We start from the raw sequence: 55470 nt of genomic DNA, 5'->3' as shown, positions 1-55470 counted from the left end.
GACCTCGGCGGTGCCGGACTCTCCTGTGCAACCAGTGAGCTCGCGTCAGCCGGCGACGGCGGTATGTCGATTGAGCTGGACCGGGTGCCGCTGCGAGACTCCTCTCTGCGCGCCGAGGAGATCCTCATGTCCGAGTCGCAGGAACGCATGATGGCGGTGGTCGCACCGGCGCAGCTGGATGCGTTCCTCGAGATCACCGAAAAGTGGGATGTCGAGGCGACTGTGCTCGGTGAAGTCACCGACGGCGAGCATCTGGTGATCACCTGGCACGGCGAGACGATCGTCGATGTGCCGCCGCGCTCGGTCGCGCACGATGGCCCGGTCTATCAGCGCCCGATGGAGCGTCCCGCGTATCTCGAGGAGCTGCAGGCCGACTCGACCGCACGACTGGATCGTCCAGCCTCCGACGAAGAGCTGCGTGCACAGCTGCTGCAGGTCCTCGGATCGCCGAACGTGTGCGACAAGTCATGGGTCACCGACCAGTACGACCGGTACGTGCGCGGCAACACCGCCCAGGCGATGCCCGCCGACGCGGGGATCGTCCGGGTCGATGAGGAGTCCGGTCTCGGAGTCGCACTCGCAACGGACTGCAACGGCCGATTCGCCAAGCTCGACCCGTATGCCGGTGCGCAGCTGGCTCTGGCAGAGGCCTACCGGAACGTGGCAACCACCGGGGCGCAGCCGCTGGCGGTCTCCGACTGCCTCAACTTCGGCTCTCCGGAGGACCCGGGTGTCATGTGGCAGTTCTCCCAGTCGGTCGACGGACTGACCGACGCCTGCCGCGAGCTCGGCATCCCGGTCACCGGCGGAAATGTGTCGTTCTACAACCAGACCGGGGACACGGCGATCCATCCGACCCCGGTGATTGCCGTCCTCGGTGTCCTGGACGACGTTTCCCGGCACGCATCGAGCGGATGGCAGCAGACCGGTGAGCCGGTATACCTGCTGGGCGAGGCGCGCGACGAGCTGGACGGGTCACAGTGGTCCGCAGTCGTGCACCAGCACCTTGGCGGTACGCCACCGCAGGTCGATCTCCGCGCAGAGAAGGGTCTCGCGGAGGCACTGCGGGAGGCGGTGGCCGGCGGCGCAATCAGCTCGGCTCATGACGTGTCCGACGGCGGACTGGGCGTGGCACTGGCGGAGTCGGCGATGGCGCACGACATCGGCGCTGTCATCAACCTTCCGGGTGCGGCATTCGTCGATCTCTTCTCCGAGTCGACCGGGCGAGTTGTCGTGACCGTGCCGGACGGCGAGGGATCCTCGCTCGAGGCGGCCTGCGTTCGTTACGACGTGCCGTTTGCGAAAATCGGTGTCACCGGGGGAGATTCGCTCGTGATTACTGATCGGTTCGAGGTTCCAATCGCCGATCTGCGCGAGACTCACCAGGCAACCCTTCCCCTGGCCCTCGACGGCCGGTAGGCCCGAGGGCCACGGGCCCTAGCGCTCGGGGCGCGGCCACGGGACGCCTTCGAGTCGCTCGATGTCCTGGTTGAAGCGAGTCAAGAGGTTGCACAGTCGATCTCGGTCCTCGCCTGTCCAACCCTCTACGACGTGCGTGAGCCCCTGCGCGCTCTGGGTCCGGTCGGTGTGGAGCTGCTCCAGCCCGAGGTCGGTGGGCTGCACCTTGCGGGCGACGCCGCCCTCCGGGTCGAGCACGTAGTCGACGAGCTGTTTGCGCACGAGCGCGCCCACCTGACGGTTGATCGTGGACAGATCGAGACGGAACGCCGCTGCCAGCTCCTTCAGACTCATCGGTGACTCCAGCTCCAGCCTGCTGAGCAGCACGTATGCGGACAGGTCCAGCAGCTGGTGCGGGCGGTTCTTGCGGGTATGCACGTAGTGCCGCGAAAGCACCGTGAGCTCGTACTCGAGGTCCTGCACGACGGCACCGACCGGCGCTGTGGGCGGCGGCTGAGAGTTCCTGGCGATCATGTGACCCATTGTGCCTGGTCCGACATCAATTGTGCATCATGCACAAAGTATGTAATATGCACACGTTCTCTCTCTTCCCCCCTTCCTCGTTCGGAGAATCTATGTCGACTGCCGCCCAGACCCACGGCCCGGTGTCCGCCCGGCCGCCGGCGCTGGTGATCACGGTGCTCGGCTTCTGCGGCATCGTCGTCGCGCTGATGCAGACACTCATCGTGCCGTTGGTGCCGATCCTTCCGCGCATCCTGCATGCCTCACCCGCCAACGCATCCTGGGCGATCACGGCAACGCTGCTCAGCGGCGCGGTCGTCACTCCCATTGCTGGTCGGCTCGGCGACATGTTCGGCAAGCGCAGGATCTTGCTCATCAGTTTGGCTGCGCTCATCGTCGGCTCGGTGATCTGCGCGCTTGGTACGACCTTGATACCGGTCGTGGTGGGACGGGTCCTGCAGGGCGCCGCGACGGGGGTGATCCCGCTCGGCATCAGCATCATGCGTGACGAGCTTCCGGCCGAACGCGTCGGCTCGGCCATGGCCATCATGAGTGCGACGCTCGGTGTAGGCGGGGCGATTGGTATGCCTGTCGCGGCAGTCATCGCGGAGAAGGCCGACTGGCACACGCTTTTCTGGGTGTCCGGGGGTCTCGGGGTGCTGAGCCTGCTGGTCGTGATCACCCTGATCCCTGAGTCGTCGGTGACCTCGCGTGGCTCGTTCGACTACCTGGGCGCGGTCGGGCTGAGCGCCGCACTGGTGGCACTGCTGCTTGCCATCACCAAGGGGAACGACTGGGGTTGGTCCTCCGACCTCACGCTCGGCCTTCTTGCGGCATCAGTGGTCCTTCTTGTGCTCTGGGGCGCATACGAGCTGCGCCGGACGCAGCCACTCGTGGATCTTCGGGTGTCCGCCCGTCGACAGGTCCTCTTCACCAATCTCGCATCCGTCGCGGTCGGATTCGCCATGTATGGCATGTCGCTGATCCCGTCGCAGATCCTGATGGCGCCGAAGGCCACCGGGTACGGCATGGGCCTGTCGATGGTGCAGGCCGGCCTGATGCTGACTCCGAGCGGACTGGCCATGTTTGCCCTCTCGCCGATGTCGGCCAGGATCTCGGCCCGCAGCGGCCCGCGGACCTCCCTGCTGACCGGTGCGCTGGTCATCATGGTCGGCTACATCCTGACTCTGGTGCTCCGGGACAACCCCGCGGAGCTGATGGTCGCGATGATCGTGGTCGGCGGCGGCATCGGCATCGCGTATGCCGCGATGCCGGCGCTGATCATGAGTTCCGTTCCGTTGCACGAGACTGCCGCGGCCAATGGCCTCAACTCGCTGATGCGCGCTGTCGGTACTTCCTTGTCGGCAGCGGCGATCAGCGTGGTGCTCGCGGCCAGGACCATGAGTCTCGGTCCGGCGAAAGTACCGGCGGGGTCCGGGTTCACGATTGCCATCTGGATCACGATCGTCGCCTGCGCGCTGACCATCGGGCTTACCCTGTTGATCCCCTGCCGTGCGTCGGAGGCGGCGCCGGTGCTGGTCGAGGCCGAGTCCGAACCGGTCGCCGGCTGACGAGGGTCCCGCCCCGGCATACCTCCTCAAATAATGCTCTGTCGGCCCAAAGGCGCAGGTATACCTGCACCTTTGGGCCGAAAGCGCACAACGGGACAGTGCTAGTTCACGGGTGAACAGTCGAGATTCAGACCGCGCGTCGGGCTACCAGTACGTCGTCCCGAACATGTCGCCGCTCCTCCGGTGTCGTGCTGCTGCGCGGTCGGACCTCCTGAGTCACGACGGTCCAGCTGTCGTCGAGGAGCTGGGCGATCTCGGTCGGCTGGTAGTAGTCCGCCGGGTCGAACATGTGCATCCCGTGGTGCACGAGGTCGTCGAGGTAGTGGCTGACGACCAGCAGGGTGCCGCCGGGTGCAACGGCATCCAGCAGTCCCGTCAGCGCGGCGTGATCGTCCTGGTGGGGGAGTGGGAAGTACTGTGCCGACACGAGGTCGAACGCCCGCGATGCAGGTGGCGTGCCGATGAGGTCGCCGCGGGTCCACGTCACCAGGTTGCCACTGTCCGCCCGGTGTGCGCGATCGATGGCGACCTGGGAGATGTCGACGGAGGCGACCTGCCACCCGCGCCGGGCGAGCCAGATGGCGTCGGCCCCCTCGCCGCACCCGACGTCGAGCGCCCGGCCCGGATTCAGGTCGGAAACCTCCGCGACCAGCGCGCCGTTCGGGGACCCGGTGAACAACTGTTCCTCGCTGGAGTAGAGCTCATCCCATTCAGCCTGGCTCATCAGTCCTACTTTCGTTGTTGCTGCCGGCGAGGTCGCCTGGCATCTGTTGCCACTGTGCACCGGCACGAAGAGTGACTGCAAGCCACCTTGCTGGAATGGCAAATTTGCGCTCCTCGCCTTCATCACCGTGCGGAGCCGTAGAGGTGGGTCAGTTTGAGGTGCAGGGGAAGACGCTTGTCGTCGACCATGGCCTGGCGGAACTCGTCCCAGTCGGAGTGCTCACCCTGAACCCGACGGAAGATGTCGACGAGCTCATCCACGCTGGCGTCATCGGTCCGCTCACAAACGGGCAGCAGGGTCGCGTCGGCGTCGGCCACGGCATACGACCACCCGTCGTCACTGCGGATCATCAGCGTGGCGCGCGGATCACGTCGCAGGTTGGCGGTCTTTGCGCGGTCTGCGGTGATGGATACGCGCACCAGGTCCTGCACGCGGTCGTAGGCATAGCTGACCAGCGACATCTGGGGCCGCCCGTCTCGTTTGATCGTGGCCAGCGTGAGCAGCCCGCCTGACGCGATGAGGTTGCGGAGTGAGTCATCAGACATGAGAGAGCCTTTCGCGGATCATCGGATGCGCCATCTCCCGGGGTCGGGCGGTGGCGGGGACAGCATGCTGTCGTGGCTGGTCAGCGGTCGCGCCGACAGCCGAAGGCGCTCGAGTGGCCCACCGGATCGCACACCGGTCGGAAAGGGCGACCGAGCCGCGAGGCGCCGGAGCTGGTCGACATCGAACGGACTGCCGCCAGCGACCACCACATAGTTGCCGAATCGCTTGCGCTTCAGCAGTTCATGGGTGGCGATGATCGCAAGATGGGGCAGCGCCGTATGCAGGGTCGCCAGCACCCGCGCGAGGTAGCGCTGGTCGGGTTCGTCGGCGAGATTGAGCAGCGCGAGCCCTTCGGGGCGAAGGACCTCTGCGACTCGACCGAGCGTCTCGACCGTGGTCAGCGGCGCCGGAACCCGGCCCTCGGCATACGCATCGAGCACGAAGGCGTCGGCCGACTGCGGCTTGAGTCCATCGAGCCCCACGAGAGCATCCAGGGCACGCACCCGGATGCGATGTCCGCGGGCGAGTGGCAACTCACGGCGGACCGCCTCGGTCAGTGCAGCATCCGGATCCAGCACGATCTGTGGGGAGCCGGGGCGAGTGTGTTGGACGTAGCGGGGCAGGGTCATGCCGGCACCGCCGGCGTGAGTCACGGCGATCGGCCCATCGGGTAGCAGGTCGAGCGCGTGCGCCAAGTGCTGGACGTACTCGAAGGCCAGCATGGCGGGGTCGTCCAGATCGACGTACGACTGCGGATGACCGTCGCAAACGACGGTGACGCCGCCACGCTCATCGGTGACGAAGGCGAAGGTGCCGTCGTCTGCGGGGGCATCGTCCATGTCATCCAGCGTAGAGGGCGCGGCGGACGACGATAGTGGCAAGATGGCAGTCGACCCATCTGTGAGAGGAGCCGGTGACGTGCGCCGTCGGATCGATCCGGTTGCCGGTCGCCATGCCGTCCTTGTCTGGCACGGTGATCCGGGAGCTGCGGATCGCAGCACGTTGGCAACGGCGGTGCGCTACACCCTCGAAGAGCTTGAGCTGCAGGCCCCCGGCCGTTCCGTCGAAGTGCGGGTCCCGCCCTTCGGCGCGGTGCAGGTGATCAGCGGTCCGACCCACCGTCGCGGAACGCCCCCGAATGTTGTTGAGCTGCAGGCCGGCTCGTGGCTCAGCCTGGTGGTCGGTGATCTGACCTGGGCCGACGCCGAGGAGCGCGGGCTCGTGATGGCTTCGGGTGGCCGAGCCGACCTCACCGCATACCTGCCCCTGATCCCCCATCTGTCCTGACCCGGGCGCAGGGCCGTCCAACAACGAAGGGAGCACGAAGTGCGTTGTGGAGTGGTGATCCTCCCGGAGTCGCGCTGGGAGCAGCAGGAGGCGATCTGGGGGCGGGCTGAGCGCCTCGGGTTCGACCACGCGTGGACCTACGATCACCTGGTCTGGCAGGGCCTGCCCGACGCCCCATGGTTCGGCACGATGCCCACGCTGACCGCGGCTGCGACGGTCACGTCGTCGATCGGGCTCGGCACCTTTGTGTCCTCACCCAACTTCCGGCACCCGGTGAGCTTCATGCGCGACATCCTCGCCGTGGACGACATCTCCGCCGGACGGTTCATCTGTGGTCTCGGCGTCGGCGGAGACCTGGATGCACGCATCCTCGGCGGAGCCGAGCTCACGACACGTGAGCGCGTGGACCGGTTTCAGGAGTTCGTCCCGCTGCTGGATCGGCTGTTGCGAACCGACCATGTCACCGTCCAGGGCGTCTACTTCTCCGCCGAGGATGCTCGCAACCTTCCTGGGACGGTGCAACTCCCGCGGGTGCCCTTCGTGATCGCGGCAAACGGGCCGCGTAACCTCACCCTTGCCGCGCGCTATGGGCAGGGGTGGGTCACCACGGGGCGCGGCGGCGACAGCGACGAGCAGTGGTGGGCAGGGGTCCGCGAGCTGAGGGATCGGCTGGACGCCGAGCTGGACCGGATTGGGCGAATACGAGATTCGATGGATCGCTACCTTAGTGCGGATGCGAGCGGCACTGCTGCTCTGCAGAGCGTCGATCGATTCGTCGAGGTGGCCGGCCGTGCCGCCGAGCTCGGGTTCACCGATATCGTCACGCACTGGCCGCGTGCCGAGGGCGTGTATGCCGAGAGTCTCGACGTGCTCGAGAGCGTCGCCGCGGATGTTCTGCCCGGACTCTCATCCGCACCGGGTCGGCTGCAGGATGGGCCGCCCACCGCTACTTGATGAAGCCTTCCTTGTGCAGCCACTTGTCGGCGACACTGACCGGTTCCTTGCCATCGACGTCGACCTGGGCGTTCAAGTCGATCATGACGGCGTTGTCGATCTTCTGCGCCACCGGCTCGAACAGATCCTCCAGTTGGGGATACTTCTTGAACGCCTTCTCCGTGAGCACGGGTGCCACGTTGTAGAGCGGGAAGAAGTGCTTGGGGTCCTGCAGGACAGTGAGGTGCAGGGCCTTGATCCGGCCGTCCGTGGTGAAGATCTCACCGAACGTGCAGAGACCGTTGTTGGTTGCGGCGTAGATCGCGCCGGTGTCGAGGGTCTTGACGTTCTTGCGGGGTATCGAGGTGCCGAGCTGCAGACCGTAGGCCTTCAGCATCGGCTGAAATCCGTCGCTGCGGTTGGCGAACTCCGACTCCACGCAGAAGGTGCGCTGGGCCACCGGGACCTTCTTGATGTCGGCCAACGACTTCAGGTGGTACTTCAGTCCCACGGACTTCTTGACGGCAAAGCTGTAGGTGTTGTTCTCAGGAGACGGCTTGAGCCAGACCAGCTTGTTCTGCTTGAGGTCCTGGTCCCGGACCGCTTCCCATTGCTTGGTGGAGTTGTCGATCGGCTTGGAGTGACCCATGTAGGCGATCCACGCGGTCCCGGTGTACTCCCACTCCATCTGCACCTGACCCTGCAGCTGGGCCTGCCGCGCGCTGGAGCTGCCAGGAATGTCGGTGAAGTCCTTGACGTTTGCGCCCGCAGACTTGAGCAGGATGACTGCCATCTTTCCGAGTATCAGCTGTTCGGTGAAGTTCTTGGAGCCGACGGCAATGGTTGCGCCGTCGAGGGGCTTCACCTTGGCCAGTGGCCCGCTGAGGGTGCCGGATGGTGCGAACCCTCCGCCCGTGCCGAGGCCGCAGCCGGTCAGGGCCATGGCACCGACCGCGACGGAGGCCAAGGCGGCCCGGCGTCGCGCGAGCCTACGGGGTGAGCGCGGCACGATTCACATTCCCTTCGGGGTGGCGGCGGTCTCCAGCACACGGCCCAGCCAGTCGAAGATCAGGGCGAGAAGCGCGATGAGCAGAGCGCCACTGATCAGGATCGGGTAGCGGAAGAGCGTAATGCCAGTGGTGATCAAGGCGCCCAGGCCACCGGCATTGATGAATGTCGCGAAGCTCGCCGTGCCGACGAGCAGGACCAGCGCGACTCGGACTCCGGCCATGATCACCGGGATCGCGAGCGGCAGCTCGATGCGACGAAGCACGGCAAACTGCGACAGACCCATGCCTCGGGCCGCTTCGACAAGGTTCGGGTCGACCTGCTGCAGACCGACGATCGTGTTGCGCAGCACCGGAAGGAACGCATAGAGACCGAGCGAGAGCACGGCCGTCCAGAACCCGAAGCCGATCCAGATCGCAAGCAGCACGATCACGCCGATCACGGGTGCAGCCTGGCCGGCATTGGCGACGGCGGCAACTGGGGGAGCCAGCCGCCGAAACTTCGGTCGGGTCAAGATGATTCCGATTGGAACCGCGGTGACCAGCACAGCGATGGCGGCGACGACTGTCAACTTGACGTGTTGCCAGGTGAGTTCACCGATCACGCTCCAGGCGAGCTGGCGCTTCTCTATCGGACCCAAGATTGCGGTCTGGCGCCAGAGGACCCAGGCGGCAAAGACGACAATGACCAGTAGGGGCAGACCAAGCAGCATGCCGAGGTCCTCACGCCCCAGTCTGCGACGCCTGCCGGTGCGCGCGGGTGTACCGGCTTCGGCCCGGGCCGGATCCTCGACCTGGGTGCTCATCGGGCGTCCTCGGATACCGCCTCCGCGGCGGCCTTCTCGGTGGCACGCATGTGGTCGGTGACCGAGGTGAACGTCGTCACCCCGAGATATTCCTCGCGTCGGCCGGTGACGATGACTCCGTCGTGCGACGAGACAAGCATGGAGTCGAGCGCATCGTTGAGAGTGGCCTTCCTGTCGATGGTGATCAGCCGGGTGTCCTCGGTGCCTGGCACCGCGTCGGAGCGCAGCTCCCGTAGCCAGGACCAGGCGATCGGGCGGCGGCGCTTGTCCAGGACGATGACGGAGGCGTCGCCGGCCGCACGGGTCCGCTCGATGACGTCCTTGGTGGGTTCGCCCACGGTTGCCGTCGACTGCTTGCTGAGCTCGAGCTCCTGGACCCGGGTGAGGCTGAGTAGCTTGAGGGACGAACCGGATCCGACGAAGTCCTCAACGAACTCGTTGGCAGGCTGCGCGAGGATGACGTCCGGGGTGTCGTACTGTGCGACCTCCGCGCCTTCCTGCAGGATCAGGATGCGATCACCCAGCTTGAGTGCCTCGTCGATGTCATGGGTGACGCAGACTATGGTCTTGCGCAACTCATCCTGGATGCTCATCATCTCGTCCTGAAGGCGCTGTCGAGTGATCGGGTCAACGGCACCGAACGGTTCATCCATGAGGAGTACCGGCGGGTCCGCAGCCAGGCCGCGCGCCACGCCTACCCGCTGTTGCTGACCACCGGACAGCTCCCGGGGGTAGCGGTCGCGATATCGTCCCGGCTCGAGTCCGACGAGGTCGAGCAGCTCGTCCACCCGGTCGGCAATGCGGGCCTTCTTCCACCGGAGCAAGCCGGGGACGACGGCGATGTTCTCGGCGACGGACATGTGCGGGAACAGCGATCCACCCTGGATGACGTAGCCGATGCCACGACGAAGGTCATCGACGTTCTTGGCGCGAATGTCCTCCCCGTTGATGGTGATCGTGCCGGAGGTCGGTTCGATCAGCCGGTTGATCATCTTCAGCGAGGTGGTCTTGCCGCAACCGGACGGGCCGACGAACATGACCGTTTCGCCGGCAGGGATGGTCAGGCTCAGGCCGTCGACTGCCGGCTTGCCCTGGCTCGAGTAGCGCTTCGTGACGTCCGTAAGGGTCAGCTCGGCACCGCTGACGGAGGTATCTGGAGTGCTCTGGGTGGTGACGGTCTCAGACACGGATTCCTCTCGAGATGGTTACGCGCCCCAGAAGCAGAAGGAGCGCGTCGAGAATCAGGGCCAGAATGACCACCCCGATGGTGCCCACCAGCGTGTAGTTCAACGCGTTGGCACCGCCGATCTGAGTCAGACCGGTGAAGATATAGGCGCCGAGGCCAGGGCCAAGAGCGTAGGCAGCGATGGCCGCGACCCCCATCGACATCTGCGTGGAGACCCGCAGCCCGGCAAGGGTGACGGGCCATGCGAGTGGCAGGCGAACCCGAAAAAATACCCGAATCGTGCTCATGCCCATGCCCCGCGCCGACTCCACGAGGGCTTTGTCGACCCCGTCCAGGCCTACGACGGCATTGCGCAGGATCGGCAAAGTGGCATAGAAGGTCACCACGATCACCGAGGGGACCGCACCGATACCGACGAGCGGGAGGACCAGACCCAGCAGCGCGAACGACGGGATCGTCAAGCCTACGGAGGAAATCGCGTTGGCAACGGGCTCGAGCCGGCGATAGGTGGTCACCAAGACCGCGACGGCCATCGCGATGATCATCGCGAGGATCACCGACTGGATCACCAGGCTCACGTGCTGATAGGACCGAAATGCCACATCCTGCCAACGGTCGCTGATGAACTGCCACACGTCGGTGGCCTCCTCGAGGTTGTTTCCGTTGACCTTGTTTACCAGGTTTTGCCGCCATCCGCTGGCGTCCGTGTCGTGCGTCGTCCGCGCACGGGCGGGTTAATACCACGAAACACGGCGGTGATTCGAATGTGTGCCGACTATTTTTGTTGGGGCACCTTGAAGCCGTGTGGCTTGCAGCTCAGCTCGACTGTCCCCCAATGGAACCCGCAGCGTGTCGGCCGTGGTGTATGACGGGTGAATAGGGTGCGCGGCAGGGAGGGCCCGCCCTCGAACGTAGTGGGATCCACTTGCCGGGTGGCGATCTCAATATGTGGGCAGAGTCGAATCGGTCGGTTCGCGCCAGGTCGCGGCGTTGCCGCAAATGGGCGTCGCTGGTGTCGATATGCGGGCAACCCTCGGCGCGTCACGGCGCCCGGTCGGTCAGTCGAGCCCTTCGAGCGGAAGGGGTGGGGTGTCCCAGTCGTCGCCGGACGAGGTGGCGGCGGGTGTGGCGGGCTCGGGCGGTGGTGCGGTGTGGTCCGTGCTGGCCTTGTCCGGGGCCGGCTCGTTCGTGGTCGGTGGTTCGGCTGGGGTGGTGGCCGGCTCGTCGAGGGCCGGGGGTGGGGTGTCCCAGTCGTCGCCGTTGGAGGTGGCGGCGGGTGTGGCGGGCTCGGGCGGTCGTGCGGTGTGGTTCGTGCTGGCCTTGTCCGTGCTGGCCTTGTCCGGGGAGGGTTCGTTCGGGGCCGGCTCGTCGAGGGCCGGGGGTGGGGTGTCCCAGTCGTCGCCGTTGGAGGTGGCGGTGAGTGTGGCGGGTTCGGGCTGCTTGGGCGTGGTGTCCGGCTCCCGCGGGGCGGACTGGGCCGGCTCGTCGTCGAGGGCGGGTGGGGGTGCGTCCCAGTCGTCGGTGCTGGCGGTGGTGGTCGCGGGGGGTGCTGGCTGTTGGGGTGCGGCCTCGTCCTCGTTGAGGGTGGGTGGGGGTGCGTCCCAGTCGTCGGTGCTGGCGGTGGTGGTCGCGGGGGGTGCTGGCTGTTGGGGTGCGGCCTCGTCCTCGTTGAGGGTGGGTGGGGGTGCGTCCCAGTCGTCGGTGGCCGACGTCTCCGGGGCGCTCGGTGCCTCACTCGACGTGGCGGAGGACTCCTTGGTGGCGACTGCAGCGGCTGCGCCACCGGCCGCCGCTGCACCTGCTCCGACGGCGAGGGTTTTCTTCGCGCTCGTCGAGGAGACTCCTTCGGAGGCCTCCTGCTCTGCGGACCCGCTGAGCTTGCGCTCTGCATTGACACCGTGGATGCCGACCGAGCCGCCGCGCTTCGGGTCGCGGAGCAACCACCAGAGCAGGAGGACGAGCACGACAATGATGATGAGTAGGACGACCCATGTCATTGGGGGAACACCTTCTGTGCAGACGTCGTAACTACAGGACTAGTGGCAACCCTAGCGGGAGGCTGACTTACGGTAGGGGTGTGCCAGACGAACGCAGACCCAAGGAAACGGCCAGGGACACGCTGGTCCCGCGGCGTCGGGTGCGGCGTGCGCCCAACCTGGTGGCCTTTCTCCTCACCGGCGGTGTCATCGGTGTGATCGTCGGAGCGGTGATTGCCGCGGTGGGGGCCGACTCCGCCACGTCGAACTACTCGCACTCGACCTCAATCGGTTTCTTTGCCGTGATCTTCGGCGCGCTCGGCGTGCTGGTCGCGGCCGTTGTGGCGCTGATCATCGAGAAGGTCATGACGCGCTGACTGCGCACTCAGCGATTCGTGCGAGGATAGGGCCGTGGCGCGCGGTGACGGACGACTTTCCCACGACCTCGATCCCAACGACAAGGGCCCGCAGGATGCCTGCGGTGTCTTCGGCGTGTGGGCCCCCGGCGAAGATGTCGCCAAGCTGACCTACTTCGGTCTCTATGCCCTGCAGCACCGTGGGCAGGAGTCCGCCGGCATTGCCACCAGCGACGGCCACAGCATCCTGGTCTACAAGGACATGGGGCTGGTGTCGCAGGTATTCGACGAGGGTGCCCTGAACTCGCTGCGCGGCCATATCGCGGTCGGTCACACGCGCTACTCCACCACCGGTGGTAGCACCTGGGAGAACGCCCAGCCGACGCTCGGTGGCAGCGACCACGGTACTGTCGCCCTTGCACACAACGGCAACCTGATCAACACCCTTGCGCTGCGCGAGATGGTGCAGGACCGCCTTCGCGGACGCACGTCGCGAGGTGAACTGGCTCGCGGCAACACGTCGGACACAGCCCTGGTCACCACCCTGCTGGCCGAGGACCCGGATCGGTCCATCGAGGACGCCGCGATGAAGGTCCTCCCCTTGATCGAGGGTGCGTTCTGCTTCGTCTTCATGAACGAGGGAACGCTGTATGCCGCGCGGGACGCCTACGGCGTGCGTCCCCTGGCCCTGGGCCGGTTGGAACGCGGCTGGGTCGTCGCCTCGGAGACCGCCGCCCTGCAGACCATCGGGGCCAGCGTCATCCGCGAGGTCGAACCAGGAGAGCTGATCGCCATCGACGAGGACGGACTGCGCTCGCGCAAGTTCGCCGAGCCCAAGCCGAAGGGCTGCGTGTTCGAGTTCGTCTACCTGGCCCGACCGGACGCGGTGATCCGCGACCGCGTCGTGCACGAGGCGCGGGTGGAGATGGGCCGCATCCTCGCCCGAGAGCACCCGGTCGACGCCGACATGGTCATCGGCGTGCCCGAGTCCGGCGTGCCGGCCGCGACCGGCTATGCGCAGGAGTCCGGGATCCCCTACGCGCAGGGGTTCGTCAAGAACGCCTACGTCGGCCGCACCTTCATCCAGCCGAGCCAGACTCTGCGTCAGCTCGGTATCCGGCTGAAGCTCAACCCGCTGGAGCACGCCATCCGCGGCAAGCGCATCGTCGTCATCGACGACTCGATCGTGCGCGGCAACACCCAGCGCGCGCAGGTGCGGATGCTGCGTGAGGCGGGCGCTGCCGAGATCCACGTGCGCATCTCCAGCCCACCGATCCAGTGGCCGTGTTTCTATGGCATCGACTTCGCGAGCCGTGCGGAGCTGGTCGCCGCCGGACTGGAGGTCGAGGAGATCCGGGCCTCGATCGGCGCCGACTCGCTGGGTTATATCTCGAAGGACGGCATGGTCGCGGCGACGCGGCAACCTCCGACCGAGCTGTGCACCGCGTGCTTCACCGGCAGCTATCCCATTGCACTGCCCGAGGACGGCAAGGTCGGCAAGCATGTGCTGGAGACGCTGCCCATCGAAGTGCGGACCGGGCACGACTCCTCTATCGAGCACACTGCGGAGGACCGCAAGGACGCCGAAGGGGTATCGGTCGGCCTGTCCGGCGGCGCCCAGAACGCGCTGCTGCACCCCTGAACACCACTTAGAACACGAGGACCCTCATGTGCGCTGCCCCACAAAGTTCTCCGCTCGCAAGCTCGCTCCAATACTTCGAGGGGACCCCAGCATGAACGCCACCCCGATCACGTATGCCGGTGCCGGAGTCGACGTCGAGGCGGGCGACAAGGCGGTCGAGCTGATGAAGGCGTCGGTGCGGCGGGCCCAGCGCCCCGAGGTGCTCGGCGGCCTTGGCGGGTTCGCCGGACTCTTCGACGCGTCCGTGCTGGCGCGGATGGCGCACCCGGTGCTCGCGACCTCGACCGACGGGGTCGGTACGAAAGTGGCGATCGCGCAGGCGATGGACAAGCACGACACGATCGGTTTCGACCTGGTCGGCATGGTCGTCGATGACATCGTCGTATGCGGTGCCGAGCCGTTGTTCATGACCGACTACATCGCGACCGGGCGGGTGGTCCCCGAGCGGATTGCCTCGGTCGTCAGCGGTATCGCGGCGGCGTGTGAGCAGGCCGGAGTGGCGCTGGTCGGTGGGGAGACCGCGGAGCATCCCGGGCTGTTGGAACCAGACGAGTACGACGTGGCCGGTGCGGCCACCGGTGTGGTGGAGCACGCCGATCTGCTGACCCCGGACCGGGTCCAGCCGGGTGATGTGCTGCTAGGGCTGGAGTCGTCCGGTCTGCACGCCAACGGGCTGTCGCTCGTGCGCGCAATCGCCTTATCCGCCGGCTGGGCGTGGGACCGTGAGGTTCCGGAGCTGGGTGGCACCTTCGGCGAGGCGGTGCTGACCCCGACCCGTGTCTACGCCGCGGACCTGCTGCGGCTGCTGCGCACTGACGGGATCGACGTGCACGCCCTGTCGCACGTGACCGGCGGCGGGCTGGCGGCCAACACGGCCCGCGTGCTGCCGCGGGGAGTGACGGCAGTGATCGACCGCGGGACCTGGATGCCGGCCCCGATCTTCACCCTGCTGCAGGGTCTTGGGCGGGTGCCTCAACCGGACCTGGAGCGCACGCTAAACATGGGCGTGGGGTTTGTGGCGGTGCTGCCCGCGGACCAGGCGGACCTGGCCGTGGAGGTGCTGCGCGAGTTGCAGCTGCCCGCCTGGGTCATGGGGCAGGTCGTCAAGAACTCGGCCGTCGATGTAACGGCGGCACCGGTGATCAGTGGTGCAAAGGGCGTCACCGCAGGAGGAGCGCAACTCCTGAATTCCTACCGCGCGCGGTAGAGCCTACGGGTGCAAAACCCGGGTTCGGGAAGGTCGTGACATGGGTCGGTGAGGTGCCGACTGAGCGGACACCTCACCGAGAGGGCGTCAGTTGTCGCCCGACGCCCACTTGGCGTAGTCGCCATACTCGTCGTCGCGCTGCTCATCTGCGGGAGACTTGTCGGCCTCCCGTGGTGGCTGGCTGGAGCGCAGCTCGCGTTCCAGCGCATTGAGGTCAGTGTCGGGAGAGAAATACTTCAACTCCCGGGCAACCTTGGTCTGCTTGGCTTTGGCCCGGCCGCGCCCCATGGCGAGACCCCCTCATGTGTTTTGCCAGGGCGCCGGACGGTCCATCGTGCGCAGGTCGCCGAACTCGGCAATCTGACGCAGAAGAAGCACCGTCGGGGACCCTGGGATCTCGATTTCTGTCGTGTCACCAACGGTACCTCAGCCGACCGGCTTTCGATGCATCGCCCGGGCCGGGTCTATTCAAATTTGTGACCGGGTGGCGGATTTCCGGACTATTCGTGCTCGTCATCGGTGAGTCGGTGGCGAGCGACGAGCGCCCCGCCGCCGATGAGGACGAGTGAGAGCACTGCCGCGCCGGTGATCAGACCCGGCTGGTTGTTCGTCGCGTTCGTGGGGGTCTGCTGGGTCGGCACGGCCGTGCTGGTCGCTGCGGAGGTGCGCACGATGCGGTTTGTCGACGGGCCCTGGCCGGCCCGTCCTAGGGTTTGCCGGGCCGAGATGCTGGAGGCGGGACTGCTCGGTGAGCCGGTGGCCGCCATCGCGCTCGAGGTCCCCACGAGCCAGCACAGGCCGACACCCACGAGGGTGAGCAGGGCAGTCACGTGCCGTGGCACTCGCACCGAAGTCATGGGCTCTATTCTGCGGCGTGGCCGCCCAGGGGTCACATCGACCCGCTTGCGGCGGGCGGCGGCGCCGCCACCTTCAGCGTGACCATCGTGCTACCGGCAGACTGCGCAGAACCTTGCATCCTTCTACCCCGATCCGCTGCCGGTGGACGAGCTCATCGACATGATCGGGCTCACAGCACGGGCCGCGGAGAAGACGGAGAATCTCTCCGGCGGGCAGAATCGGCGGCTCGACGTCGCCGTCGGTGTCATCGGCGATCCGGTACCGCGCCGGGAGGCGTGGGAGCTGGTGCGCTTCGGGCAACCGTGGGACGACCACCGTCCCTACGACGCACGACCTGGACAAGGTGGAGGCGCCGGAAGCCTGTGCCGCGATCATCGTCACGGGGCGCATCATCGAGGTCGGCACCATCGCGCGGAGCTGACCGACAGTGGCAGCCGCGAGGCACATGTTGCGTTCACCGTTCGGGAGCGGCTGCGCGGCACGCCACCGGAGCTGCCGGGGTTCGGCGTGGTGCGGCCGCCCCTGGAAGACACCTACTTCGCGTTGGTGCACGAGCAGGACTCGACCGCCGGGGGCGAATAGCCGATGGCCACATCAGAAGCCGCATCGCAGACCGGTGGCCAGGTGAGGCAACAAGGAGTAGGCGCACGGTCCGGGACCCTGTGGAGCGCAACCGTGGCGCTGTCCAGGAACGAGCTGCTGGCAGAGCGCCGCAGCGCCGATGGTGACGCCGGTGTTCACCGCACTGCAGTTCATCTCGGGGGTGTTCTTTCCGTTCAACCAGCTGCCGGCTTGGATGCAGTTGCTTGAAGCGAGCTTCCCGCTGAAGTGGATGGCCCAGGGCCTGCGCTCGGTGTTCGTGCCGCCGGAGCTGGTCGCGCTCGAGCCGGCGCACAGCTGGGAACTGGGCCGGGTAGCGATCTTCCTGCTGCTGTGGGCGGTTGGTCGACTGGTTGTCGTGATGCGCACCTTCGCGTGGCGCGGCCCGCGAGTTATGTAGGTCGACCATGATGAAGGGGCCTCACCGCGTCGCGGTGAGGCCCCTTCGGCTGTTCCGGTGGCCAGAGACGGGTTTGAACCGCCGACCTAACGATTTTCAGTCGTTCGCTCTACCAACTGAGCTATCTGGCCCTACGTAACAGTCCACTCACCATACAGGCGGGGGTCCCTGAAGAACCCCCGCCTGAGGTGAGCTGGCGACCCCGACGGGACTCGAACCCGCGACCTCCGCCGTGACAGGGCGGCGCGCTAACCAACTGCGCTACGGGGCCTTGCGGCCTTGCGTGTATCCCCAACGGGATTCGAACCCGTGCTGCCGCCGTGAAAGGGCGGTGTCCTAGGCCGCTAGACGATGGGGACCTATCTCTCGACAGGCCCTCACCAGGGCGACCAGTTCGGATCCGTCGTGGACTCGCAAACTATATGCGAGGACCCACCGAATAATCAAAACGGGTCCGTTTGCCTCATCCCGATGCCGGTCTGGCCCACTCCACGAGGCGTTCTGCGGGCCAGGTGTTGATGATCCGTTCCGGCGGTATGCCGTGCCGTTGCGCGCGCTCGCAGCCGTACTGGACGAAGTCCAGCTGGCCGGGCGCGTGGGCATCACTGTCGATGGAAAAGAGGCAACCGGCCGCCATCGCCTCCAGCAGCAGGTCGTCGGGCGGGTCCTGGCGTTCGGGTCGGGAGTTGATCTCCACCGCGACGTCATGCTCCACGCAGGCGGCGAAGATGGCCGCAGAGTCGAAGTCCGACTGGGGGCGCGTGCCGCGCGTGCCCTCGACGAGCCGGCCGGTGCAGTGGCCGAGGACATTCGTCCAGCGGTTCTCGACCGCTCCCAGCATCCGTTTGGTCATTGTCGACCGGCTGGCGCGCAGCTTCGAGTGTACCGAGGCGACCCGCAGGTCGAGGCGCGCGAGCATGGCCTCGGTCTGGTCGATGCGCCCGTCCTCGAGGATGTCGGCCTCGATGCCCTTCAGCAGACGGAATCCGCCCTCGAAGTGCTCGTTGATGGTGTCGACCAGGTCCAGTTGCTTGCCCAGGCGCTGGGCGGTCAGGCCGTGCGCGACCTTGAGGTTGGGGGAGTGATCGGTGAGCACAAGGTATTCGTGGCCGAGATCGACTGCGGTGGCAACCATCTCGGGCACGGGAGAGCCTCCATCACTCCAGTCGGAGTGGCAGTGGCAGTCCCCGCGAAGCGCCGCGCGGATCGAGTGACCGCCGTCGACGAGTGGCCCGGCGGACTTCTCCTCGAGGGTCTCGAGATACTCCGGCAGATCGCCTGTCAGGCACTCGAGGATGACTCTCGCCGTGGACGACCCGATGCCGGCCAGCTCGGTGAGAGTGCCCGCGTCGGCGCGCTGCCGGAGCTCGGCCCGCGGCGTGTGGGTGACCGTATCGGCGGCCTGCCGGAAGGCCTTCACCCGGTAGGTACCGGCGCGTGAGCGCTCCAGGAGGAACGCTATGCGGCGGAGTGCGTCGACGGGTTCTGTGCCCACGGCACCACCTTGCCAGCCGAAGCCTGGTTGCGCGACCGATAGGGTCGGTTGCCATGAGGACGTGGCTCATTCCGGCGCTGCTGGTCGCCGGCGTGCTCTGGGCATGGTGGGCGAAGCGCAGGATGCAGGAGAGGCATCTGCGGATGCTGATCGGCGGAGCGCGCGGCAGCGCGTCGCGGGCGCACGCCGTCACGGTCGGCACCGAGCTGACGGCTGCCATCGTCGCGACGGCGGCCGTGGTGCTGGCGTTTGTGGCACAGGGCGTCCTTGGCTGGTGGTGGGCTCGAATCCTCCTGTCACTGCTCGTTATGGTGCTCTACGTGCCCTATACGATGACGCTCGCGCAGGTGCGGGTGAAGCTGAAGGTGCGCAAACCTCCGGAGCAGCGAATGGTGGAGATTGGTGCGGCCCCGGATGTCGCGCAAGCGATCGCTCGAGCCGGTAGGCCGTTCGCCTACTACGGGTCGCTCCTGCTGCCGGCGGCGGTGCTGGCCTTCTTCTGGCATCTGTTCGGTCACTGATCAACCCGTCGAGTGGAGTAGAAACACGTCGAGTGGAGTACAAATTTGTGCTCCACTCGACGTGTTCCACTCGACGCTTATGTGCTCCACTCGACGGGAGGCGTCGGGTGTATGAGGGTGAGCCTCAGGCGATCAGCCGGCCGAAGGCGGTCAGATCGACGTTGCCACCGGACAAAATGACGCCCACCCGTTTGCCGGCAAGCCGTGCGGCGCCGTGCCGTGCCGCGGCATATCCCAACGCACCGGTGGGCTCGACGACCAGCTTCATCGTCTGCGCGAGCGAGCGCATGGCCTCGACAAGCTGATCGTCGGTCGCAAGCCAGACGGTCTCGACGAGCTCACTCATGATGGCGAACGGCAGGTCACCGATGGCAGTGGTGCGGGCGCCGTCGGCGAGCGTCTCCGGAGTCGGGATCGTGACAATGTGCCCTGAAGCCAGCGACTGCTTGGCGTCGTCGCCTGCCGCGGGTTCGACGCCGATCACTGCGGTGCCATGTGCAGCCGCGACGATGGCCGTTCCGGACGTCAGCCCGCCACCACCCAACGGAGAGAGGATGAGGTCAAGCTCGGGCACTTCATCGATGAGCTCCAGCGCCGAGGTACCTTGTCCCGCAATGATTGCCGGGTGGTTGAACGGCGGCAGGAGGATCGCGCCGGTACGTTCTGCGACCTCGCGGGCGATCGCCTCCCGGTCCTCACTCGCGCGGTCATAGGGCACGACCTGCGCCCCGTAGCCGCGTGTTGCGGACAGCTTGGTGCCGGGTGCGTCGGAGGGCATCACGATGGTCGCGGGCATGCCGAGCAGGTGTGCGGCGAGAGCGACTGCCTGTGCGTGGTTGCCCGAGGAGAATGCCACCACGCCCCGGGTCCGCTCGGACTCCGGCAACCCGGAGAGCGCGTTGTAGGCGCCACGGAATTTGAACGCCCCGGCGCGCTGGAGGTTTTCGCACTTGAAGTAGATCGAGCAGCCCAACTCGCCATTGATGCGCGATGAGGTCAGCACCGGTGTCCGGTGCGCGACACCGGCGATGCGCCGAGCGGCCTGCTCGACGTCTGCCAGGGTCGGTATGCGGGTCACGCCCGTTCCGGGGCCGGAGGCTCCTCATGGGGACCGCTGGTCGGCGGCGCGGCGCTCGTGCCGGGCGCGGGCCGCGTTGCTTGCTTCTGCCGTGCGGCGAGCGCCCGCGCAGTGCTGTTCGCCCGCTTGGTGGCGACGTCCTGCGCGGTCTTGACTGCGAAGACCACCCCGACGACGCCGACCGCCATCCAGAGCCGCGGACGTCGGACCCCCTTGCCGACCAGAAAGCCTTCGAGCTTGCGGTCGGCCGCAATGCCGAGGCCCGAGGTGATCAGGCCGAGCCCGCTGGTGGCGATGGCGACGGCGGAGCCGATGGATGCGGCATTCGCGCGACCGCTGACCGGCCTGATACCCAGCGCGGAGTCCTCTCCTTCCCTGCTGGCGAGGTAGACGGCACCTGCGGTTCCGGCGGTGTTCGTCAGGCGCAGGACGTTGCGCGCCCAGCGCGGAAGCCGGGCCGGGCGGGCGAGGGTCATCAGACCGGCGGTCGCGGCGGCCGTGAGGTTTTGGACAGCGGGAGAGCGGAACGCGTTCTGAATCGGCATGCCCCAACTCTACGGGCGGGAGCCCAACGCCGGGGTGGGCACCGGGCGTGGATCCTCGGCGGGTCGCAACGCGCGGCCCGCGAAAGTGGACAGCGTGAGTGCGAGGAGGCCGGCGACCACGGTGACGGCGAAGGCCGGGGTCTCACCGCCGATGTCGGCGAGCCGACCCGCGATGGCGGCGCCCACGGCATACCCCATGCCGGTGGCGGCGGCGAGCAGCGTCATCGCGGCACCGGTGCGGTTCACTGGCGTGATCGACTCACCGAGCGTGAACGTCGTGATCATGTAGGGCGCGACGCACAGCCCGAGGACGAGGAGGACCGGCACCAGGGTGCCGATCGAGTGCACCACCAGCAGGGGCACGGCCAGGACCAGCAGTCCACCGGCGGTGGCGCGCCAGCGAGTCAGGTGACCGATGCTGGCCGGCAGGGCCGCCATGCACAGACCGGCAACCACGCTGCCGACGCCGAGGGTTGCGTGCAGCAGGCCGGCTATGCCCGCGTGGCCGGCATCCGTCGCGATGACGGTGGCGCCGGTCTGCACCGACCCGAAGACCATGCCGATGATCAGCTGAGCACCCGCGAGCACGAACAGGCCAAGGGTCAGCAGCCTGGCGGTCCCGGTTGCGGCGGTGGTTTCCGGGTGGGCCATGCGGGCGGTCGGGTGCAGCGCGAACAGCGTGCCGAAGACGGCCAGGACGACCAGGGCGCCGATCAGGCCCACGGCTGGATCGACGATGGCTGCGAGGATGCCGACCAGCGCCGGGCCGAGGACGAAGGTGGCCTCGTCGGCCGAGCCCTCATAGGAGAATGCGGTGTCGAGCAGGTGCTGCCCTGCGTGGTGGCGTGCGATCACCGGTCGCCAGCGCACCCGCGCGAGCGGACCGACCTGCGGCAGCATCAGACCGGCGCCCGCGGCGGCGAGGGCGGCCCAGCCCCAGCCTGCGCCGGACTCGACAATGAGGACGATGACTCCGAGGCCGGTGGCCCCGGCCAGGGACTGAACGAGCACGACGGGGCGCTGGCCGAGCCGGTCGGCAAGAGACCCGGCGGCGGGTGCGCCGATGGCATTCGCGACTGCGAGGGCACCGGCACAGGTGCCGCCGGCGCCGAAGCTGCCGGTGCGGCTGGCGACGAACATCAGCACGCCCATCTGGCTCATGGCCAGAGGTAGGCGTCCGAGGAAGGCGATGACGACATAGCTCATCCCGGTGAGGGAGAACAGACGTCGGTACGACTGAATGGCTGACACGAGTGACGGGCTCCGGGGTGCGAAAAATCGCGTGACTTCCCACCCAACAGTCACGCCGTAGCCCTGTGCATGGTCAGAGTATCCGGGTCGTGCTGCTGCAGTCGAGCGCCGAACGGAGGATGTGCGCAATCTCACCAGCAGGGGCGTCGGCTACTGCCAACGGTCTCTTGCGCCACCTCGGCTTCGGCACGGCGAGGGGTGGAGACGACAATCGTTAGATGGGGATCGTATCGGCGGCCGCGATCATCATCTTTGGAGCAGTTGGCCTGGGTGTTGTCGTGGTCATCGTCGTGCTGCTTTCTATCGCCTTGCAAGGTGATTCGGATCGTCGACGGTTGGCCAAGGCGCGTCGCGATCAGGACCGGGACGAATCGACGTAAGCTTCCGACGGCGCAGCCGGCGTCGAGGTGGCACCGTTCACCGTGCCTGACGCCGGTGCATCGACGCCGAGGCCTGTTCAATCGGTGGTTTGCACGGTGTAGCGCACCGTCTGCAGACGGATGCCGTCGTCGCCGAATATGAAGGTGTCGATGCCGTCGAGTGCGCGACTGGACGCGGCGACGGCGCTCCACTCGATCAACAAGGCATCGTCCTCGAACACCTGGGTGGGCACGTCCCACTTCGCGTCCGGCAGGTCGGTCAGCAGCGTGGTGAAGCCCTGCCGGACCCCATCCTTGCCGCGAAGGGCGCCCTTCGGGGTGATGAAGATCGCGTCATCGGTGTAGTCGCTCACGATGGCGTCGATATCGCCGGCCATCAGTGCTTCGGCGTGATGGGCGAAGATCTCCCGTGGTGTGCGTGACATCGTGGTTCTCCCGTTCGACGGCGGATAGTTCGTTCAGTCTGGCGGAGCGCTTCGAGCATGTCGATACCTGGTGTTGACTCATCGAAAATGCGCGCGTAACGGACGGCTCCGGAGTGGTTGGCGGCTGCGACCGCGCTGCTGGACCGGGATGCGGGCATCGGGCTGGTGGATACCGACCGGCTCCTGGAGGTCAGCAGCTGGTTGGGGCAGGCGGCGTTCTCGCATGCGAAGACCGACCGGTCCCACCGTGACAAGGCCGGGCTGCTCGACCAGCTCCAGGCCACCCAGGCAGTGGTGAACACCATCAGCGCGGTGCAGCATGTCCGGGTGGGGCGGTACGTGGCGACCACCGAGACTCTCGACCTGGACCTCGGCGCCACCCCAGGCACCATCTCTGACACCACCCCAGGCGCCGGCCGGGACGCTGACGGTCCGGACGGTGCGGGGCCGCGGGAGTGCGCGCACGAACTGGGGCAGGTGGGCGAGTTCGCCGACGTGGACCTGGCACCGGTGATGCTGGGGGCCGATGCAGGCCACCCGCCGCATGGAGGAGGTCGTCGACGCGGTGACCAAGACACCCCGGCTCCTGGATGCGATGGGCGCTGCTGGATGAGATGGGCGCCGGGCGGCTCGACGCGACCCGGGTCGCGCAGGTGACCTGGGAGCCGGCCAGTCCGGTCGAGCAGGTGCTGTCCGATCTGTTGGCCACACTGGGACGACGCCCTGCGAGACCTGATCATCGACCTCGACCACCACGACAACGACGACTGTCGGCGCAGAAAGCAGCGACACAACCGGTGAGTACTTTCCTCGGGCTCGCCGCCACCCGACGATGAGGATCACCCACCGAAGCCAGATCCGCCCGACCCACCGCCACCTGGTGGGCAACGACCACTCTGTCTACCGGATGTGGAGGTCCCCGGGGTCAGGGTGATCTCCGTCGACGCGGTGCAAGGGATGATCCGCTCCCTGGGCACCACCGTGACCCGGGCCCTGGTCGACTGGCACACCGGCACCATCGTGGAGACCGGGGCCAGCACGTACCGGCCGACCGCAGCGGTCCGCCGCCACGTCCTCCTGCGAGACCAGCACTGCAGGCTCCCCGGGAGTGGGGTACCTCCCGCACGGAGCGAACCGAGACGGGGGAGGACCGGGCCGGCGAAGTTCTGCGACATCGACCACGTCACCCCCTGACCCACGCAGCCCGCGAACCTGCAATGCCTGTGCCGACACCACCACCGCGCGAAGCACGAAACCCGCTGGCAGATCACGACGACCCCCGACGGCGCCAGCACCTGGACCAGAACCTCCGGGCGCGAATACACCACCCACCCCGGCACTCTCGACGTCACCGCCGACCTCCACGTCACGTCGGGGCCAGCAACCCAACTAGTCCCTGAATCGTGGGGCCTTCGGCCCAGTCCTCGGCATCGAGGCGTATGACGTTCAGCCTCTCGCCGCAGTGGTGGCCATCGGCGACTCCTGCCGTTGAATGTCGATGACTTCCAATATCGCTCGTGACAGGAACCTCGTGATTCTCACGTTGGCCTACCCCGCGTAGTCGACTGTTGCACGCGGCGAGCGACGTCAGAATTGACCGACACCACTGTCGCGGACCAGGGGTCCAGGTTCACGTCCGGTGTAGGCGGGTCAGGACATCCTGAGCGGCCGCCACCGCGCGGTCACGGTCCGCGGGCACCAGTCCGATGCGCGTGCGCCGGTCCAGCAGATCGTCCACGTCCAAAGCGCCCTCGTGGGTGACGGCGAAGTGGAGCTCCGCAGGCGTGGTCGGCACGGTGTCGGCGATCGGCGCGAGCATCTCCGGGCCCATGCCGGCCGCCACGATCGGCGCCTCCGTGCCGTAGCGGCGCACCAGGCGCGCGGGCGCGGGCACGCTGCGGAGGTTGGCGCGGTCGGCGGCACCGACGAGGGGAAGTTCGGCCGTGACACACGGTCCGGCGGTCAGGTCGTGGTCGCGGACGATGTGGTCGACGGTGTCCTGCGCCATCCGACGGTAGGTGGTCAGTTTGCCGCCGACGATGGTCACCACACCCTCGGATGACGTGAGCACTGCATGGCGGCGCGACAGGTCGGCGCTGGAGCCGTCGGCGTCGATCAGGGGGCGCAGCCCGGCATACATCCCCACGACATCGGAGCGCTGGAGGTCGTGCTCGAGGACCGAGTTGATGGTGTCCAGCAGGAAGTCGATGTCGTGGTTGCCCGGCTCCGGGACGTCGTCCGGATGCCCCTCCACGGGTTCGTCGGTCAGGCCGAGGTAGGTCAGGCCGTCCGGCTGAGGGAGGGTGAAGACGAACCGGCCCATGGTGTCGGGGATCGCGGCGTTGACCACGGCATTGCCTGCACCGAGCGATGCGGAGCGCACCACCAGATGCGTGCCGCGCGAGGGGCGCAGCCGCACCTCGGGCACCAGATCGCCTGCCCAGACGCCGGTCGCGTTCACGACGACCTTCGCCCGGATCGTATGCAGGTCACCGGTGAGCTCGTCGCGCACCTGTGCGCCGTCGCCGGACGCCTGAAGCACGCGGGTGCGAGTGAGGATCCGCGCACCGTGGCCGGCGGCCGTGCGGGCCACCGCGGACGACCAGACGCGCGTCGTCCTCCAGCTGACAGTCCCAGCCGAGGACCGCACCGCGAAGACCGTCTTGTTTCAGCCCCGGGGCAATGGCCAGCGCCGCTGTGCGCGAGATTCGCCGCGGGGGTGGCAGCAGGCTGGACGGGGTGTGGGCGGCGCGGCGCAGCAGATCCCCGGCGGCAAAGGCCGCGAGGTCGAGGAACGCAGCGGTATGACTGGTCGAGCGGGTCAACGGGATGAGCCACGGTATGGGGCGGGTGAGGTGTGGCGCGGTGCGAGTCATCAGAATTCCGCGCTCGACTGCGCTCTCGTGCGCGATGCCAAGTTGGAGTGAGGCTAGGTAGAGCAGGCCGCCGTGGGCGAGCTTGGAGCTCCATCTCGAGGTGCCGAACGCGAGGTCGTGTGCATCGACCGCGACGACAGACAGGCCGCGACTCACGGCGTCCAGTGCGACACCGGCTCCAGTGACGCCCAAGCCGACCACCAGGACGTCCGCGATCTGCTCGCCGGTGGCCAGCTCGAGGTCGCGCTCGCGGCGTGCCGCGTTGAGCCGTGAGTCACCGGTCGTCGGTGGGGTGTTCATGACAGGTAGCCCGTCAGCAACCGTCGCAGTTCGGCGAAGAGATGGTCGACCTGGGCGGGATCTCCGGTGGGCTCGGTCATCGTGTGCGCGGAGAAGACGAAGCCGTAGGCGGTGAGCAGCACGGTGCGTGCGAGCACCCCTGCGTCACCGGGGCGAACCCCGCCTTGCTCCTGGCCGGCGCCGATCGCAGCCCGCAGATTGTCCAGAAAGGCTTCCTGGGTGCGACCACGACGCACCAGCAGGTAGGGCAGGAGCAGTTCCGGGTCCACTTCGACAACCTTGCGGAAGAGCGCGTTCTCTCGCAAGGCTGCTGCGGCCCGGGCGACCTCGCTCGCAATGAACGCAGCCGTCACGTTCTCGCCGTCGACTGCGATGTGATTGCCGCGCATGATGAGCTCGCGGGTCATCAGATCGGCGATCAGCACCTGCATGTCCGGCCACCGCCGGTAGACGGTCATGCGCGAGACACCGGCCCGGCGGGCCACGTCGGTCATGGTGGTGCGGCGCCATCCCACGGCGAGCAGGCACTCGCGTGCGGCATCGAGGAGAACCTCGTCGCCGATGGGACTGTTACGAATGGACGGCATGTGTCACACTCTAACATCATGAGCAACGACATGCACTGGTCACGATGGGGCGACCTCAGCCACGGGGACGATCTACCCGAGAGCGCAATCGGATTGCTGGAGCTGGCATTCGGCGATCTGCGGCCCGTCCGTTCAGCGCGCCTGACGGACGTGCAGCCGCGGCCGGTGCTGCTCGATGACGCGGTGCTCGACGAGCTGCGCAGCCTGCTCGGGGCAGACAACGTGAGCGTCGACCACGAGGTGCGTATTCGGCATACCCGAGGCAAGTCGACCCCGGACCTGCTGGCGATGCGTGCCGGTGACGTGGCCGCCGCGCCCGACGCGGTCCTGAGCCCCGGCACGCACGAGGAGGTGGTTGCCCTGATCGAGATCGCCGGCCACCACCGGATCGCTGTCGTGCCGTATGGCGGAGGCACGTCCGTCGTCGGCGGACTCACCCCGGACGGCGTGGGCGAGAACGGCGTCGTCGCCATCGACCTGTCCCGGCTGGACGCACTGGTTGAGGTCGACGTCGAGTCGAGCACCGCGACCGTTGAGGCCGGCGTGCTCGGTCCACGGGCCGAGGAGCTGCTGGCCGAACACGGCCTGACGCTAGGCCACTTCCCGCAATCGTTCGAATATGCCAGCATCGGCGGATTCGCCGCCACTCGGTCCAGTGGGCAGTCCTCCTCCGGATACGGCAGATTCGACTCAATGGTCGTCGGCCTGAAGGTCGCCACCGCTCGTGGCACCTGGGACCTTGGCACGGCGCCGGCCGGCGCCGCCGGCCCGGACCTGCGTCAGTTGGTTCTGGGTTCCGAGGGTGCGTTCGGCGTCATCACCCAGGTTCGGGTTGCAGTGCGGCGCGCGCCGGAAGTGAAGGCGTATGAGACGTGGCGCTTTCCGTCATTCGCTCAAGGCCGGGATGCATTGCGCAACCTGGTCCAGGACGACCTCAATCCGACGGTCCTGCGACTCTCCGACGAGGCGGAGACCACGCTCAACCTTGCCGATCCGGACTCTGTCGGTGCGGCGGGGGGTGGCGGCGTGCTGATGGTCTGCGGCTACGAGGGCACCGCGGGCCGGGTGCACCGGATGCGCGATGAGGTGTCCGCCCGGCTGGTGAGTCTCGATGGGGTCAGCCAGGGTGATGAAGCGGGGCGGCGTTGGGCCGCAGGGCGATTCGGGGCCCCCTATCTGCGTGATGCGCTCATGGATCGAGGGGTCATCGTGGAGACGTTGGAGACCGCTACCTTCTGGAGCGACATCGAGGCGCTCTACGACGCGGTGAAGGTGGCACTCGAGGAGACTCTGCGGGGCACCGGGGCGACTCCCATCGTGTTGTGCCACATCTCGCACGTCTACCGGACCGGTGCCTCGCTCTACTTCACGGTGGCGTTCGACGGCAATGAGCAGCCGGCCGAGCAGTGGCAGCGGGCCAAGGCGGCGGCCTCGGAGGCGATACGGCGCTGCGGCGCGACCATCACCCATCACCACGCGGTCGGTCGCGACCACCTGCACTGGTATGCGCAGGAGATCGGCCCGATCGGTGTGAGGGCCCTGCGCGCGGTCAAGGCGGCGATGGATCCTGACGGCGTCCTCAACCCGGGAGTCCTCATCCCCTAGACCCCACAGAGCTCGTCCCCCGCCTCGATACTTTGCGGGGACCCGCCCGGCCGTTCACTACTCCATGGAGCCACACATGAGGCGACTGCACCTGATCATCAACCCGCAGGCGAGCGGTGGCCGAGCCGTGCAGCTGGCCGCCCCCGCGATCGCGGCCCTGCGTGCGGCCGGCGCCGACCCGCGGATCACGCACAGCCCGGGTATCACGGCGGCCGACGATCTGGTGCGCGAGTCGGTCGCGGCCGGCGAGACCGTGGTCGCGGTGGGCGGGGACGGCATGGTCAGCTCGCTGGCGGATGCCGTGGTCCGGCATGGTGCGACCTTCGCGATCATGCCGGTCGGACGCGGCAACGACTTCGCCCGTCAGCTCGGCATTCCACCCGATCCGGCACGGCTGGCGACGGTACTGCTCGAAGCAGAGCCGGTGCGCGTCGACGCGATCGAGGTGAGCGGACGAGTCGTCGTGGGCAGCGTGTATGCGGGAGTCGACTCGCAGACCTCCGATCTGGTCAACTCCGTGCAGCGGATCCCCGCCCTGCTGCAGTACCCCTACGGGGCGGTCCGAGCCCTGGCCACGTTCCCCCGGACCGCCTTTCGGGTGACCGTCGATGACGAAGTGCACGAGTACGAGGGGTTCTCGGTGGTCGCTGCGAACTCCGGCTACTACGGCAAAGGCATGCACATCGCACCGGACGCCGGCGTGCACGACGGACTGTTCGACGTGGTCATGATCGCGGCAGGCAACCGGGCCAGATTCATCGCGAACCTCCCACGGGTCTACCGAGGCACCCACGTGACCAGGCCGGAGGTTGCGGTCGTGCGTGGGTCGGTGGTGACGATCGAGGCGGAGGGGGTCCCCGCCTACGCCGACGGCGAGCGGCTGTCCGAGCTTCCGGTGACCGCGACCATGCGCGAGGGCGCCCTGTCCATCCTGACCGGATAGCGTGGTTCCGGTCGCACACACGGTGCGCCACGGGATGCGCGAGGTGAGGTTACATGGCTGCGAAGGGCTACTGGGTCGGGCGGGTCCAGGTGCACGATCAGGACAAGTACGCGAAGTACGTCGAGGCCAGCGCGCCCGCCTACACCCAGTTCGGTGCGCGGTTCCTCGTCCGCGGAGGCAGTTACACCGCCGTCGAAGGTGCGGCCTACGACCGCAACGTGGTGATCGAGTTTCCCGACTACCAGACCGCGATGGACTGCTATCAGAGCGAGGTCTATGGCGCAGCAAAGCTGTTCCGTCAGGCCGGCGCGACGGCGGACATCATCGTCGTCGAGGGGTATGACGGCCCGCAACCGGGAGACTCCTGAACGGTCGGGTTGACTCGAGGGTCAGATGGCGGCTGAGCGCTCGGCAGCGGGGTTCGCTGGCCGGGGGCGGCCGGCCGAGGCGGCAACGGGACAATCGAGGGGTGGACACCGTGCGCAGGGCCAGGCGATGGCGGCTTCCGGCGCTCGTGGGCAGTCACATCGTCGACGACTTCTATCAGGGCGCGGTGCCCGCGATGCTGCCGTTCTTCGTCGCCGAGCGTCACTACGGCTACGTCGCCGCGGCCGGCATCACCCTTGCCGCGACCCTGCTGTCGTCCGTGGTCCAGCCGGTGTTCGGAGTGCTCACCGACCGCCGCCCGATGCCCTGGCTGGTGCCACTCGGCCTGACGACCGCGGGGGTCGGCATCGCGCTGTCCGGCCTCACCTCGTCATACGTCCTGACCTGGTGCGCCATTGCACTCTCCGGTCTCGGAGTCGCCGCCTATCATCCGGAGTCGGCCAGACTTGCCCGTGCAGCGAGTGCGGGAAGCCACGTGGGGATGAGCTGGTTCTCGCTCGGCGGCAACATCGGTTTTGCGCTCGGTCCCATCGTCGTTGCTCCCGTGATGGCGACCATGGGGCTGGGTGGGAGCCCACTGCTGCTGATTCCCGCGCTCGCCATGGGTGTGGCACTGTCGGTCGTGCTGCGCCGGCTGAATGTCGTCAGCAGCAGGCTGCACTCGGCACAACAGGCGTTGCTGGTCGACCAGTGGGGTCAGTTCGGGCGGTTGGTGACGGTGGTCATCATGCGGTCGATTGTCACCTTTGGCCTCAACACGTTCCTCGCGCTGTGGGTCGGCCAGCATCTGCACGCATCGAGCCACCTGCCCGGGGAGGCGGCACTTGCCGTCTACTTCGGGGTGGGCGCGACGGGGACACTGTTCGGTGGGTTCCTGGCGAGCAGGTTCGGCCGGGTGCGAGTCATCCGGATCTCGTATGTCGTGTGCGTGCCCACCATCGCCGGCATCAGCCTCGCGCCGGGCGCCTGGGTCTACCTGTTCATCGCACTTGCCGCGCTGGCGATCTACGTCTCCTTCTCGCTGCACGTCACCTTGGGGCAGGACTACCTGCCCACGCGTGTCGGCACCGCCAGTGGCGTCACGCTCGGTCTCGCGGTCAGTGTCGGCGGCCTGGCGACACCTCTCATCGGGTGGATCGCCACCCTGACGAGCCTGCGCACGGCGTTGCTGATGCTGACTGTGTTGCCGGCGATCTCCTGGGTGGTCTCGGCAGGGATGCGCGAGCCGGCCCAGCTGGTGAGCTCTGACAGGTCCTCGCCGTCGGTCGAGTCACCGGGCAGATCCCACCCGATGGGGTGAGCCGGGCCGGCTCAGTTGGTGCCGAAGATGGCCCATCCGTGTGGCTGCAGGTGGGCGCTCGCGCCTTCTCCGGCCCCCGCCAGGTCGGCTGACCCGGCGAGTAGTCGGGTCCCGCCAGGTGTCGGCACCGTCACCTCGTCATCGGCGAGGCTGAGTGCGACGACCAGCGAGTTATCGTCGTATGCCGAGCGATAGACGAGCTGCTCGTTGGTCAGGTGCAGCTGCTCGACAGTTGCATACGTGAGCCAGCGGTGCCGCCGACGCAGCGCGATCAGCTCCTGATGCAGGCGATAGACCGGCCATCCATCCGGTGCCAGCTCCTCGGGCCTGTCCGGCAGGGCCGGGCGGATGGCGTCATCCCCACCGAACCGCTCCTCCTTCAGACCCTCGAATGCCTGCTCGTCGCCGTAGTAGACCGCCGGTGTGCCGCCAACCGTGGTGAGCACGACCAGCGCATGCGCCAGGTGCTCAGGTTGGGTGAGCTGGGTCGCGAGACGGGTCACGTCGTGGTTGCCGACGAACGTCCACGGCAGGAACGACTCCACCAGGGTGTTGTGTCGGCCGAGTGCATGGTCGAGCTCGAACAGGTTGCGGTCGTTGACGCTGCTCCAGATCGCCTTCCACAGCTCATACTGTGTCACCGCATCCACGCCGGAGGACGTCACGAACTCGCTGTAGTCACCGTGCAGCACCTCGCCCATCACGTAGACATCGGGATGGCGCTCGCGGACACGGGAGAGCACCAGCGACCAGAAGCCGACCGGCACGGCATACGCAGCATCGAGTCGCCAGGCATCGGCACCACGATCGAGCCAGTGGCACATCACGTCGACGACGAGGTCACGCACAGCGGGCTCATCGTGGTTCAGCGTGATCAACGAGTCATGCCCCTCGAAGCTTCGGTAGGCCGGAACCGCTCCAGGCTGGTCACCTGTCGGCCAGGTCAGGTCGAACCAGTCACAGCGACTCGCAGGTGAGCCCTGGGTCAGGACCTCCTGAAATGCCGGGTGTTCCTTGCCGACGTGGTTGAAGACTCCGTCGAGCATCACTCGCAGACCACGACGGTGGCACTCCTCGATCAGTGCATCGAAATCGCTCAGCGTCCCGAGTCGTTCGTCGATCGTGAAGTAGTCGGTCGTGTCATAGCCGTGAGTCATCGAGCGGAAGATCGGGCCGAGCGCAATGCCGTTGGTGCCGAGCTCAACGGCATAGTCGAGCCAGGCCGCCAGGTCCCTGAGCGTATGCCGTGCGCCCCGATCCTGTCCCGTCGTGTCCGCGCCGAGCGCACCGAGTGGATAGACCTGCCACCAGAGGGAGTCCGCGACCCAGGACGGGGTGGTCACGCGGTCGCACCCAGGTCACGCGGCCCGACGACCATCACGCTGTCCGGCGGCAAGGTCACCACGCTCGCCCCCTCGTAGGTGCTCCACCCGGCGTGCACCGCGTCGCCGGCGGCAAGTGCCTGCGAGAACGACTCGTTCGAGAGATTTGCCACGACCGTCCATCGGCCACGGCGAACGGTTAGCCGGCCATTGCACAGGTCGGCTGGTGCGCCACCGAGCGTGCCCTCTCGCAGGTCGGACACGTTGTGACGCAAGTGAATCAGCGTGCGATACCAGGCAAGCAGCTCGCGATGGGTGCCAATCTCGACCTCGTCCCAGCGAAGCTGCGACTGCGCAAGAGTCGACGGTGCCTGTGGATCGGGCACGTCATCGCCCCAGCCATGGGTGGCGAATTCGTCCCGACGACCCTGTGACACGGCGCGCGCGAGCTCCGGGTCCTGGTGGTCGGTGAAGTACTGCCACGGCGTCGACGCGCCCCACTCCTCGCCCATGAAAAGCATGGGCACGTAGGGCGACGTCAGCAGAATCGCTGCGCCGCAAGCGAGTCGGCCCGGGGACACCAGCTGGCTCAGCCGATCGCCACTCGCTCGGTTGCCCACCTGGTCGTGAGTCTGAAGAGACGCCACGAAGCGCCATCCTCTGGTGGTGGCTGGATTGATGGCTCGGCCGTGGTGACGTTGGCGGAAGGAGGACCAGGTGCCGTCGTGGAAGAACGGCGTCGACAGCGTCTTCACGATCGACGGGCCGGCAGCGAAGTCCGCGTAGTAGCCCTGGGACTCACCGGTGAGTAGCACGTGCAGACTGTGGTGCACGTCGTCGGCCCACTGGGCGTGCAGTCCCAGGCCGCCGTGCCCGCTCGGCGCCCGACGCGTAACGGTTGCGGGGTCGTTGCGGTCCGACTCGGCGATCAGCGCAAGCGGTCGACCGAGCTCGTCGGACAGCCGGTCCGTCTCGACAGCGAGCTCCTCGAGGATCGTTGTCGCGCGGTCGTCGAAGAGTGCGTGGACGGCATCGAGCCGAAGCGCGTCCAGGTGAAAGTCGCGAAACCACATGCGTGCGTTGTCAATCAGGTAGGCACGCACCTCGTCACTGTGCGGACCGTCCAGGTTCACGGCCCAGCCCCACGGGGTGCTGTAGCGGTCGGTGAAGTACGGCCCGAACTCCGACAGGTAGTTCCCGCTGGGTCCGAGGTGGTTGTAGACGACGTCGAGGCACACGCCGATTCCCTTGCGGTGGCACGCATCGACGAGTCGTTGGAGCGCGGCCGCGCCACCATACGCAGCGTGCACGGCATACGGATTGACGCCGTCGTATCCCCAGCCTCGGTCGCCCGGGAATGCCGCCACCGGCATCAGCTCGACCATGGTGATGCCGAGCTGAAACAGGTGGTCGAGCCGTTCGATCGCAGCGTCGCAGGTGCCGTCCGGGGTGAAGGTGCCCAGGTGCAGCTCGTAGATGACGGCATCCTGCAGTGGTGCACCGGCCCAGGATCCGTCGGTCCAGTGATGCGCCGCCAGATCGACGACCGCGGAGCGGTCGTGCGGGCCGTCGGGCTGCGACAGCGAGCGCGGGTCGGGGCGCTCATCGCCACCGTCGAGCCGGTAGGCATAGCGGTCACCGGCAGCGGCGTGAACCGGGGCAACCCACCACCCCTGCGACGCCGACCGCATGTCGTGCGAGTCGGACCCGACCTCGAGACTGACGGACTCGGCACGCGGTGCCCAGACGCGGAATGGGGTCATGAGGTCTGCTCCAGCAGGGCGACGGGAAGGTCGGCGAAGATGTCGGCGCATAGCAGCAGCCCGGTGCTGTGGTGCACACGCCCGGTGAGGAGATCGGTCCACACGCCGGCGTCGAGCTCGACGGCTCGGTCCTGCCAGCCGCCCGAGTGAACGAGCCTGGCCGGCGCCCGGGTCACTATGGTTGCCACCGAAATGGGGTCGCCTCGGCCCAGTGCCGCGGCAATTCGGCCGGGTTCGCTGGATCGGATGAAGCCCAGTGCATGCTCGCTGTGGGATGGAAGGGGCGTGTAGCTCGAGCGGCCATCGAACGCGTCCGGACGTCTGCGCCGAAGGTGAAGGGCGGCAGCTGTGACTCGCAGCTTCTCCGCGTCGAGCGACTCTTCGATCGGCGAGGCCAGCAGGGCGCTCAGACGTGCATAGTCGACGGGGCGTCGGTTGTCCGGGTCGACGAGGGCCTGGTTGAGGACCTCCGAGCCCTGATAAGTGTCGGGGACGCCGGGCATGGTGAGCTGAATCAGTTTGGCCCCGAGGACAGTTGCGCGTATGGCTGGGCTGTTGCGTTCCGTTGCATCGACCAGCAGGTCGTGCAGAGCGCCTCGGGACGCCGTCTCGCGCGCGAAGTCGATGACCTGCTGCTCATAGTCCGGGTCGCCGTCCACCCAGGCCGTGTGCTGCTTGGCCTCGCGCAAAGCCTTCTCGAGGTATTCCTCGAGGCGCGTATCGGAGATGTCGCCGACGCCAAGCAGGGTCTGCCAGACCAGGTGCGCGGTCGGTCCGTCGATGCCGGCATCCTGGCCGGCCTTCAGGGCTGCGCTCGACAGCTGCCGCCAGCAGTCCGGGTCCCCGGCCACCGCAAGGATGCGCGCCCGCACGTCCTCACCGCGCTTGGTGTCATGGGTCGACAGCGCCGTCATGGTGTCGGGCCAGTGCTCGAGGTTCCACGATGCCCACTGATGCAGGCTGGCGGGCGAGGACCCGGCAAGGTCGGACGGGTCACTGCCTACCTCATTGAGCGCGGTCAGGCGATGCCATCGGTAGAACGTGGTGTCCTCGACACCCTTTGCCATGACCGGTCCCCAGGTCTGCTGCAACCTGATCCCGAAGTCGGTGGCCGACTCGTCGTCGTCCGCCAGGACGGACAGGGGGATGAGCGCGTCGAGCTCGGCGTGGAGGTCTGGGCGGGCCTTCACCGCCTCGGCGAAGGCGACCCGCAACCGCTCACCGGCCGCGCGCCCGATGCGTTCATCGGGCTGCACGTACGCCCGGTAGACCTCGCCCGCAACCAGCAGCTCGACGACGGCGGCTCGCAGCCGTTCCGGGTCGAGGATCGGCAGAGACTCGCGTGCGCGGCGAGTGAGCCGATCCACCTCGGGCCCGAGTGCCGATGCGACCACCTGACGCTTCGCCGCGTTGACCGCCTGATCGTAGGACGGTTCGCCGCCGCAGGCCTGCCAGGCGACGTCGATCACCTGCGCGTCGTCCGGGTCCACCAAGGCACTCTGGATCGCCTGCAGTGCGTCGTAGCCGGTGGTCCCGGAGCAGTCCCAGGACGACGGCAGGCGCTCCCCGTGCTCGAGGATCTTCTCCACCCAGACCGGTGTGCCGCGCGAGCAGGCGTTCCGCAACCGAGCGAGATATCCCGCGGGATCGGCCAGGCCGTCGGGGTGGTCGATGCGGAAGCCGTCGATGAGGCCGCGGTGGTTCAGATCGAGCAGCAATGCGTGGGTCGCGTCGAAGACCTCTTCGATCTCGACACGCACGGCGATGAGCTCGTCGACCTCGAAGAAGCGGCGGTAGTTGAGCACCTCATCCTTGTCTCGCCAGGAGGCGAGCCGGTAGTGCTGACGCTGCAGCAGGTCTTCGATGTCATCGACATGTTCGGACCCGAGCGCCAGCGGCCACTCGTGGTCGAAGTAGCGCAGGATCGGTTCACCACCAAGCAGATCGCGGCGGATCTCGCCGTCGGCGATCGCCTCGCCGACTGGCTTGCCCAGCACCGGGAGGCCGATCCGACCGCCACCGGCCTTCCAGTCGATGTCGAACCACTCGGCGGAGGTGGCGTCTCTGCCGTCCCGCAGCAGCTCCCAGACCTGCGCGTTGAGGTGCTCGGGGGCGACAAACGCCATGTGGTTGGGGACCACGTCGACCACCACGCCGAGGTCGTGCCGGTGAGCGGTCTCCACGAGGTGTTCGAACCCGTCCAGGCCGCCCAGGTCCTCACTGATCCGACCGTGGTCCACCACGTCATACCCATGCATGGAGCCGGGGGCGGCCTGCAGCACGGGTGAGAGGTAGAGGTGTGAGATGCCGAGATGCTCAAGGTATGGCACCTGTGCGGCGGCATCGGCAAAGGTGAACCCGGCATGCAGCTGAAGGCGGTAGGTGCCGGTGACTGGTCGGGTCATGGTCCCATGATGCATGGTCGGCGTGCCGATGGTGCGCGACCCCGCCGGTCGGTGCATGGTGACCGTGGTCGCATGGAGCGCGGTCGGTGACTCGCCGGATTCGGCTCCGCGCAGACAGATGCGGCCGGTCACGGGGTGTCGTGACCGGCCGCATACCCGATTGTCAGTGCTTGTTGAACCGGTCTTTGAAGCCCTTGCCCTCGGACTTCAGCCGATCGGCCCACGACGCGTCGGCAGGGTCCTCAGCATCGGCCGGGTCGGCAGCATGAGCCGCGTGCCGACCGGCCGAAGGCGCCTCAGCGTCATACGGCTCGCGCGCAGCCGGCTGGTCACCCGGCGTGCCCTGCTGGCCGTCGGTCGGCTGGTAGGTGTTGCCGTAGGGGTCGGCGGTGCCCTGCTGGCCGGCGCCCTGCTGGCCGTCGGTGGGCTGGTAGGTGTTGCCGTAGGGGTCGGCGGTTCCGTGCTGCCCGGCTGGTGCTGGTGCTGGTGCGGGTTCGCCGGGAGTTCCCTGCTGGCCCGCCGCTGGCTGGTTGCCGCTCACCTGCGAGTCGGCAACCGAGTGATCGCTGTGTCGCTCGACGGTGCTCCGGTCTTCGGTCGCAGGCTCACCGGCGGGTGATGCACCGGGTGAGTCGGCCGAGGCGTCGGTGCGACGCCCCTCGCGGTCGGTCGGCACGTCGGGGTCGACCTTGTCGGCCTCACGAAGACTCTCGTTGTATGACGCGCGTTGCCGTTCGGCCTCCGCTGCCTGACGTTCCGACTCGGTCTCCAGGCTTGCCGCGTGCGCATTCTTGCGGTCGGCTTCTGCGCGGGCCTGATCCGCGGCGCTGGAGACCTCGGCCGCCTGCGCTTCCTGCTGGGCGGCCGCGTGCTTCTGTGGTTCAGCCTCCTTGCGCAGCTGCGCCGCTTTGAGCCGCCCCGCCTCCTTGCGCTTCTTGCTCAGCAGCGGCAGCAGCACTCCCAGCAGGATGATGATGATGACGATGATGATGACGATCCACCACTTGGCATCCATGCGGATCCCTCCTCGGTATGGACAACGCGCATTACTGACGACCACACTAACCACACGGCTGACCGAAATGGCGAGATGCGCGCGTCGTGACTGTCGCGCGTTACTGGACAGCGCCTGAGCCCACGCAGCGGGAACCCTGATGAGGTTGCGGCGCTGGGTTCCGGTGGTCGGACAAACCTGACAGGGCGCTGTCCATCCCTTAGTCGGGCCAGCTGGGATGGCGCTTCCCGAGGAAGGCTGCCATGCCCTCACGGGCGGCCGGCGTCTGCGACGACTCCGCCATGACGCGCACCGCCAGCTCGTACGCCTCGTCCTGGCCAAGGGACTGCTGAGCGTAGAGCGTGGTCTTCCCCAGTGACTTCGAGCCACTGCTTCCCCGCGTCGCGCGGGTGAGCAGGTCGTGCACGGCAGAGTCGAGCTCGTCGTCGGGAACCACGCGGTTGACCAGGCCCCAGTCGAGGGCCTGCTGCGCCGAGATGATGTCGCCGGTGTAGGCCATCTCCGCGGCCCGCTTGCGGCCGATATTGCGGGCGATCGCCACCATGGGCGTGTGGCAGAACCATCCGCCCTTGCCGCCGGGCGCCGCGAATCCGGCCGACTGCGCCGCCACCGCCAGGTCGCACGAAGCGACCATCTGCGCGCCGGCCGCGGTCGCCAGGGAGTGCACGCGCGCGACAACCGGCTGCGGCACTGCCTGGATCAGGTTCATCAGCTCGGTGCAGGTGTCGAGCAGACCACGGACCTCGTCCAGACTCGCATCGGCCACATCGGCGAAGTCGTGCCCGGCACTGAACACCGGTCCGGCGCCGGCCATGATGATGCCTCGAGCATCGGAACCGCCGACCTCCTTCAATGCGGTGATCAGGTCGAGCATGTGGGCTCGGGAGAGCGCATTTCGTCTCTTCGGCCGGTTCATGGTGATCGTGGCGAAGTCGTCTTCCCGGCTGACCAGGACATTCTCGAGCGACACGGCATCTCCTTGCACGAGCGGTGTATGCAGTGCTCTCACGTTATCGCTGCACCCGTGGCGGGCACAGCGAACCCCGCACCCGTCGACCAGGGTTCGTGGCGAGGTCAGCTGAGGACGTCCACCATGGCGTGGTCACGCACCGACCCGGCCAGTATGGCGAGGTGCTGGCGGGGATCGCCGAAGGTGCGTTCGATCGCGGTGAGTCTGGCGGTCAGATGACCGACCGAGTACTCCGCGGTCATTCCGATGCCGCCGTGCAGCTGGATCGCCTCCTGCCCGATATGCCGACCCGTCCGGCCGACGACGACCTTCGTGCGTGAGGCGATCGCCGCGTCGTCCGGGTGATCGGCCAACTGCATCGCGGCAAACAGCACCGTGCTGCGGGCCAGCTCCAGCGACACATACATGTCTGCGGCGCGCTGCGTCAGTGTCTGGAACTTCATCAGTGGCACGCCGAATTGCTTGCGGGTCTTGAGGTACTCCACCGTCATCGACAGCGCGGCGTCCATCGCGCCGAGTGCCTCTCCGGCCAGCGTGACGATGCCAAGGTTGACCGCGCCGGCCAGAGCGGCCGGTGTCCGGCTCGGGTCGAGCAGCAGCGTCGCCGGCGTCTCGACCAGGGCGACGCGGGCACCCGAGACCACGGGTGTCTCGACGAGGAATACGGCGAGTCCGTCGTTCGTCTGTGCCGGCACGACCAGATGGGTTGCGGAGCCGACACACAGGACTGGCTCCTTGGTGCCGCTGAGGACCCATTTGTCGCCGACCTGCGATGCGGTCATTGACGAAAACGTCTGGGACCAGGCGCGTTGCGGTTCGGTGAGAGCAGGCAGCACCAGCGCGCTGCCATCGGTCACTGCCTCCACCAGGCCCGACTGGCTGCCGCTGGAGACCAGCAGCGACGCGGCCACGAGCGCATCGGCATACGCGGTCTGCACTCCGGCGCTGCCCAGCTCGGCGGCCACGATGGACACCTCGACGGGACTGGCACCGAACCCGCCGACGTCCTCGGCGAACGGCAGTCCCAAGGCGCCCATCTCCGCCATCGCGGTCCAGGTCTTCGGATCATGGTCGTGCGGACCGACGGGCACGTCGCCCTCGCCACGCTCGGGTGCATGCCGTGCGGCCAGCTCGCGAGCGGCGGAGCGGAGTGCCTTCTGCTCATCGGTCATCGTGAAGTCCATGTCAGCCCCTCAGCCCGAGGATTCCGGACGAGATGACTTGACGCTGCACCTCGTTGGACCCTCCATAGATGGATGCCTTGCGGAAGTTCAAATAGGTCGGCGCGGCCCGGCGCGTCCACGACTCCAGGTCGGTCCCGTCGTAGCGGTTCCACTGGAGCCCGGATGGCCCGGCGATGTCGACCACGAGCTCGAGGACGTCCTGCTGCAGCTCGGAACCCCGGAGCTTGAGGATGGATGACGCCGGGTCGGGTTTGCCCTCTGTCGAGCCACCCGCGACGCGAATGGCGGTGAGCTCGAGCGCCATGACCTCGCACTCCAGCTCGGCGATCCGGGCAGACAGCAGCGGGTCGTCGAGCAGGGTGCCGTCCCCGGATCGAACGGTGGCAGCGAACGTCTTCGCGTCGGCAAGCTTTCGCTTGATCGAGCCGACCGGCGCGACGCCGACCCGCTCGTTGCCGAGGAGGAACTTCGCGTAGCTCCAGCCTTGGTCGACCTCGCCGACCAGCTGGGCTGCAGGCACCCGGACGTTGTCGAAGAAGACCTCGTTCACCTCGTGCCCGCCGTCGATCAGCTGGATCGGCCGGACGGTGACTCCGGGCGTCGACATGTCGATGAGCAGGAACGAGATGCCCAGCTGCTTCTTCGGCGCGTCGGGGTTCGTCCGCACCAGCGCAAAGATCCAGTCGGCGTGTTGGCCGAGCGTGGTCCAGGTCTTCTGCCCGTTGACCACCCACTCGTCACCGTCGCGGGTGGCGGTGGTGCGCAGCGAGGCCAGATCGGAGCCCGCATCGGGTTCGGAGAATCCCTGGCACCACCAGATATCCAGGTTCGCCGTCGCCGGCAGGAAGCGGTCCTTCAGCTCCTTGGACCCGAACGCCGCGATCACCGGTCCGACCATGTTGGCGTTGAAGGCCAGCGGCGGCGGCACGGAGGCGGTCTGCATCTCGTGCAGGTAGATGTGCCGCTGCAGCGTGGTCCAGTCCTTGCCGCCGTACTCAGTCGGCCAGTGGGGGACCGCAAGGCCGGCTTCGTTGAGGATGCGCTGGCTGGCGCGGATGTCGTCCGGCCCGACCTCGCCGCCGGCGTGCCATCGGTCCCGGATGTCCTGCGGAAACGTTTTCGTGAAGAAGTCGCGCATCTGCTGTCGAAATGCCGCATCCTCTTCGCTGAGCCTGCGCTCCATGGCACTCCCTTGTCGAGTGAGACTTGTCCAGACACCACGCTAACCCGTCAGTAGATCCCGCGGTGTGGGAGCCTGTGGGCACGGTGGTCGAGGCGCCCTACGCTATGGGTAGGTGACCGTCCCGTTGCCCCATGTCGAAAGGACTGCACATGATCTTCATCGTGGCGAAGTTCCAGGTCCTGCCTGCGCACGCAGATGAGTGGCCGGAGATCAGCAAGAGATTCACGGACGCTGTGCGGAGTGAGCCGGGCAACCTGTGGTTCGACTGGTCGCGCAGCCTGGACGACCCGAACGAGTACACGCTGGTCGAGGCATTCAAGGATGAGGACGCGGGCACCGTGCACGTGCAGTCCGACCACTTCAAGCGCGCTCAGGAGTGGCTCCCGCAGCACCTGGAGAAGACCCCCCGAGTCATCAACACGAACATCGGCCAGGACGACTGGTCTCTGCTGGGCGAGATGGCCGTTCCCGGCTGATAGGCCCAGGCGGCGCCCACGTCGGCCACTGGGGTGAGCGCCGTCCCCTCGCGCTGCCGGGCGTGACCGCCGCCGAGACCGAGCAGCGATGTACCGTCGCGCCAGTGAGGAGTGCGTCGCCGCGGAAGGACCCGCCCGGCGGGCCGTCGATCTGGCAGGTGCCAGGGATGACGCCCCTGGCGGTGATGACGTTCGCCGGTTTCTCGGGCTACGCGGTCCTGCTGCCGGTTGGTCCGATGTGGGCGGTCCACGGGGGAGCCAACGAGGCGGGTGCCGGCCTGGTCAACGGCGTCCTGCTGCTGTTCACCGTGATCACTCAGATGTTCGTCCCAGCTGCGTTGCGTCGACTCGGTTGGGGTCCCGTCGTCGCGGGCGGCCTGTTCCTGCTCGGTGTGCCATCGCTGGCGTATGCCGTGAGCGATGCGCTCGGGCCGGTGCTCGCCCTGTCGGCGGTCCGCGGCGTCGGGTTCGGTGTGCTCACGGTGACCGGCAGCGCGGCGGTGGCCAAGCTCGTCGAACCGGCCCGACGGGGCGAGGCGATCGGGACGTACGGTCTGGCGATCGCGCTGCCCAATCTCGTCCTGCTCCCGCTGGGGCCCTGGATCGCCGACCATGCGGGGTTCTGGGTGATCTTTGCGATCAGCGGGATGCCGATCATCGGGATCCCCGCCGGGATCCGGCTTGCTCGAGTCATCCACGGGGACGCGCTCGACCTGCTGCATCTGGAGGACGGCCCCGCCGAGGCCTCGCCCGTGGTCGAGTCGGAGGGCACGGCATACCGCCGGCTGGTGCGGCCGATGGTGCTCCTGCTGGCCGTGACCCTTGCGGGCGGTGCGGTGATCACCTTCGCCGCGCAGATGGTGAGCAGCGCGTGGTTGACCACCGCGGGGCTGTTTGTCATGGGGCTGGTTGCCGCCGCGATCCGGTGGCGCGCCGGGGTCGTGGCCGATCGGCACGGTCCGGAGCCGTTCATCTGGCCACTGGTCGTCCTGACCTGTGTCGGGATGGTCCTCACGGCGTACGCCGTGCGTGACGGTGACGCGACGAACGTGGCAGTTTTCCTCGTGGCGATGGTGATCGTGGGGCTGGCCTATGGGGCATTGCAGAACTTCACGCTCGTGGCCGCCTTCAACGCCGTCAGCCGTCCGCACCACAATCTGGCCAGCGCCATCTGGAACGTCGGGTTCGATGCGGGGACCGGCCTGGGATCGGTGGTCGTCGGGATGCTGGCGCTGAGATCGTCGTTCAGCACGGCGCTGCTGGTGATCGCCGTCCTTTCGATCGCGACACTGCCGGTGGCGCTGCGGCCGCCGCGAAAGAGCTGAGGCAGGCCGGCTTTCGTCGACCGGTAGGCTCGCCTGTGACACGGGGTGCCCCACAGGGCTGAGAAGACACCCGGAGAACCTGATCGAGCTCATACTCGCGGAGGGATGTCCTTCATGACACGCACGTTCACCGAGTCGCTGCGACTGGACAACGAGACCACCTGGTCGGCGGCAGTGCAGCACCGCCTTGTCGAGGAGCTGCTCGACGGCAGCATCACCGATGCGGTGATGGCCGGATACCTGATCCAGGACCATCGATTCCTCGACAGCTTTCTGGCCCTACTCGGGTCGGCGGTCGCGACGGCCGACACCTTCGAGGCGAGACTGATCCTGGCGAGGTTCGCCGGTGAGGTCGCCGGTGACGAGAACACGTATTTCGAGCGATCCTTCGCCGCGCTCGGCGTGACCGACCAGATCGACGAGCGCACACCGGATACGCCGGCGACCTCAGGGTTCAAGGACCTGTTCCGTGACGCGGCCGAGTCGCGGGACTACGCGGGCGCGCTCGCGGTGCTCGTCGTCACCGAGTGGCTCTACCTCGACTGGGCCCGTCGTGCCCCGTCGCGGGCACGAGGTTTCGTGCATGCGGAGTGGATCGCACTGCACGACAATCCGGGTTTCGCCGAGTTCGTTGCGTTCCTCCGACGTGAGCTGGACCGACTCGGGTCGGAGCACGGCGACCTGACGGCCGGCTACTTCCAGCGGGCCGTGGAGCTCGAGCTCGCCTTCTTCGACCAGGCCTACGACCATCCCGTCGGTGGTGCGAGGTGATGACCCTCTTCGCATCCCTGAAGGCCGGATGCGAGGCCGACTGGAAGGCCTACACGCGGCATGAATTCGTGAGCCGGCTCGGTGCCGGGACTCTGCCGATGCCGGCATTCCAGGACTACCTCGTGCAGGACTACCTGTTCCTCATCCAGTTCGCCCGAGCCAACGGGCTCGCCGCATACAAGAGTCGCCGACTCATCGACCTTCGGCAGGCGCACGATGCGCTCGGCGCGATCCTCGCCGAGACCGATCTCCACCTCCGGCTCACCGAACGATGGGGGATCGCCCGCGCCGAGCTCGACGCCGCGCTCGAGAAGCAGGCCACCGTCGCCTACACCAGATACGTGCTCGACAACGGTATGGCGGGCGACCTCCTCGACCTGTTCGTCGCGCTGGCGCCTTGCGTGATCGGGTATGCAGAGATCGGGCGGCACCTCGCCCCGGAGCTGAGCCGCGGCGACGCGCACCCCTACTGCGAGTGGATTGCGGAGTATGCGAGCGATGAGTACCAGGCGACCGCAGCGGCTGCCATCGAACGGCTCGACATCCTGGCCGGTGAGTTGGTGACCGGGCGGCGCCTCGACGAGCTCAGCACGGTGTTCGGCACGGCCACCCGGCTCGAGACGGCGTTCTGGCAACAGGCGGTCGATGCGGACTTCGCACCCGCCGAAGTGAACGAAGGCAGCCGGTAGGCGGAGCGGGCGGCCCCACGAACAGGAATCGACGCGCGCAACCCGCCGGAACCCGCGCAATCTCGGTCCGCGGAACGGTCGAGTCCTGTTGCTGGAACCGGCCGGGCCGGTATGTTCTTCGCGGGCCACCTCGGTGGGCCCTGTGGGACTCGAACCCACAACCTACGGATTAAAAGTCCGCAGCTCTGCCAATTGAGCTAAGGGCCCCCGCCGCGAGGGACGCTGTCGGCCTCCGGGCGGTGCCTGGACAGCGTAGTGGCCGGGCAGGGGAGCGTCACATCCGCGGTCGTGTCACCCCAGGCCGAGCAGCCGGATGAACATCTCGCCGAGCTCATCCTTGGCCCGCTCGGCGTCCTGCGGATGATCGACGACGTGGGACGCGAAGGCGGAGACCATACCGCCGGCGGCGCGGGCGATCGCCTCCGGGGCGGCCGCGGGCTGCGCCAGTCCCTGGTCGGCCAGACGCCGCGCGAACCGCGCACTCCGGTGCAGCGGGTGGTCCTGGACCTGCTCCCACAGCCGGGACATCTGTTGGTCGGCGAGGGACTGGTGCTGGAGCACGCTGATCAGTCGGAGGTTTCTGGTGTAGGCGTCCAGATACGCGCCGATGGACGCGCGAGCCGTGGCGACCGGATCCGAGAGGTCGAAGCCGGGCGGGTCCTGGCTGGCGACCAGGTCGTCGTGCAGTTGCTGGGCGAGCACGGAGAAGATCTCGTCCTTGGTCGCGAAATAGACATAGAACGTCGCGCGACCGACCTGGGCCGCCTTCGCGATATCGGCGATCGTGGTCGGTCCGAACCCCTTCTGCTCGAAGCACCGACGCGCCGCACCGACCAGCGCAGCATGCGTCGGGCTGCCCTCGCGGTCCAACTTGCTGCGCACCGACCAGCCCTGAGACGTCATACGCCCAGTCTGTTGACATTGACGTCAATGTCAACAACACTTCGAAGCGCCGGCCGGTCGCGCGCCGGTGCTGCCCTGAAGGAGGTTGCGTGGACCGTCTCCTGGTGGCGAACCGCGGCGAGATCGCGATCCGGGTATGCCGTGCCGCGGCCTCGCTGCGCATCCCGACGGTGGCCGTGCGGACCCGCGATGAGTTCGAAGTGCCTCACATCCGATTCGCCGACACGGTCGTCGACCTTTCCGGATCCGGTGCCACTGCCTACCTGGACGTCGCCGGGATCGTCGCCGCGGCGCAGCGGGCCGGCGCCGACGCGCTGCATCCGGGCTACGGGTTCCTGAGCGAGTCGCCCGCGCTGGCGCAGGCGTGCGCCGACGCCGGGATCACCTTCGTCGGGCCCAGCATCACCGCCCTGCGGACGCTGGGCGACAAGACCGAGGCACGCGCGCTGGCGGAACGTCTTGGGGTCCCCGTGCTCGGAGCCGCGACCGGCGAGGTGGAGGCGGCCCAGTCGTTGATGGCCGGCCTTGGGCCCGAGGGGTCCGTGGTGGTCAAGGCCGTTGCCGGAGGTGGCGGCCGCGGCATTCGCATGGTCACAAGGCCCGAGGGGCTGGCTAGAGCGCTGCGACGCGCGGCGTCCGAGGCGCAGCGCGCATTCGGTGACGACCGGGTCTACGTGGAGGAGTACCTCCCGCACGCTCGGCACATCGAGGTGCAGGTCATTGGAGACGGGTCGGCGGTCCTCGCGGTCGGTGACCGTGACTGCTCGATCCAGATCCGCCGCCAGAAGGTCATCGAGATCGCGCCCGCGCTCACGGTTCCCTCGGAAACTCGTCGAGCGCTCGCTGAGGCCGCGACGCGCATCGCGGCAGATGTCGGATACGCAGGGCTGGGGACTTTCGAGTTCCTCGTGACCAGAGATCGATTCGCGTTCCTTGAGGCCAACCCCCGTGTTCAGGTGGAACATACGGTCACCGAAGAGGTCACCGGCCTCGATCTCGTGGCTCTCCAGCTGAGGGTCGCGGACGGGCGGTCCCTGCGCGATCTCGGGCTGAGCGACCCGGTCGAGCAACGCGGTATTGCCGTACAGTCCCGCATCAGTGCCGTTCATGTTCAAGACGATGGCGACGTCGTGCCGACGGTCGGTGAGGTCACCGAGTGGGTCCCGCCGACGGGTCCTGGCACTCGGGTCGACGCCGCGCTTGTGCGCGGCACGAGGGTGACCGGGGCGTTCGACTCCCTCCTTGCCAAAGTGATCACCCACGACCCCGGGTCGGACCTCGCGGCCGCGCTCGCGCACTCGTGGCGGGCGCTCGACGAGGCTGCCCTCGAGGGTGTGGAGACCAGCATCGCACTGGTGCAGGCGATCCTGGCTCGACCCGAGGTGGCGGCCGGGCACGCAACGACGACGTTCGTCGAAGAACACCTGGCCGAGATCCTCGGCGCGTCGCGGCAGGCCGCCGATGCCGATGGCCCGGTGAGCTCGGGTGACTCGGACCCTGCGCTCCTCCATGCCCACCTGCCGGCCACGGTGGTGTCGGTAGGCGTGGCACCGGGAGACCTGGTGGCCCCGGGCCAGGAGCTCCTGGTGCTCGAGGCGATGAAGATGGAGCACCCCGTCACAGCCGTGGCCGGCGGCGTGGTCCATCGGGTGGCCGTCGAGCCCGGTGACAGCGTCGAGGTCGGCCGACTCCTGGTCGGGCTCAAGGTCGACCAGACCGCAGACCTCGGCGCCGCCACCGACGAGGTCATCGACCTCGACCGGGTCCGCCCGGACCTGCAGCACGTCCGTGACCGCCACCGCCCGACACTCGACGAGGCGCGCCCCGAGGCGGTCGAGAAGCGACATCGCTTCGGACACCGAACCGCGCGGGAGAACATCTCGGACCTGCTCGATGACGACAGCTTCCACGAGTACGGCGCGCTGACGATCGCCGCACAGCGCCTCCGGCGATCTGTCGACGACCTCGTCGAGCGCACACCGGCCGACGGCATTGTCACCGGAATAGGCATGATCGGCGCCCAGACGTTCGGTGACCGGGCAGCCGCCTGCGCGGTCCTTGCCTACGACTACACGGTGCTCGCGGGCACGCAGGGCTATCTGAGCCATCGCAAGACGGATCGAATGCTCGATCTCGCGCACCGGCGGGGCATCCCCGTGGTGCTCTTTGCAGAAGGCGGCGGCGGGCGCCCCGGAGACACCGACACCACGGCGGTCTCCGCTCTCGATGTCGAGACCTTCGCCAAGATGGGCCGATTGGCCGGCCAGGTGCCTACCATCGGCATCGCGTCCGGCAGATGCTTCGCCGGCAACGCCGCGTTGCTCGGATGCTGCGACGTCGTCATCGCGACACGGGACGCCAACATCGGCATGGGCGGTCCGGCCATGATCGAGGGCGGCGGCCTCGGGGTGTTCCGCCCGGAGGACATCGGTCCGAGTGACGTGCAGCAGTCGTCGGGGGTCATCGACGCGCTGGTCGACGACGAAGCCCAGGCAGTCGACGTCGCCAAGCGTTACCTGTCCTACTTCCAAGGGAGTCGATCATCCTGGCAGGCCGGCGACCCCCGCGAGCTGCGGCACATCGTGCCCGAGAACCGGCGTCGACCGTATGACGTGAGCAGACTTGTCGACCTCGTCGCCGACACGGACTCGGTCCTGGAGCTGCGCGCCGGCTTCGGAATGGGCGCCGTGACGGCACTCGCCCGACTGGAAGGCCGATCGGTCGGCATCATCGCGAACAACCCGATGCACCTCGGCGGGGCGATCGACGCCGACGCCGCCGACAAGCTCGCCCGCTTCATCCTCCTCTGCAACGCGCACGGACTGCCGCTCGTGTCGCTCTGCGACACTCCCGGTTTCATGGTGGGCCCGGATGCCGAACGGACCGCGACGGTGCGTCATTTCGCTCGACTCTTTGTCGCTGGAGCGCACCTGCAGGTACCACTTGTCACCGTGGTCGTGCGTAAGGGCTACGGGCTCGGCGCCCAGGCGATGGCCGGTGGCAGCTTCCACAGCCCACTCGCCACAATCGCCTGGCCGACCGGCGAGATCGGCGGGATGGGCCTCGAAGGCGCGGTGCGTCTCGGCTATCGCCGTGAGCTGGAGGCCGCGGTCGACGAGACTGCCCGGCAGCAGCTGTTCGAGGAGCTTGTCGCTGCCGCCTACGAGCAGGGCAGAGCCACCAATGCGGCTCAGGCCTTTGAGCTCGACGATGTCATCGACCCGGCCGACACCCGACGTTGGGTCGTCGACGCTCTCGGGAGCCAGCACAGCGTCACACCGTCGCAGCGCGGCTACCTGGACACCTGGTAGAGCCGATGACAGGAGATCTGATGACCTTTGACGCACACCTTGTCGACCTGCGGTCGCGACAGGAGCGATCCCGGCCACCGGGAACTCCACGACAGGTGCGCTACCCCCTCGGAGAACTGACCATCCCGGCGCACGTCGCGCACTGGGCCACCCACCGGCCGGACCAGGCTGCCGTCGTGTTCGAAGGGCGCACGATCACCTACAGCGAGCTCGAAGGCGAGATCTCGCGTGCGGCAGGCGGGTTGCGCTTACTCGGGGTGCGCCCGGGGGACCGAGTCGCCATACACCTGCCGAACTGCCCACAGTTCGTCATCGCGATGATGGCCGTCCTGCGGCTGGGCGCGGTGCACGTCCCGGTCAACCCGATGTTCAAGGAGACCGAGCTGCAGCACGAGCTGGCGGACAGTGGTGCATCAGTCGTCGTGACGCTGGACGATCTGCTGCCGCTCGTGAACGCGGTGCGTGGCGACTGCGCGGTGCACCGGGTCGTGGTCACCACCATGGCGGAGGGAGCCGGTGGTGCTGGAGCGCGACCCTCGGATCAGGTGTTGTGGTCGACTCTGCTGCAAGGCGATCCGGTTAACGATGACCTGGCGGATCTCGACGCACTGGCTGCACTGAACTACACCGGCGGGACGACCGGCCTGCCCAAGGGATGTCAGCACACGCAGCGGCACATGCTCTACACCGCGGCGACCGCAGCGGGCGCGACCGCGCAGACGCAAGACACCGGATTCGTCGCGCTCTGCTATCTGCCGATCTTTTGGATCGCCGGCGAGGACCTGGGCATTCTGCTGCCCCTGGTCCTTGGCGGCACGTCGGTGCTGATGCCGCGATGGAACGCACAGCAGGCGTTGCAGCTGATCGACAGCCAGCACGCCACGGCGATGGTGGGCACGGTCGAGAACTATCTTGAGCTGCTCGACCGCAGCGACCTCGGCGACTACGACCTCAGCTCGCTGGAAGACCCGATGGCAGTGTCCTTCGTGCGCAAGCTGGACTCGCAGGTGCGCTCGCGGTGGATCGATGCCGTAGGAGCGCGCTCGGTGCTGCGTGAGGCGGCATACGGAATGACCGAGACCCACACGATGGACGCGAGCCCGTACCGAATGTCCGCGAATGACCGTGACCTGCACGAGGAGCCGGTCTTCTGTGGGGTTCCGGTCCCCGGCACCGACGTGCTCGTCGTCGACTGGGAGACGGGCAGTCCGCTTCCGATCGGGGAAGACGGGCAGATCATTCTGCGCAGCCCGTCGGTGATCACGGGCTACTGGAACAACCCGGCCGCGACAGCGGAGCAGCTGCGGGATGGCTGGTTGCAGACCGGTGACAGCGGTCGTCTGGACGAGGCCGGCTGCTTGCACTATCTCGGCCGGCGCAAGGAGATGATCAAGGTCAAGGGCATGAGCGTCTTCCCGGCCGAGGTCGAGATGATCCTGTCCCGGCATCCCCAGGTGCGCTCGGTTGCAGTGGTCCCAGCGCCACACCCCGACAGAGGTCAGCAGCCGGTCGCCTTCGTCACGCTGGCGCCCGGCGCCAACGTCACGACGACCGAGCTGCACGCGTATGCGACCGACTCGATGGCGACCTACAAGGTGCCTGTGGTCGTGGTGGTCGAGGACTTCCCGATGACGGCGACCGGCAAGATCCGCAAGGTCGAGCTCGAGGAGCAGGCGGCGGCAGCAGCGCGCGACACGGAGTCACCGGGCATCTCGTAGCGATCGACCGAGCGCCGTTTGCGAGGATGGCTGCACCATGAACCTCGCCGATCGACTCCCGCCCACCGCCGACGCAGACCAGCTGTATGCCGAGTTCACCGGGTGGGTCGAGGGTCAGGGGCTGCGCCTCTACCCGCATCAGGACGACGCGATCATCGAGATCCTCAGCGGCGCCAACGTGATCCTGGCGACGCCTACCGGGTCCGGCAAGTCGATGGTCGCCACCGCGGCCCACTTCGCCGCGCTCGCGGACGACCGGGTCAGCTTCTACACCGCGCCGATCAAGGCGCTGGTCTCGGAGAAGTTCTTCACCCTCTGCGAGATCTTCGGAGCGGACAACGTCGGCATGCTCACCGGTGATGCGGCCGTCAACGCGGACGCCCCGATCATCTGCTGCACCGCGGAGATTCTCGCCAACATCGCGCTCCGGGAGGGCAAGGCCGCCGATGTCGGCATGGTGATCATGGACGAGTTCCACTTCTACTCCGAGCCGGACCGCGGGTGGGCCTGGCAGGTGCCGCTGCTGGAGCTGCCCCAGGCCCAGTTCGTCCTGATGTCGGCCACCCTGGGTGACGTGTCCGTCTTCGAGGAGGACCTGACTCGGCGAACCGGCCGGGACACGAGGACGGTGGCGACCGCCGAGCGGCCGGTGCCGCTGTCGTTCGAGTGGGCCCTGTTGCCGCTGCACGAGACGCTCGAAGAGCTGCTGACCACACACCAGGCGCCGGTCTACGTCGTGCACTTCACGCAGGCCTCAGCGCTCGAGCGGGCGCAGGCCCTGATGAGCCTCAACGTATGCAGCAAGGACGAGAAGGCGCGGATCGGCGAGCTGATCTCCGGGTTCCGTTTCAGCGCAGGGTTCGGCAAAACGCTGAACCGGCTGGTGCGGCACGGGATTGGCGTGCACCACGCCGGAATGCTGCCGAAATATCGTCGCCTGGTCGAGACGCTTGCGGCCCAGGGCCTGCTCAAGGTGATCTGTGGCACCGACACGCTCGGGGTGGGGATCAACATCCCGATCCGCACCGTGGTGTTCACCGGACTGACCAAGTTCGACGGCACCCGGCAGCGGTTGCTGAAGGCGCGGGAGTTCCACCAGATCGCCGGGCGGGCCGGACGCGCAGGGTTCGACACCAGCGGCACGGTGGTCGTGCAGGCACCGGAGCATGTGGTCGAGAACCACCGGGCGCTGACCAAGGCCGGTGACGACCCGAAGAAGCAGCGCAAGGTGCAGCGCAAGAAGCCGCCCGAGGGCTTCGTCAACTGGTCGGAGGAGACCTTCGACCGGCTCGTCGCCTCCGACCCTGAGACGCTCCAGTCGCGTATGCGGATTACCCACTCGATGTTGCTCAACCTGGTTGCCCGTCAGGGGGACCCGTTTGCGGCCGTGCGAAAGCTGCTGCGCGACAACCACGAGGACACCCGCCGCCAAGCACGACTGGCGAGACGCGCGATCACGCTCTCCCGGGAGTTGCTGACCGCGGGAGTCGTGCAGCGGCTCGACACCCCCGATGAGACCGGTCGACAGGTGCGACTCGTCGGTGAGCTGCAGGAGAACTTTGCGCTGAACCAGCCCCTGTCGCCGTTCGCACTCGCGGTGCTCGATGTCCTCGACCCGGAGTCGGACACCTACACGGTCGATGTGGTCTCCGTGATCGAGTCGATCCTCGAGGACCCTCGGCCGATCCTGCGTGCGCAGCAGCACAAGGCGCGTGGCGAGGCGATCGCGGAGATGAAGTCCGAGGGGATCGAGTACGACGAGCGGATGGAGCTGCTGGAGGAGGTCACCTGGCCGAAACCGCTGCACGAGCTGCTCGAGGCGACATTCGAGACCTATCGCAGCACCCAGCCGTGGGTGGGGGAGAACGCTCTGTCGCCGAAGTCGGTGGTCCGCGAGATGTACGAGAACGCCTGGACGTTCGGCGATCTGGTCAAGCAGTACGAGCTGAACCGCTCCGAGGGGATCGTCCTGCGATACCTGACCGATGCCTACCGCACGCTGCGCCAGACCGTGCCGGACTCACGCAAGTCCGAGGAGCTCACCGACCTGATCGAGTGGCTGGGTGAGCTGATCCGCCAGACCGACTCCAGCCTGCTGGACGAGTGGGAGGAGCTGATCGATCCGACCCGCCACGTTGCCGGCCCGGACGTCGTGCCGCCCGCTCCGCGACCGGTCACCGGCAACCTTCGCGCATTCCGGGTGCAGGTGCGTAACGCGATGTTCCGCCGCGTCCAGCTGGCCGCCCGCCGGGACATCGCCGGTCTTGCCGCACTGGATCGCGCCACCGCAGAGTCGACCGAGCCGCCGACCGAGATCGTCATGGACGAGGCTGCCTGGATGGAGGACCTCGACGTCTACTTCGCCGAGCACCCCGAGATCGGCACGGGCGCACGAGCCCGGGGGCCGGCCCATCTGCGGATCAAGGAGTCGAAGGACCTGTGGGAGGTCCGCCAGGTCATCGACGATCCGGACGACAACCGCGACTGGGGCATTGATGCGCAGATCGACCTGCCGGCCTGCGACGACGCAGGGCAGGCGGTCATCGTGGTCCTCGGCCTGAACCGCCTGGACTGACCACCCGCTCCCTCCCCGCCGAGTGGAGCACATAGTGCTCGAGCGGAGCACGTACAACTACTCCACTCGGCGGGGGAAAGTAGGCTCGAACGAGCCGCTGGAAGGAGACGACGATGAGCGACACGACCCCAGGACGTCCCCGGCGCCCGGTGATGCTGAATCCGCGCGACCTCGAGTCGCAGCCGGGCCAGCTGGACCCGGCGCAGGTGTCCGAGGCGGCGCACCAGACCGCCGCCGTCCTGGTCGGTCGAGGACGCGCGGCGCGGGACCCGGAGATCACCAGAAGGCTGGTGACGCTGGTCGACGAGCTGGGTATGCCGACCGTGGCGCAGCTGTGGGCGGACCGCCCTGCGGTCAGCCTGCCGGGTGCGCTCTGGCGCCTGTACACGTTGCGCGAGTGGGTGCAGCGAGCGCCGGTGGATGCGGCCAAGGACTACGAGGAGGGGCGCCTGCACGCCGACGCCCCCCACGCCGTCGCCGGTGCCGCCGAACCGCCCACCCCGGAGGCAATCAAGGCGATGACCGACAGCATCCTCACCGGCGTCTTCGAAGGGGACCTGGGGGTTGCCCTGGACCGCGCGGCGGCCTTCTGCCAGGTCATCTCGGTAGGCCGGGCGCACCGCGCGGACGAACGGGACGCCCTCGACGCCCGTGGGGCCGCCGCGCAGACCATCAGCGCATCGGCGCTCCTGACCACGGCACGGGACCTGACCCGGTCGGCGGCGCTGTGGCGATCCGGGCGGCTCGAGTAGCCGCAGAGTCGCCCGACACACAAGATCACGGGTCGCACGGGGAACAAATCCGGCCGACGTTGCCGTTAGTGTGAAGTGGTTGCGTCGGACCGCGGCAGCCCCGGGTCCCGAATTCAGCCGCTACGAGCGGCCCTGCGCCGTGAGGCGCTCCCGGTCCGACGCAACCACACCAGACCCGGACGATCAGACCCGGACGATCAGCGCGATCCCGGCCAGCACCACCGCCGCCCCGAGCAGACGCCGCAGGGGGTTGGGCTCCTTGAAGAGCCACCAGGCAAGCAGGGAGCCGACCACGATGCTGCTCTCACGGGCCGGTGCGACCAGCGCCACCGACGTGGTCCGCATGGCCTGAAGCACCAGGATGTAGGCGAGCGGGGAGAGCACTCCCACCGTCAGCACCTCACGCCAGTGTCGACGGAGGGTGTTCAGGACCGGTGGGTGCCGACGCAGGCCGGGCGACAACAGGAGCGCTTCGAAGGCGGTATTGAGCGAGAAGTAGGGGATCGGGGCCAGCGCCAGGGCGGTCATGCCATGGTCGTCCCACAGGGTGTAGGCGGCGATCGCGCACCCGGTCGCGCCGCCGTACTGCAGACCGGTGATGGCGCGCTGCGCGCTCGTTGCGTGCCCCCGCGTTCCGGCTGCGACAATGACGACGCCCAGGATCACGAGCATCCCGCCGCCGACGGCGAACCAGCCGGGACGCTCGCCCAGCGCGAGCACGGCGACGGCCATCGTGATCAGTGGACCCGTTCCTCGCGCCACGGGGTAGACGACGCTGAGGTCGGCACGCGCATACCCGGTCTGCAGGGTCAGCGAGTAGGCGATGTGCAGCACCGCGGACACGGCCGGTGCGACGAGCAGCCACCACGTCCACGGGCCACCGGAACGGATCAGCAGCACGATCCCGATCGGCAACCAGATCACAGCGCCCGCAGCGACGTAGCACCACACGAACGGGTAGCCGTCGCTCGTGACCCGTTTGGCGGTGATGTTCCAGATGGCGTGGAACAGGGCCGCGGCGAGGATGAGACCCAGCACCTGTCCTGACATGCGACTCACCCAATCAGAAGCGCGAATCGCCGCTTCGGCGGGCGTAGCCTGCCCGAACTTGCCCCGTCACTGCAGGAGGAATTCTCGTCATGACTGCCGTCCACGCCCTCGGGCTGCTCGCCGCGAGCGACAAACCGCTCAGCAGCGCCGGCAACGGCCAACTCATCGCCGCAGCGCTGCTGGGTATCGCCACGGTCGTCCTGCTCATCGTCTGGGCCAGATTCCACCCGTTCATCGGCCTCATCGTCGGCACTGCCGTGCTCGGTGCGGTCGCAGCAGTGGCGCCCGGCGACATTGTCAACAGCTTCGTCGACGGGCTCGGTTCCACCTTCGGGTCGGTGGGTCTGTTGATTGCCCTCGGAGCCATGCTCGGCAAGCTGCTGGCGGACTCCGGTGGTGCCAACCAGATCGTCGACAGCATCATCGACCGAGTCGGGCCCAAGACGCTGCCCTGGGCGATGGCTCTGATCGCCGCGATCATCGGGCTGCCGATGTTCTTCGAGATCGGCGTCGTCATCCTGGTCCCGATCATCCTGCTCGTGGCGCGCAAGACCGGTGTCTCCCTGATGAAGGTCGGCATCCCCGCGCTCGCGGGCCTGTCGATCCTGCATGGGCTCGTCCCGCCGCACCCGGGCCCGGAGACGGCGATCGCCCTGTTGCACGCACCCCTGAGCTACACCCTGGTCTTCGGTCTGATCATCGCGGTCCCCACCCTGATCATCGCCGGACCGCTGCTCGCACCGCTGATGGACCGACTGGTGCCGGTGCATGTCGGGGCCGATGGGGTCGCCCGTTCGGGTGCCGATCCGGACACGCCGCCCGTGACGGACGGCGCCGACGCCGACGACGCGCCCGACGCGGCGACGGACGCCCAGCGGGCTGCCGGCGCAACCCGACGGCCGAGCTTCTTCGGCGCGATCATCAGCGTCGTGCTGCCGGTGCTGCTGATGCTGGTCAAGGCGATCGGCGACCTCACCCTGGATGACGGCACCGGGGGCCGCAGCTTCGTGGACTTCATCGGTGAACCGTCGGTCGCGCTGCTCGCCGGTGTGCTCGTGGCAATGCTGGCCGTCGGCCGCGCCTCGGGTATGCCGCGCGCCAAGATTCATCAGTCGCTCGGCTCCGGTCTGCCGCCGGTCGCCTCGATCATGCTGATCGTGGCCGCCGGCGGCGGCTTCAAGACCGTCCTGTCCGACTCCGGCGTCTCCGAAGTCATCGCGCACTGCGCCAAGGATGCCAACATGTCGGTGCTGCTGCTGGGCTGGCTGGTGGCGGTGGCCATCCGCCTGGCCACCGGCTCGGCAACGGTGGCCACGGTCACGGCTGCCGGCATCGTGGAGCCCCTG

The 55470-nt window shown here is 67.7% G+C and carries 54 protein-coding genes, 4 tRNA genes and 1 riboswitch (2 of these 59 only partly in view); of the genes, 26 read left to right on the top strand and 32 right to left on the bottom strand.

Going from position 1 to position 55470, the window contains the following annotated elements; translation table 11 throughout:
* A protein-coding gene (purL, locus tag FGL98_RS00800) for a phosphoribosylformylglycinamidine synthase subunit PurL (RefSeq protein ID WP_246136297.1) crosses the window boundary here: on the top strand, positions 1–1419 show its 3' portion. The gene continues 864 nt to the left of window position 1, outside the view; 1419 of the gene's 2283 nt are visible here — the last part of the coding sequence; the start codon falls outside the window, past its left edge; its stop codon occupies positions 1417–1419.
* 18 nt (positions 1420–1437) lie between these two features.
* Here the strand turns inward: purL and FGL98_RS00795 are convergent, their stop codons facing one another.
* A complete protein-coding gene (locus tag FGL98_RS00795) occupies positions 1438–1932 on the bottom strand; it encodes a MarR family winged helix-turn-helix transcriptional regulator (RefSeq protein WP_146314749.1) in 495 nt (164 codons plus the stop codon).
* A gap of 101 nt (positions 1933–2033) precedes the next feature.
* Between FGL98_RS00795 and FGL98_RS00790 the strand changes: the two genes are divergently transcribed.
* On the top strand, positions 2034–3491 hold the full coding sequence (locus tag FGL98_RS00790) for an MFS transporter (RefSeq protein WP_146314748.1): 1458 nt from the start codon (positions 2034–2036) through the stop codon (positions 3489–3491).
* 127 nt (positions 3492–3618) lie between these two features.
* Here FGL98_RS00790 and FGL98_RS00785 read toward each other — a convergent pair whose 3' ends face one another.
* The 3 genes from FGL98_RS00785 to FGL98_RS00775 form a co-directional block, all read right to left on the bottom strand.
* The gene (locus FGL98_RS00785; protein WP_146314747.1) at positions 3619–4215 is read right to left on the bottom strand and encodes a class I SAM-dependent methyltransferase; all 597 of its coding nucleotides are present in this window, start codon (positions 4213–4215) and stop codon (positions 3619–3621) included.
* A 122-nt stretch (positions 4216–4337) separates the two neighbouring features.
* Positions 4338–4760, bottom strand: a complete 423-nt coding sequence (locus FGL98_RS00780) for a PPOX class F420-dependent oxidoreductase (protein WP_146314746.1) — start codon at positions 4758–4760, stop codon at positions 4338–4340.
* 18 nt (positions 4761–4778) lie between these two features.
* Complete coding sequence (locus tag FGL98_RS00775; RefSeq protein ID WP_146314745.1) at positions 4779–5600, bottom strand: spermidine synthase; 822 nt, start codon at positions 5598–5600, stop codon at positions 4779–4781.
* Positions 5601–5643: 43 nt separating this feature from the next.
* Here FGL98_RS00775 and FGL98_RS00770 point away from each other — a divergent pair, with 43 nt between their 5' ends.
* Positions 5644–6048, top strand: a complete 405-nt coding sequence (locus FGL98_RS00770; protein WP_146314744.1) for a sterol carrier family protein — start codon at positions 5644–5646, stop codon at positions 6046–6048.
* 39 nt (positions 6049–6087) lie between these two features.
* Positions 6088–7002, top strand: coding sequence for an LLM class flavin-dependent oxidoreductase (locus FGL98_RS00765; protein ID WP_146314743.1), 915 nt, complete (start codon positions 6088–6090; stop codon positions 7000–7002).
* On the opposite strand, the gene FGL98_RS00760 is transcribed toward FGL98_RS00765, so the two are convergent.
* The 5 genes from FGL98_RS00760 to FGL98_RS00740 all read right to left on the bottom strand — a co-directional run bounded on the left by FGL98_RS00760 (position 6995) and on the right by FGL98_RS00740 (position 11977).
* Positions 6995–7990 carry a glycine betaine ABC transporter substrate-binding protein gene (locus FGL98_RS00760; protein WP_246136296.1) on the bottom strand — a complete coding sequence of 332 codons (996 nt, stop codon included), beginning with the start codon at positions 7988–7990 and terminating at the stop codon, positions 6995–6997. The two genes, FGL98_RS00765 and FGL98_RS00760, sit on opposite strands and share 8 nt — an antisense overlap.
* A gap of 3 nt (positions 7991–7993) precedes the next feature.
* On the bottom strand, positions 7994–8794 hold the full coding sequence (locus FGL98_RS00755; protein ID WP_146314742.1) for an ABC transporter permease: 801 nt from the start codon (positions 8792–8794) through the stop codon (positions 7994–7996).
* The gene (locus FGL98_RS00750; protein WP_146314741.1) at positions 8791–9981 is read right to left on the bottom strand and encodes an ABC transporter ATP-binding protein; all 1191 of its coding nucleotides are present in this window, start codon (positions 9979–9981) and stop codon (positions 8791–8793) included. The genes FGL98_RS00755 and FGL98_RS00750 overlap by 4 nt, the downstream gene beginning before the upstream one ends.
* Positions 9974–10615 carry an ABC transporter permease gene (locus FGL98_RS00745; RefSeq protein ID WP_146314740.1) on the bottom strand — a complete coding sequence of 214 codons (642 nt, stop codon included), beginning with the start codon at positions 10613–10615 and terminating at the stop codon, positions 9974–9976. The genes FGL98_RS00750 and FGL98_RS00745 overlap by 8 nt, the downstream gene beginning before the upstream one ends.
* A gap of 423 nt (positions 10616–11038) precedes the next feature.
* The gene (locus FGL98_RS00740) at positions 11039–11977 is read right to left on the bottom strand and encodes a hypothetical protein (RefSeq protein WP_146314739.1); all 939 of its coding nucleotides are present in this window, start codon (positions 11975–11977) and stop codon (positions 11039–11041) included.
* 80 nt (positions 11978–12057) lie between these two features.
* Between FGL98_RS00740 and FGL98_RS00735 the strand changes: the two genes are divergently transcribed.
* The 3 genes from FGL98_RS00735 to purM all read left to right on the top strand — a co-directional run bounded on the left by FGL98_RS00735 (position 12058) and on the right by purM (position 15161).
* Complete coding sequence (locus FGL98_RS00735) at positions 12058–12333, top strand: hypothetical protein (RefSeq protein ID WP_146314738.1); 276 nt, start codon at positions 12058–12060, stop codon at positions 12331–12333.
* 34 nt (positions 12334–12367) lie between these two features.
* On the top strand, positions 12368–13954 hold the full coding sequence (purF, locus tag FGL98_RS00730) for an amidophosphoribosyltransferase (protein ID WP_146314737.1): 1587 nt from the start codon (positions 12368–12370) through the stop codon (positions 13952–13954).
* Positions 13955–14045: 91 nt separating this feature from the next.
* Positions 14046–15161, top strand: coding sequence for a phosphoribosylformylglycinamidine cyclo-ligase (gene purM, locus FGL98_RS00725; RefSeq protein ID WP_146314736.1), 1116 nt, complete (start codon positions 14046–14048; stop codon positions 15159–15161).
* Between the two features lie 87 nt (positions 15162–15248).
* Here the strand turns inward: purM and FGL98_RS00720 are convergent, their stop codons facing one another.
* Together FGL98_RS00720 and FGL98_RS00715 are read right to left on the bottom strand one after the other, a co-directional pair.
* Positions 15249–15449 carry a DUF3073 domain-containing protein gene (locus FGL98_RS00720; RefSeq protein WP_146314735.1) on the bottom strand — a complete coding sequence of 67 codons (201 nt, stop codon included), beginning with the start codon at positions 15447–15449 and terminating at the stop codon, positions 15249–15251.
* A 212-nt stretch (positions 15450–15661) separates the two neighbouring features.
* Complete coding sequence (locus tag FGL98_RS00715; protein ID WP_146314734.1) at positions 15662–16018, bottom strand: hypothetical protein; 357 nt, start codon at positions 16016–16018, stop codon at positions 15662–15664.
* 142 nt (positions 16019–16160) lie between these two features.
* Here FGL98_RS00715 and FGL98_RS00710 point away from each other — a divergent pair, with 142 nt between their 5' ends.
* A complete protein-coding gene (locus tag FGL98_RS00710) occupies positions 16161–16601 on the top strand; it encodes an ATP-binding cassette domain-containing protein (RefSeq protein WP_146314733.1) in 441 nt (146 codons plus the stop codon).
* A 139-nt stretch (positions 16602–16740) separates the two neighbouring features.
* Positions 16741–17019, top strand: a complete 279-nt coding sequence (locus tag FGL98_RS25705) for an ABC transporter permease (protein ID WP_281289137.1) — start codon at positions 16741–16743, stop codon at positions 17017–17019.
* Between the two features lie 58 nt (positions 17020–17077).
* On the opposite strand, the gene FGL98_RS00700 is transcribed toward FGL98_RS25705, so the two are convergent.
* The 4 genes from FGL98_RS00700 to FGL98_RS00685 form a co-directional block, all read right to left on the bottom strand.
* Positions 17078–17150, bottom strand: a tRNA-Phe gene (locus tag FGL98_RS00700).
* Between the two features lie 63 nt (positions 17151–17213).
* Positions 17214–17290 (bottom strand) — tRNA-Asp (locus FGL98_RS00695).
* Positions 17291–17305: 15 nt separating this feature from the next.
* A tRNA-Glu gene (locus FGL98_RS00690) sits at positions 17306–17378 on the bottom strand.
* Between the two features lie 104 nt (positions 17379–17482).
* Positions 17483–18514, bottom strand: coding sequence for a PHP domain-containing protein (locus FGL98_RS00685; RefSeq protein WP_146314732.1), 1032 nt, complete (start codon positions 18512–18514; stop codon positions 17483–17485).
* Between the two features lie 53 nt (positions 18515–18567).
* Here FGL98_RS00685 and FGL98_RS00680 point away from each other — a divergent pair, with 53 nt between their 5' ends.
* Positions 18568–19035 carry a hypothetical protein gene (locus tag FGL98_RS00680; RefSeq protein ID WP_146314731.1) on the top strand — a complete coding sequence of 156 codons (468 nt, stop codon included), beginning with the start codon at positions 18568–18570 and terminating at the stop codon, positions 19033–19035.
* A 124-nt stretch (positions 19036–19159) separates the two neighbouring features.
* Here the strand turns inward: FGL98_RS00680 and FGL98_RS00675 are convergent, their stop codons facing one another.
* The 3 genes from FGL98_RS00675 to FGL98_RS00665 are packed head-to-tail and all read right to left on the bottom strand — an operon-like array spanning position 19160 to position 21909.
* Positions 19160–20113: a threo-3-hydroxy-L-aspartate ammonia-lyase gene (locus tag FGL98_RS00675; protein WP_146314730.1), complete on the bottom strand. Its 954-nt coding sequence runs from the start codon at positions 20111–20113 to the stop codon at positions 19160–19162.
* A complete protein-coding gene (locus tag FGL98_RS00670) occupies positions 20110–20658 on the bottom strand; it encodes a hypothetical protein (RefSeq protein WP_146314729.1) in 549 nt (182 codons plus the stop codon). Before FGL98_RS00670 ends, FGL98_RS00675 begins: the two co-directional genes overlap by 4 nt.
* 9 nt (positions 20659–20667) lie before the next feature.
* Positions 20668–21909 (bottom strand): MFS transporter, encoded by a 1242-nt coding sequence (locus FGL98_RS00665; protein WP_146314728.1) that lies wholly within the window; start codon positions 21907–21909, stop codon positions 20668–20670.
* A gap of 218 nt (positions 21910–22127) precedes the next feature.
* On the opposite strand from FGL98_RS00665, the gene FGL98_RS25160 reads away from it, so the two are divergent.
* Complete coding sequence (locus FGL98_RS25160; protein ID WP_186525894.1) at positions 22128–22289, top strand: hypothetical protein; 162 nt, start codon at positions 22128–22130, stop codon at positions 22287–22289.
* A gap of 77 nt (positions 22290–22366) precedes the next feature.
* On the opposite strand, the gene FGL98_RS00660 is transcribed toward FGL98_RS25160, so the two are convergent.
* The gene (locus FGL98_RS00660; RefSeq protein WP_146314727.1) at positions 22367–22714 is read right to left on the bottom strand and encodes a nuclear transport factor 2 family protein; all 348 of its coding nucleotides are present in this window, start codon (positions 22712–22714) and stop codon (positions 22367–22369) included.
* Between the two features lie 117 nt (positions 22715–22831).
* Here FGL98_RS00660 and FGL98_RS00655 point away from each other — a divergent pair, with 117 nt between their 5' ends.
* Positions 22832–23371 carry a hypothetical protein gene (locus FGL98_RS00655; RefSeq protein ID WP_146314726.1) on the top strand — a complete coding sequence of 180 codons (540 nt, stop codon included), beginning with the start codon at positions 22832–22834 and terminating at the stop codon, positions 23369–23371.
* Between the two features lie 300 nt (positions 23372–23671).
* Entirely contained in the window at positions 23672–23908 is a 237-nt protein-coding gene (locus FGL98_RS00650) for a hypothetical protein (RefSeq protein ID WP_146314725.1), read from the top strand.
* 436 nt (positions 23909–24344) lie between these two features.
* Here FGL98_RS00650 and FGL98_RS26635 read toward each other — a convergent pair whose 3' ends face one another.
* Genes FGL98_RS26635 through FGL98_RS00640 form a run of 3 tightly spaced genes read right to left on the bottom strand, consistent with a single transcriptional unit; the run spans position 24345 to position 26477 of the window.
* The gene (locus FGL98_RS26635; RefSeq protein WP_281289136.1) at positions 24345–25256 is read right to left on the bottom strand and encodes a glycerol-3-phosphate dehydrogenase/oxidase; all 912 of its coding nucleotides are present in this window, start codon (positions 25254–25256) and stop codon (positions 24345–24347) included.
* The gene (locus FGL98_RS26630) at positions 25204–25890 is read right to left on the bottom strand and encodes an FAD-dependent oxidoreductase (protein WP_281289135.1); all 687 of its coding nucleotides are present in this window, start codon (positions 25888–25890) and stop codon (positions 25204–25206) included. The genes FGL98_RS26635 and FGL98_RS26630 overlap by 53 nt, the downstream gene beginning before the upstream one ends.
* On the bottom strand, positions 25887–26477 hold the full coding sequence (locus FGL98_RS00640) for a TetR/AcrR family transcriptional regulator (RefSeq protein ID WP_146314724.1): 591 nt from the start codon (positions 26475–26477) through the stop codon (positions 25887–25889). Before FGL98_RS00640 ends, FGL98_RS26630 begins: the two co-directional genes overlap by 4 nt.
* Before the next feature lie 18 nt (positions 26478–26495).
* Between FGL98_RS00640 and FGL98_RS00635 the strand changes: the two genes are divergently transcribed.
* The 4 genes from FGL98_RS00635 (at position 26496) to FGL98_RS00620 (ending at position 30712) form a co-directional block, all read left to right on the top strand.
* On the top strand, positions 26496–28082 hold the full coding sequence (locus FGL98_RS00635) for an FAD-binding oxidoreductase (protein WP_146314723.1): 1587 nt from the start codon (positions 26496–26498) through the stop codon (positions 28080–28082).
* Positions 28083–28158: 76 nt separating this feature from the next.
* Positions 28159–29025, top strand: coding sequence for a diacylglycerol/lipid kinase family protein (locus FGL98_RS00630; RefSeq protein ID WP_222431939.1), 867 nt, complete (start codon positions 28159–28161; stop codon positions 29023–29025).
* A gap of 53 nt (positions 29026–29078) precedes the next feature.
* Positions 29079–29393, top strand: coding sequence for a DUF1330 domain-containing protein (locus FGL98_RS00625; RefSeq protein WP_146314722.1), 315 nt, complete (start codon positions 29079–29081; stop codon positions 29391–29393).
* A 101-nt stretch (positions 29394–29494) separates the two neighbouring features.
* Positions 29495–30712, top strand: coding sequence for an MFS transporter (locus tag FGL98_RS00620; RefSeq protein WP_222431938.1), 1218 nt, complete (start codon positions 29495–29497; stop codon positions 30710–30712).
* A gap of 11 nt (positions 30713–30723) precedes the next feature.
* Here the strand turns inward: FGL98_RS00620 and FGL98_RS00615 are convergent, their stop codons facing one another.
* The 7 genes from FGL98_RS00615 to FGL98_RS00585 form a co-directional block, all read right to left on the bottom strand.
* On the bottom strand, positions 30724–32055 hold the full coding sequence (locus tag FGL98_RS00615) for an alpha-amylase family glycosyl hydrolase (protein WP_146314721.1): 1332 nt from the start codon (positions 32053–32055) through the stop codon (positions 30724–30726).
* Complete coding sequence (gene treZ / locus FGL98_RS00610; RefSeq protein ID WP_146314720.1) at positions 32052–33797, bottom strand: malto-oligosyltrehalose trehalohydrolase; 1746 nt, start codon at positions 33795–33797, stop codon at positions 32052–32054. Before treZ ends, FGL98_RS00615 begins: the two co-directional genes overlap by 4 nt.
* Positions 33794–36202 carry a malto-oligosyltrehalose synthase gene (gene treY, locus FGL98_RS00605; protein WP_146314719.1) on the bottom strand — a complete coding sequence of 803 codons (2409 nt, stop codon included), beginning with the start codon at positions 36200–36202 and terminating at the stop codon, positions 33794–33796. The genes treZ and treY overlap by 4 nt, the downstream gene beginning before the upstream one ends.
* A 163-nt stretch (positions 36203–36365) precedes the next feature.
* Positions 36366–37217 carry a hypothetical protein gene (locus FGL98_RS00600; RefSeq protein ID WP_146314718.1) on the bottom strand — a complete coding sequence of 284 codons (852 nt, stop codon included), beginning with the start codon at positions 37215–37217 and terminating at the stop codon, positions 36366–36368.
* Between the two features lie 199 nt (positions 37218–37416).
* Entirely contained in the window at positions 37417–38187 is a 771-nt protein-coding gene (locus FGL98_RS00595; RefSeq protein ID WP_246136295.1) for an enoyl-CoA hydratase-related protein, read from the bottom strand.
* A 104-nt stretch (positions 38188–38291) separates the two neighbouring features.
* Positions 38292–39359 (bottom strand): acyl-CoA dehydrogenase family protein, encoded by a 1068-nt coding sequence (locus FGL98_RS00590; protein WP_222431937.1) that lies wholly within the window; start codon positions 39357–39359, stop codon positions 38292–38294.
* A 13-nt stretch (positions 39360–39372) separates the two neighbouring features.
* Positions 39373–40554, bottom strand: coding sequence for an acyl-CoA dehydrogenase family protein (locus FGL98_RS00585; RefSeq protein ID WP_146314716.1), 1182 nt, complete (start codon positions 40552–40554; stop codon positions 39373–39375).
* 149 nt (positions 40555–40703) lie between these two features.
* On the opposite strand from FGL98_RS00585, the gene FGL98_RS00580 reads away from it, so the two are divergent.
* From FGL98_RS00580 to FGL98_RS00565, 4 genes are all read left to right on the top strand, one after another.
* Complete coding sequence (locus FGL98_RS00580; protein ID WP_146314715.1) at positions 40704–41030, top strand: putative quinol monooxygenase; 327 nt, start codon at positions 40704–40706, stop codon at positions 41028–41030.
* Between the two features lie 167 nt (positions 41031–41197).
* Positions 41198–42355, top strand: a complete 1158-nt coding sequence (locus FGL98_RS00575) for an MFS transporter (RefSeq protein WP_146314714.1) — start codon at positions 41198–41200, stop codon at positions 42353–42355.
* A gap of 31 nt (positions 42356–42386) precedes the next feature.
* Positions 42387–42478: riboswitch (TPP riboswitch) on the top strand.
* Positions 42470–43126 carry a TenA family protein gene (locus tag FGL98_RS00570; RefSeq protein ID WP_146314713.1) on the top strand — a complete coding sequence of 219 codons (657 nt, stop codon included), beginning with the start codon at positions 42470–42472 and terminating at the stop codon, positions 43124–43126. (Overlaps the previous riboswitch by 9 nt.)
* On the top strand, positions 43126–43815 hold the full coding sequence (locus FGL98_RS00565; RefSeq protein ID WP_146314712.1) for a TenA family protein: 690 nt from the start codon (positions 43126–43128) through the stop codon (positions 43813–43815). Before FGL98_RS00570 ends, FGL98_RS00565 begins: the two co-directional genes overlap by 1 nt.
* A 134-nt stretch (positions 43816–43949) precedes the next feature.
* On the opposite strand, the gene FGL98_RS00560 is transcribed toward FGL98_RS00565, so the two are convergent.
* Positions 43950–44022, bottom strand: a tRNA-Lys gene (locus FGL98_RS00560).
* A gap of 84 nt (positions 44023–44106) precedes the next feature.
* Positions 44107–44718 (bottom strand): TetR/AcrR family transcriptional regulator, encoded by a 612-nt coding sequence (locus FGL98_RS00555; RefSeq protein WP_146314711.1) that lies wholly within the window; start codon positions 44716–44718, stop codon positions 44107–44109.
* A gap of 89 nt (positions 44719–44807) precedes the next feature.
* On the opposite strand from FGL98_RS00555, the gene FGL98_RS00550 reads away from it, so the two are divergent.
* From FGL98_RS00550 to FGL98_RS00535, 4 genes are all read left to right on the top strand, one after another.
* A complete protein-coding gene (locus tag FGL98_RS00550; protein WP_146314710.1) occupies positions 44808–48029 on the top strand; it encodes an acetyl-CoA carboxylase family protein in 3222 nt (1073 codons plus the stop codon).
* Positions 48030–48049: 20 nt separating this feature from the next.
* Positions 48050–49747, top strand: a complete 1698-nt coding sequence (locus FGL98_RS00545; protein ID WP_146314709.1) for an AMP-binding protein — start codon at positions 48050–48052, stop codon at positions 49745–49747.
* Between the two features lie 37 nt (positions 49748–49784).
* Positions 49785–52322, top strand: coding sequence for a DEAD/DEAH box helicase (locus tag FGL98_RS00540; protein WP_146314708.1), 2538 nt, complete (start codon positions 49785–49787; stop codon positions 52320–52322).
* 113 nt (positions 52323–52435) lie between these two features.
* Complete coding sequence (locus FGL98_RS00535; RefSeq protein WP_146314707.1) at positions 52436–53074, top strand: hypothetical protein; 639 nt, start codon at positions 52436–52438, stop codon at positions 53072–53074.
* A gap of 183 nt (positions 53075–53257) precedes the next feature.
* Here FGL98_RS00535 and FGL98_RS00530 read toward each other — a convergent pair whose 3' ends face one another.
* Positions 53258–54124 (bottom strand): DMT family transporter, encoded by an 867-nt coding sequence (locus FGL98_RS00530; protein ID WP_146314706.1) that lies wholly within the window; start codon positions 54122–54124, stop codon positions 53258–53260.
* Positions 54125–54213: 89 nt separating this feature from the next.
* Between FGL98_RS00530 and FGL98_RS00525 the strand changes: the two genes are divergently transcribed.
* Positions 54214–55470 carry the 5' portion of a GntP family permease gene (locus FGL98_RS00525; RefSeq protein ID WP_146314705.1) on the top strand. It continues 216 nt past the right edge of the window, so only the first 1257 of its 1473 coding nucleotides appear in the window; the start codon lies at positions 54214–54216; its stop codon lies beyond the right edge, outside the window.

It is taken from the genome of Leekyejoonella antrihumi, assembly GCF_007845645.1.
Lineage (GTDB): Bacteria > Actinomycetota > Actinomycetes > Actinomycetales > Dermatophilaceae > Leekyejoonella > Leekyejoonella antrihumi.
The sequence above is the reverse complement of the archived record's forward strand: the minus strand, read 5'-3'. Positions and strand labels throughout refer to the sequence as shown.

What these genes read in the sequence shown, in the direction of transcription:
- FGL98_RS00795 (WP_146314749.1), bottom strand. Translation starts at nt 1,932, where the DNA reads ATGATCGCCAGGAACTCTCAGCCGCCGCCCACAGCGCCGGTCGGTGCC.
- FGL98_RS00790 (WP_146314748.1), top strand. Translation starts at nt 2,034, where the DNA reads ATGTCGACTGCCGCCCAGACCCACGGCCCGGTGTCCGCCCGGCCGCCG.
- FGL98_RS00785 (WP_146314747.1), bottom strand. Translation starts at nt 4,215, where the DNA reads ATGAGCCAGGCTGAATGGGATGAGCTCTACTCCAGCGAGGAACAGTTG.
- FGL98_RS00780 (WP_146314746.1), bottom strand. Translation starts at nt 4,760, where the DNA reads ATGTCTGATGACTCACTCCGCAACCTCATCGCGTCAGGCGGGCTGCTC.
- FGL98_RS00775 (WP_146314745.1), bottom strand. Translation starts at nt 5,600, where the DNA reads ATGGACGATGCCCCCGCAGACGACGGCACCTTCGCCTTCGTCACCGAT.
- FGL98_RS00770 (WP_146314744.1), top strand. Translation starts at nt 5,644, where the DNA reads ATGGCAGTCGACCCATCTGTGAGAGGAGCCGGTGACGTGCGCCGTCGG.
- FGL98_RS00755 (WP_146314742.1), bottom strand. Translation starts at nt 8,794, where the DNA reads ATGAGCACCCAGGTCGAGGATCCGGCCCGGGCCGAAGCCGGTACACCC.
- FGL98_RS00740 (WP_146314739.1), bottom strand. Translation starts at nt 11,977, where the DNA reads ATGACATGGGTCGTCCTACTCATCATCATTGTCGTGCTCGTCCTCCTG.
- purM (WP_146314736.1), top strand. Translation starts at nt 14,046, where the DNA reads ATGAACGCCACCCCGATCACGTATGCCGGTGCCGGAGTCGACGTCGAG.
- FGL98_RS00720 (WP_146314735.1), bottom strand. Translation starts at nt 15,449, where the DNA reads ATGGGGCGCGGCCGGGCCAAAGCCAAGCAGACCAAGGTTGCCCGGGAG.
- FGL98_RS00715 (WP_146314734.1), bottom strand. Translation starts at nt 16,018, where the DNA reads ATGACTTCGGTGCGAGTGCCACGGCACGTGACTGCCCTGCTCACCCTC.
- FGL98_RS25705 (WP_281289137.1), top strand. Translation starts at nt 16,741, where the DNA reads ATGGTGACGCCGGTGTTCACCGCACTGCAGTTCATCTCGGGGGTGTTC.
- FGL98_RS00680 (WP_146314731.1), top strand. Translation starts at nt 18,568, where the DNA reads ATGAGGACGTGGCTCATTCCGGCGCTGCTGGTCGCCGGCGTGCTCTGG.
- FGL98_RS00670 (WP_146314729.1), bottom strand. Translation starts at nt 20,658, where the DNA reads ATGCCGATTCAGAACGCGTTCCGCTCTCCCGCTGTCCAAAACCTCACG.
- FGL98_RS25160 (WP_186525894.1), top strand. Translation starts at nt 22,128, where the DNA reads ATGGGGATCGTATCGGCGGCCGCGATCATCATCTTTGGAGCAGTTGGC.
- FGL98_RS00660 (WP_146314727.1), bottom strand. Translation starts at nt 22,714, where the DNA reads ATGTCACGCACACCACGGGAGATCTTCGCCCATCACGCCGAAGCACTG.
- FGL98_RS00650 (WP_146314725.1), top strand. Translation starts at nt 23,672, where the DNA reads ATGATCCGCTCCCTGGGCACCACCGTGACCCGGGCCCTGGTCGACTGG.
- FGL98_RS26630 (WP_281289135.1), bottom strand. Translation starts at nt 25,890, where the DNA reads ATGAACACCCCACCGACGACCGGTGACTCACGGCTCAACGCGGCACGC.
- FGL98_RS00640 (WP_146314724.1), bottom strand. Translation starts at nt 26,477, where the DNA reads ATGCCGTCCATTCGTAACAGTCCCATCGGCGACGAGGTTCTCCTCGAT.
- FGL98_RS00635 (WP_146314723.1), top strand. Translation starts at nt 26,496, where the DNA reads ATGAGCAACGACATGCACTGGTCACGATGGGGCGACCTCAGCCACGGG.
- FGL98_RS00630 (WP_222431939.1), top strand. Translation starts at nt 28,159, where the DNA reads ATGAGGCGACTGCACCTGATCATCAACCCGCAGGCGAGCGGTGGCCGA.
- FGL98_RS00625 (WP_146314722.1), top strand. Translation starts at nt 29,079, where the DNA reads ATGGCTGCGAAGGGCTACTGGGTCGGGCGGGTCCAGGTGCACGATCAG.
- treZ (WP_146314720.1), bottom strand. Translation starts at nt 33,797, where the DNA reads ATGACCCCATTCCGCGTCTGGGCACCGCGTGCCGAGTCCGTCAGTCTC.
- treY (WP_146314719.1), bottom strand. Translation starts at nt 36,202, where the DNA reads ATGACCCGACCAGTCACCGGCACCTACCGCCTTCAGCTGCATGCCGGG.
- FGL98_RS00600 (WP_146314718.1), bottom strand. Translation starts at nt 37,217, where the DNA reads ATGGATGCCAAGTGGTGGATCGTCATCATCATCGTCATCATCATCATC.
- FGL98_RS00590 (WP_222431937.1), bottom strand. Translation starts at nt 39,359, where the DNA reads ATGACCGATGAGCAGAAGGCACTCCGCTCCGCCGCTCGCGAGCTGGCC.
- FGL98_RS00585 (WP_146314716.1), bottom strand. Translation starts at nt 40,554, where the DNA reads ATGGAGCGCAGGCTCAGCGAAGAGGATGCGGCATTTCGACAGCAGATG.
- FGL98_RS00580 (WP_146314715.1), top strand. Translation starts at nt 40,704, where the DNA reads ATGATCTTCATCGTGGCGAAGTTCCAGGTCCTGCCTGCGCACGCAGAT.
- FGL98_RS00575 (WP_146314714.1), top strand. Translation starts at nt 41,198, where the DNA reads ATGACGCCCCTGGCGGTGATGACGTTCGCCGGTTTCTCGGGCTACGCG.
- FGL98_RS00570 (WP_146314713.1), top strand. Translation starts at nt 42,470, where the DNA reads ATGACACGCACGTTCACCGAGTCGCTGCGACTGGACAACGAGACCACC.
- FGL98_RS00565 (WP_146314712.1), top strand. Translation starts at nt 43,126, where the DNA reads ATGACCCTCTTCGCATCCCTGAAGGCCGGATGCGAGGCCGACTGGAAG.
- FGL98_RS00555 (WP_146314711.1), bottom strand. Translation starts at nt 44,718, where the DNA reads ATGACGTCTCAGGGCTGGTCGGTGCGCAGCAAGTTGGACCGCGAGGGC.
- FGL98_RS00545 (WP_146314709.1), top strand. Translation starts at nt 48,050, where the DNA reads ATGACCTTTGACGCACACCTTGTCGACCTGCGGTCGCGACAGGAGCGA.
- FGL98_RS00540 (WP_146314708.1), top strand. Translation starts at nt 49,785, where the DNA reads ATGAACCTCGCCGATCGACTCCCGCCCACCGCCGACGCAGACCAGCTG.
- FGL98_RS00535 (WP_146314707.1), top strand. Translation starts at nt 52,436, where the DNA reads ATGAGCGACACGACCCCAGGACGTCCCCGGCGCCCGGTGATGCTGAAT.
- FGL98_RS00530 (WP_146314706.1), bottom strand. Translation starts at nt 54,124, where the DNA reads ATGTCAGGACAGGTGCTGGGTCTCATCCTCGCCGCGGCCCTGTTCCAC.